The 57036-nt window shown below is 52.5% G+C and carries 59 protein-coding genes, 2 tRNA genes and 1 pseudogene (1 of these 62 only partly in view); 35 read left to right on the forward strand and 27 right to left on the reverse strand.

The window, feature by feature from the left end:
* Together tamB and TU92_RS03405 are read left to right on the forward strand one after the other, a co-directional pair.
* A partial coding sequence (gene tamB, locus TU92_RS03400) for an autotransporter assembly complex protein TamB (RefSeq protein ID WP_136627574.1) occupies window positions 1-1632 on the forward strand: 1632 nt, incomplete at its 5' end.
* A 31-nt stretch (window positions 1633-1663) separates the two neighbouring features.
* A complete protein-coding gene (locus tag TU92_RS03405; protein ID WP_112164563.1) occupies window positions 1664-2011 on the forward strand; it encodes a gamma-glutamylcyclotransferase family protein in 348 nt (115 codons plus the stop codon).
* Between the two features lie 123 nt (window positions 2012-2134).
* Here the strand turns inward: TU92_RS03405 and ppa are convergent, their stop codons facing one another.
* A complete protein-coding gene (gene ppa / locus TU92_RS03410) occupies window positions 2135-2665 on the reverse strand; it encodes an inorganic diphosphatase (protein WP_112164564.1) in 531 nt (176 codons plus the stop codon).
* Between the two features lie 317 nt (window positions 2666-2982).
* Here ppa and TU92_RS03415 point away from each other — a divergent pair, with 317 nt between their 5' ends.
* Window positions 2983-4554 (forward strand): methyl-accepting chemotaxis protein, encoded by a 1572-nt coding sequence (locus tag TU92_RS03415; protein WP_112164565.1) that lies wholly within the window; start codon window positions 2983-2985, stop codon window positions 4552-4554.
* A gap of 124 nt (window positions 4555-4678) precedes the next feature.
* Here the strand turns inward: TU92_RS03415 and fbp are convergent, their stop codons facing one another.
* A complete protein-coding gene (gene fbp / locus TU92_RS03420) occupies window positions 4679-5683 on the reverse strand; it encodes a class 1 fructose-bisphosphatase (protein ID WP_112164566.1) in 1005 nt (334 codons plus the stop codon).
* 167 nt (window positions 5684-5850) lie between these two features.
* Here fbp and mpl point away from each other — a divergent pair, with 167 nt between their 5' ends.
* Window positions 5851-7236 (forward strand): UDP-N-acetylmuramate:L-alanyl-gamma-D-glutamyl-meso-diaminopimelate ligase, encoded by a 1386-nt coding sequence (mpl, locus tag TU92_RS03425; RefSeq protein WP_112164567.1) that lies wholly within the window; start codon window positions 5851-5853, stop codon window positions 7234-7236.
* A gap of 291 nt (window positions 7237-7527) precedes the next feature.
* On the opposite strand, the gene yhcN (TU92_RS03430) is transcribed toward mpl, so the two are convergent.
* From yhcN (TU92_RS03430) to argR, 3 genes are all read right to left on the reverse strand, one after another.
* Entirely contained in the window at window positions 7528-7791 is a 264-nt protein-coding gene (yhcN, locus tag TU92_RS03430; RefSeq protein WP_112164568.1) for a peroxide/acid stress response protein YhcN, read from the reverse strand.
* Between the two features lie 193 nt (window positions 7792-7984).
* Window positions 7985-8248, reverse strand: coding sequence for a peroxide/acid stress response protein YhcN (yhcN, locus tag TU92_RS03435; RefSeq protein ID WP_112164569.1), 264 nt, complete (start codon window positions 8246-8248; stop codon window positions 7985-7987).
* A 482-nt stretch (window positions 8249-8730) separates the two neighbouring features.
* Window positions 8731-9201, reverse strand: coding sequence for a transcriptional regulator ArgR (gene argR, locus TU92_RS03440; protein WP_112164570.1), 471 nt, complete (start codon window positions 9199-9201; stop codon window positions 8731-8733).
* Between the two features lie 463 nt (window positions 9202-9664).
* Here argR and mdh point away from each other — a divergent pair, with 463 nt between their 5' ends.
* Window positions 9665-10603 carry a malate dehydrogenase gene (gene mdh, locus TU92_RS03445; protein ID WP_112164571.1) on the forward strand — a complete coding sequence of 313 codons (939 nt, stop codon included), beginning with the start codon at window positions 9665-9667 and terminating at the stop codon, window positions 10601-10603.
* 59 nt (window positions 10604-10662) lie between these two features.
* Here the strand turns inward: mdh and TU92_RS03450 are convergent, their stop codons facing one another.
* A complete protein-coding gene (locus TU92_RS03450; protein ID WP_112164572.1) occupies window positions 10663-10935 on the reverse strand; it encodes a helix-turn-helix domain-containing protein in 273 nt (90 codons plus the stop codon).
* 688 nt (window positions 10936-11623) lie between these two features.
* Between TU92_RS03450 and TU92_RS03455 the strand changes: the two genes are divergently transcribed.
* The gene (locus TU92_RS03455; protein WP_112164573.1) at window positions 11624-11983 is read left to right on the forward strand and encodes a DNA-binding protein; all 360 of its coding nucleotides are present in this window, start codon (window positions 11624-11626) and stop codon (window positions 11981-11983) included.
* 52 nt (window positions 11984-12035) lie between these two features.
* Here TU92_RS03455 and ispB read toward each other — a convergent pair whose 3' ends face one another.
* Window positions 12036-13007 (reverse strand): octaprenyl diphosphate synthase, encoded by a 972-nt coding sequence (gene ispB, locus TU92_RS03460; protein ID WP_112164574.1) that lies wholly within the window; start codon window positions 13005-13007, stop codon window positions 12036-12038.
* Between the two features lie 259 nt (window positions 13008-13266).
* Between ispB and rplU the strand changes: the two genes are divergently transcribed.
* From rplU to cgtA, 4 genes are all read left to right on the forward strand, one after another.
* Window positions 13267-13578 carry a 50S ribosomal protein L21 gene (rplU, locus tag TU92_RS03465; RefSeq protein ID WP_056782448.1) on the forward strand — a complete coding sequence of 104 codons (312 nt, stop codon included), beginning with the start codon at window positions 13267-13269 and terminating at the stop codon, window positions 13576-13578.
* Window positions 13579-13596: 18 nt separating this feature from the next.
* Complete coding sequence (rpmA, locus tag TU92_RS03470; RefSeq protein WP_112164575.1) at window positions 13597-13854, forward strand: 50S ribosomal protein L27; 258 nt, start codon at window positions 13597-13599, stop codon at window positions 13852-13854.
* Between the two features lie 85 nt (window positions 13855-13939).
* Window positions 13940-14896 carry a DMT family transporter gene (locus TU92_RS03475; protein ID WP_112164576.1) on the forward strand — a complete coding sequence of 319 codons (957 nt, stop codon included), beginning with the start codon at window positions 13940-13942 and terminating at the stop codon, window positions 14894-14896.
* Between the two features lie 33 nt (window positions 14897-14929).
* Entirely contained in the window at window positions 14930-16102 is a 1173-nt protein-coding gene (gene cgtA / locus TU92_RS03480) for an Obg family GTPase CgtA (protein ID WP_112164577.1), read from the forward strand.
* Window positions 16103-16156: 54 nt separating this feature from the next.
* Here cgtA and pmrB read toward each other — a convergent pair whose 3' ends face one another.
* From pmrB to dacB, 3 genes are read right to left on the reverse strand one after another with little or no spacing between them, the layout of a single operon-like run.
* Window positions 16157-17260 carry a two-component system sensor histidine kinase PmrB gene (gene pmrB / locus TU92_RS03485; protein ID WP_112164578.1) on the reverse strand — a complete coding sequence of 368 codons (1104 nt, stop codon included), beginning with the start codon at window positions 17258-17260 and terminating at the stop codon, window positions 16157-16159.
* Window positions 17257-17919, reverse strand: coding sequence for a two-component system response regulator PmrA (pmrA, locus tag TU92_RS03490; protein WP_112164579.1), 663 nt, complete (start codon window positions 17917-17919; stop codon window positions 17257-17259). Before pmrA ends, pmrB begins: the two co-directional genes overlap by 4 nt.
* A gap of 20 nt (window positions 17920-17939) precedes the next feature.
* The gene (gene dacB / locus TU92_RS03495; protein ID WP_112164580.1) at window positions 17940-19373 is read right to left on the reverse strand and encodes a serine-type D-Ala-D-Ala carboxypeptidase; all 1434 of its coding nucleotides are present in this window, start codon (window positions 19371-19373) and stop codon (window positions 17940-17942) included.
* Between the two features lie 282 nt (window positions 19374-19655).
* On the opposite strand from dacB, the gene greA reads away from it, so the two are divergent.
* The gene (gene greA, locus TU92_RS03500; protein WP_112164581.1) at window positions 19656-20132 is read left to right on the forward strand and encodes a transcription elongation factor GreA; all 477 of its coding nucleotides are present in this window, start codon (window positions 19656-19658) and stop codon (window positions 20130-20132) included.
* Window positions 20133-20313: 181 nt separating this feature from the next.
* Here the strand turns inward: greA and yhbY are convergent, their stop codons facing one another.
* Complete coding sequence (gene yhbY / locus TU92_RS03505; RefSeq protein ID WP_112164582.1) at window positions 20314-20610, reverse strand: ribosome assembly RNA-binding protein YhbY; 297 nt, start codon at window positions 20608-20610, stop codon at window positions 20314-20316.
* A gap of 182 nt (window positions 20611-20792) precedes the next feature.
* Between yhbY and rlmE the strand changes: the two genes are divergently transcribed.
* The 4 genes from rlmE (at window position 20793) to glmM (ending at window position 25731) form a co-directional block, all read left to right on the forward strand.
* A complete protein-coding gene (gene rlmE / locus TU92_RS03510; RefSeq protein ID WP_112164583.1) occupies window positions 20793-21422 on the forward strand; it encodes a 23S rRNA (uridine(2552)-2'-O)-methyltransferase RlmE in 630 nt (209 codons plus the stop codon).
* A 56-nt stretch (window positions 21423-21478) separates the two neighbouring features.
* Entirely contained in the window at window positions 21479-23422 is a 1944-nt protein-coding gene (gene ftsH, locus TU92_RS03515) for an ATP-dependent zinc metalloprotease FtsH (protein ID WP_112164584.1), read from the forward strand.
* A gap of 126 nt (window positions 23423-23548) precedes the next feature.
* Window positions 23549-24388: a dihydropteroate synthase gene (folP, locus tag TU92_RS03520; RefSeq protein WP_112164585.1), complete on the forward strand. Its 840-nt coding sequence runs from the start codon at window positions 23549-23551 to the stop codon at window positions 24386-24388.
* 2 nt (window positions 24389-24390) lie between these two features.
* Window positions 24391-25731, forward strand: coding sequence for a phosphoglucosamine mutase (gene glmM, locus TU92_RS03525; protein ID WP_112164586.1), 1341 nt, complete (start codon window positions 24391-24393; stop codon window positions 25729-25731).
* Here glmM and TU92_RS22225 read toward each other — a convergent pair.
* On the reverse strand, window positions 25721-25903 hold the full coding sequence (locus TU92_RS22225) for a hypothetical protein (RefSeq protein ID WP_136627575.1): 183 nt from the start codon (window positions 25901-25903) through the stop codon (window positions 25721-25723). The two genes, glmM and TU92_RS22225, sit on opposite strands and share 11 nt — an antisense overlap.
* Window positions 25904-25990: 87 nt before the next feature.
* On the opposite strand from TU92_RS22225, the gene secG reads away from it, so the two are divergent.
* The 13 genes from secG to TU92_RS03590 all read left to right on the forward strand — a co-directional run bounded on the left by secG (window position 25991) and on the right by TU92_RS03590 (window position 38925).
* On the forward strand, window positions 25991-26326 hold the full coding sequence (gene secG / locus TU92_RS03530; RefSeq protein ID WP_112164587.1) for a preprotein translocase subunit SecG: 336 nt from the start codon (window positions 25991-25993) through the stop codon (window positions 26324-26326).
* Between the two features lie 85 nt (window positions 26327-26411).
* Window positions 26412-26498 (forward strand) — tRNA-Leu (locus TU92_RS03535).
* A gap of 59 nt (window positions 26499-26557) precedes the next feature.
* Window positions 26558-26634: transfer RNA gene (locus TU92_RS03540), tRNA-Met, on the forward strand.
* A 228-nt stretch (window positions 26635-26862) separates the two neighbouring features.
* Window positions 26863-27315, forward strand: coding sequence for a ribosome maturation factor RimP (gene rimP, locus TU92_RS03545; RefSeq protein ID WP_056782522.1), 453 nt, complete (start codon window positions 26863-26865; stop codon window positions 27313-27315).
* A 23-nt stretch (window positions 27316-27338) separates the two neighbouring features.
* Window positions 27339-28847 (forward strand): transcription termination factor NusA, encoded by a 1509-nt coding sequence (gene nusA, locus TU92_RS03550; protein ID WP_112164588.1) that lies wholly within the window; start codon window positions 27339-27341, stop codon window positions 28845-28847.
* Between the two features lie 23 nt (window positions 28848-28870).
* Entirely contained in the window at window positions 28871-31564 is a 2694-nt protein-coding gene (gene infB, locus TU92_RS03555) for a translation initiation factor IF-2 (protein ID WP_112164589.1), read from the forward strand.
* A gap of 78 nt (window positions 31565-31642) precedes the next feature.
* Window positions 31643-32056 (forward strand): 30S ribosome-binding factor RbfA, encoded by a 414-nt coding sequence (rbfA, locus tag TU92_RS03560; RefSeq protein ID WP_101078324.1) that lies wholly within the window; start codon window positions 31643-31645, stop codon window positions 32054-32056.
* Window positions 32056-33000 carry a tRNA pseudouridine(55) synthase TruB gene (truB, locus tag TU92_RS03565; protein WP_112164590.1) on the forward strand — a complete coding sequence of 315 codons (945 nt, stop codon included), beginning with the start codon at window positions 32056-32058 and terminating at the stop codon, window positions 32998-33000. The genes rbfA and truB overlap by 1 nt, the downstream gene beginning before the upstream one ends.
* Window positions 33001-33123: 123 nt before the next feature.
* A complete protein-coding gene (rpsO, locus tag TU92_RS03570; protein WP_112164591.1) occupies window positions 33124-33393 on the forward strand; it encodes a 30S ribosomal protein S15 in 270 nt (89 codons plus the stop codon).
* Window positions 33394-33666: 273 nt separating this feature from the next.
* Window positions 33667-35790 carry a polyribonucleotide nucleotidyltransferase gene (gene pnp / locus TU92_RS03575; RefSeq protein ID WP_112164592.1) on the forward strand — a complete coding sequence of 708 codons (2124 nt, stop codon included), beginning with the start codon at window positions 33667-33669 and terminating at the stop codon, window positions 35788-35790.
* A 130-nt stretch (window positions 35791-35920) separates the two neighbouring features.
* Window positions 35921-36805, forward strand: a complete 885-nt coding sequence (gene nlpI / locus TU92_RS03580; RefSeq protein ID WP_112164593.1) for a lipoprotein NlpI — start codon at window positions 35921-35923, stop codon at window positions 36803-36805.
* Between the two features lie 121 nt (window positions 36806-36926).
* Complete coding sequence (gene yrbN / locus TU92_RS22595) at window positions 36927-37001, forward strand: protein YrbN (RefSeq protein WP_223499600.1); 75 nt, start codon at window positions 36927-36929, stop codon at window positions 36999-37001.
* Window positions 36991-38925 carry a DEAD/DEAH family ATP-dependent RNA helicase gene (locus TU92_RS03590; RefSeq protein ID WP_112164594.1) on the forward strand — a complete coding sequence of 645 codons (1935 nt, stop codon included), beginning with the start codon at window positions 36991-36993 and terminating at the stop codon, window positions 38923-38925. The genes yrbN and TU92_RS03590 overlap by 11 nt, the downstream gene beginning before the upstream one ends.
* Window positions 38926-39014: 89 nt before the next feature.
* Here TU92_RS03590 and TU92_RS03595 read toward each other — a convergent pair whose 3' ends face one another.
* Window positions 39015-40040 (reverse strand): luciferase-like monooxygenase, encoded by a 1026-nt coding sequence (locus TU92_RS03595; RefSeq protein WP_112164595.1) that lies wholly within the window; start codon window positions 40038-40040, stop codon window positions 39015-39017.
* 341 nt (window positions 40041-40381) lie between these two features.
* On the opposite strand from TU92_RS03595, the gene TU92_RS03600 reads away from it, so the two are divergent.
* Genes TU92_RS03600 through TU92_RS03610 form a run of 3 tightly spaced genes read left to right on the forward strand, consistent with a single transcriptional unit; the run spans window position 40382 to window position 43685 of the window.
* Window positions 40382-41356 carry an HlyD family secretion protein gene (locus TU92_RS03600; protein ID WP_112164596.1) on the forward strand — a complete coding sequence of 325 codons (975 nt, stop codon included), beginning with the start codon at window positions 40382-40384 and terminating at the stop codon, window positions 41354-41356.
* A complete protein-coding gene (locus TU92_RS03605) occupies window positions 41353-42525 on the forward strand; it encodes an ABC transporter permease (protein ID WP_112164712.1) in 1173 nt (390 codons plus the stop codon). Before TU92_RS03600 ends, TU92_RS03605 begins: the two co-directional genes overlap by 4 nt.
* On the forward strand, window positions 42522-43685 hold the full coding sequence (locus TU92_RS03610; RefSeq protein ID WP_112164597.1) for an ABC transporter permease: 1164 nt from the start codon (window positions 42522-42524) through the stop codon (window positions 43683-43685). The genes TU92_RS03605 and TU92_RS03610 overlap by 4 nt, the downstream gene beginning before the upstream one ends.
* A gap of 58 nt (window positions 43686-43743) precedes the next feature.
* Here TU92_RS03610 and TU92_RS03615 read toward each other — a convergent pair whose 3' ends face one another.
* Window positions 43744-44622, reverse strand: a complete 879-nt coding sequence (locus TU92_RS03615) for a U32 family peptidase (protein WP_112164713.1) — start codon at window positions 44620-44622, stop codon at window positions 43744-43746.
* A gap of 14 nt (window positions 44623-44636) precedes the next feature.
* Window positions 44637-45632, reverse strand: coding sequence for a ubiquinone anaerobic biosynthesis protein UbiU (gene ubiU / locus TU92_RS03620; RefSeq protein WP_112164598.1), 996 nt, complete (start codon window positions 45630-45632; stop codon window positions 44637-44639).
* Window positions 45633-45936: 304 nt separating this feature from the next.
* On the opposite strand from ubiU, the gene ubiT reads away from it, so the two are divergent.
* A complete protein-coding gene (gene ubiT / locus TU92_RS03625; RefSeq protein ID WP_112164599.1) occupies window positions 45937-46458 on the forward strand; it encodes a ubiquinone anaerobic biosynthesis accessory factor UbiT in 522 nt (173 codons plus the stop codon).
* Window positions 46452-46955, forward strand: a complete 504-nt coding sequence (locus TU92_RS03630; protein ID WP_112164600.1) for a GNAT family N-acetyltransferase — start codon at window positions 46452-46454, stop codon at window positions 46953-46955. Before ubiT ends, TU92_RS03630 begins: the two co-directional genes overlap by 7 nt.
* Window positions 46956-46974: 19 nt before the next feature.
* On the opposite strand, the gene TU92_RS03635 is transcribed toward TU92_RS03630, so the two are convergent.
* Window positions 46975-47298 (reverse strand): GIY-YIG nuclease family protein, encoded by a 324-nt coding sequence (locus tag TU92_RS03635; RefSeq protein WP_112164601.1) that lies wholly within the window; start codon window positions 47296-47298, stop codon window positions 46975-46977.
* A gap of 116 nt (window positions 47299-47414) precedes the next feature.
* On the opposite strand from TU92_RS03635, the gene TU92_RS03640 reads away from it, so the two are divergent.
* The gene (locus TU92_RS03640; RefSeq protein ID WP_112164602.1) at window positions 47415-47867 is read left to right on the forward strand and encodes a YhbP family protein; all 453 of its coding nucleotides are present in this window, start codon (window positions 47415-47417) and stop codon (window positions 47865-47867) included.
* An 86-nt stretch (window positions 47868-47953) separates the two neighbouring features.
* On the forward strand, window positions 47954-48595 hold the full coding sequence (locus TU92_RS03645; protein ID WP_112164603.1) for a Rossmann-fold NAD(P)-binding domain-containing protein: 642 nt from the start codon (window positions 47954-47956) through the stop codon (window positions 48593-48595).
* Window positions 48596-48714: 119 nt separating this feature from the next.
* Here TU92_RS03645 and phnN read toward each other — a convergent pair.
* The 11 genes and pseudogenes from phnN to nrdD form a co-directional block, all read right to left on the reverse strand.
* Window positions 48715-49286 (reverse strand): annotated as a pseudogene (gene phnN / locus TU92_RS03650) (ribose 1,5-bisphosphokinase).
* Between the two features lie 98 nt (window positions 49287-49384).
* Window positions 49385-50521, reverse strand: a complete 1137-nt coding sequence (phnM, locus tag TU92_RS03655; protein WP_112164604.1) for an alpha-D-ribose 1-methylphosphonate 5-triphosphate diphosphatase — start codon at window positions 50519-50521, stop codon at window positions 49385-49387.
* The gene (gene phnL / locus TU92_RS03660) at window positions 50518-51225 is read right to left on the reverse strand and encodes a phosphonate C-P lyase system protein PhnL (protein WP_112164605.1); all 708 of its coding nucleotides are present in this window, start codon (window positions 51223-51225) and stop codon (window positions 50518-50520) included. Before phnL ends, phnM begins: the two co-directional genes overlap by 4 nt.
* Window positions 51226-51253: 28 nt before the next feature.
* Entirely contained in the window at window positions 51254-52045 is a 792-nt protein-coding gene (phnK, locus tag TU92_RS03665) for a phosphonate C-P lyase system protein PhnK (RefSeq protein ID WP_112164606.1), read from the reverse strand.
* Entirely contained in the window at window positions 52042-52920 is an 879-nt protein-coding gene (locus tag TU92_RS03670; RefSeq protein WP_112164607.1) for an alpha-D-ribose 1-methylphosphonate 5-phosphate C-P-lyase PhnJ, read from the reverse strand. The genes phnK and TU92_RS03670 overlap by 4 nt, the downstream gene beginning before the upstream one ends.
* Window positions 52910-53992, reverse strand: a complete 1083-nt coding sequence (locus TU92_RS03675) for a carbon-phosphorus lyase complex subunit (protein WP_112164608.1) — start codon at window positions 53990-53992, stop codon at window positions 52910-52912. Before TU92_RS03675 ends, TU92_RS03670 begins: the two co-directional genes overlap by 11 nt.
* Complete coding sequence (phnH, locus tag TU92_RS03680) at window positions 53992-54573, reverse strand: phosphonate C-P lyase system protein PhnH (protein WP_112164609.1); 582 nt, start codon at window positions 54571-54573, stop codon at window positions 53992-53994. Before phnH ends, TU92_RS03675 begins: the two co-directional genes overlap by 1 nt.
* A 3-nt stretch (window positions 54574-54576) precedes the next feature.
* Window positions 54577-55020: a phosphonate C-P lyase system protein PhnG gene (gene phnG, locus TU92_RS03685; protein ID WP_112164610.1), complete on the reverse strand. Its 444-nt coding sequence runs from the start codon at window positions 55018-55020 to the stop codon at window positions 54577-54579.
* Window positions 55021-55746 (reverse strand): phosphonate metabolism transcriptional regulator PhnF, encoded by a 726-nt coding sequence (phnF, locus tag TU92_RS03690; RefSeq protein ID WP_112164611.1) that lies wholly within the window; start codon window positions 55744-55746, stop codon window positions 55021-55023. It lies immediately after the preceding gene.
* Between the two features lie 224 nt (window positions 55747-55970).
* Entirely contained in the window at window positions 55971-56435 is a 465-nt protein-coding gene (gene nrdG, locus TU92_RS03695) for an anaerobic ribonucleoside-triphosphate reductase-activating protein (protein ID WP_112164714.1), read from the reverse strand.
* A gap of 4 nt (window positions 56436-56439) precedes the next feature.
* Window positions 56440-57036 carry the 3' end of an anaerobic ribonucleoside-triphosphate reductase gene (gene nrdD / locus TU92_RS03700; RefSeq protein ID WP_112164612.1) on the reverse strand. 1542 nt of this gene lie beyond the right edge of the window, so the window shows 597 of its 2139 coding nt (coding positions 1543-2139); its start codon lies off the right edge, out of view; it ends in the stop codon at window positions 56440-56442.

Here is a 57036-nt window from a genome sequence, read left to right on the forward strand (position 1 = left end):
CCGAAAACCATTGATGCCGGTGCCAGCGGGCAGGCGAGCGTGGTGCTCAACCGCTTTGATCTGGCGATGGTCAAACCCTTCCTGACCGATGATACGCGGCTCAGCGGTGTCTTCAGCGGCAAGGCTGACGTGAGCTGGAAAGCCGACGGCGGATTGCCGCAGGCCAGCGTTTCGCTTGTCGGTAAAGGCGTGAAGGTGCAGCAACTGGTGCAGGGGAGTCCGCTGCCCATTGCATTTGATACGCTGAATTTGAATGCCGGGCTAAACAATGGACGCGCGACGCTCGACTGGCTGATCCGCATCGCCAACAACGGCCAGCTGGATGGCAACATTCAGATTGCCGATCCGCAGGGCAAACGCAATCTCAGCGGTAACGTCAATATCACCCGCATCTCGATGGCGCTGTTGCAACCGGCACTGATGGACGGCGAGAAAGCCTCTGGTATTCTCAACGCCAATCTGCGACTGGGCGGCGACGCGCAGAAGCCGCAGGTCTTCGGCAAGCTGGCGCTGAGCGGAGTCGATTTCGACGGTCAGTTCATGCCGTTCGATATCACCGACGCCAATATCAACATTAATTTCAACGGTATGTCATCGCTGATGGAAGGGGTGATCAAAACCGCGCACGGCCAGCTGGAGCTTAACGGCAACGCTGACTGGAGCGAGCTGAATGCCTGGCGTGCCCGGATCGCGGCGCGCGGCGATCGCGTGCGGGTTTCCGTGCCGCCGATGGTGCGTCTGGACGTCTCACCGGATCTGGTGTTCGACGCCACGCCGCAGCTCTTCTCGCTGAACGGCTCCGTCGATATTCCGTGGGCGCGTATTACGGTGCAGGAGCTGCCGGAAAGCGCGGTCGGCGTATCGTCCGACGAAGTGATGCTCAACGATCAGCGTCAGCCGATCAAACCGGCAACGGCCTCAATCCCGATCAACAGCAATCTGATGGTGAATATTGGCAAGGATGTGCGTCTGGATGCGTTCGGCCTGAAAGCCCGTCTTGAAGGCGCGTTGAAAGTCGCACAGGACAGCCGCGGTCTTGGCCTGAACGGCCAAATCAATATTCCTTCTGGCCGTTTCCACGCGTACGGACAGGATCTGATCGTACGTAAAGGCCAGCTGTTATTCTCCGGCCCGGCGGACCAGCCGCTGCTGAATCTGGAAGCGATCCGTAATCCGGATGCGACCGAAAATGACGTTGTGGCGGGTTTACGGGTCACCGGCGAGGCTGATTCGCCGAAACTTGAAATATTCTCGGATCCGGCGATGTCACAGCAAGAAGCCTTGTCCTACCTGCTTCGCGGGCAGGGATTAGACAATTCTGGCGGCGATAGCGGCGCAATGACCTCAGCACTTATCGGGTTGGGGGTTGCACAAAGTGGTAAACTTGTGGGTAAAATCGGCGAGGCGTTTGGTGTCAGCAATCTGGCACTGGATACTCAGGGCGTGGGAGACAGCTCCCAGGTGGTGGTCAGTGGCTATGTTTTACCGGGTTTACAGGTGAAATATGGCGTCGGGATCTTCGACTCACTGGCAACACTCACTTTACGCTATAGGTTGATGCCGAAGCTTTATCTGCAGGCGGTATCGGGCATCGATCAGGCATTGGATTTACTCTATCAGTTTGAGTTCTAATTCATGTGACTTTTACTATACGAATATAAACATGCGAATAATTGTTTACGGTAGTCTGCGACGCAAGCAAGGCAACAGTCATTGGATGACGAACGCTCAATGGTTGGGTGACCATGAGCTGGAAGGGTATGCGCTTTATAATCTGGGGCACTATCCTGCTGTCATTCCAGGGGAAGGGAAGGTCTATTGCGAAGTGTACCGCATAACCTCGTCTATCTTAGCCGAGCTGGATGAACTGAAAAGTAATACGAAAGATTATCGTCGCGAGCTGATTTCGACGCCGTACGGCAGCGCCTGGATTTACCTCTACATTCGCTCACTGGATGGTGTGCCGAGAATAGAAGGTGGTGACTGGGTGAAACGTAACGACGCGGTGTAGTGAGTGATTTGAGCAAGGTCGTCGAAAAATAAACGTTGTGTATCAACGCGTAATACATAAAAAAACACCGCCATCTGGCGGTGTTTTTTTTCGTGCAGAGCAAGCAATGATTTACAGGATCAATTACTTGTTTTTAGCACGTTCGAAAGAAGCCACGATCTCTTCTTTCGCGGCAGCAGCATCAGCCCAGCCGTCAACTTTCACCCATTTCCCTTTTTCCAGCGCTTTGTATTGCTCGAAGAAGTGAGTGATCTGGCCGCGCAGCAGTTCTGGCAGGTCGTTCACATCTTTGATGTGATCGTATTCTTTGCTCAGTTTAGTGTGCGGAACAGCAACCAGTTTCGCATCTTCGCCCGCTTCGTCGGTCATTTTCAACATACCGACCGGACGGCAACGGATCACAGAACCCGGTTGCAGTGGGTATGGCGTTGGCACCAGAACGTCAACCGGGTCGCCATCCAGAGACAGAGTGTGGTTGATGTAACCGTAGTTGCACGGGTAGAACATTGCGGTAGACATGAAACGGTCTACGAACAGTGCGCCGGTGTCTTTATCTACTTCGTATTTGATCGGATCAGCATTTGCCGGGATTTCGATAACGACGTAGATATCTTCTGGCATGTCTTTGCCAGCAGGTACATTCAGTAAGCTCATGGTTGGTTTCCTTCAATTGAACCAGGAATAGAGTGCCGCACATTATAGCCAAGTCTCCCGTGAATTCCCGTCCTTTTCTCCGAATGTCGCTTTCGTATTTTCCGGCACGACCTGCTGTTGCGCAGCCGCAAAAACTGACCTTCTGGCAGTAAAATTCACGCCTGCGCGTTTTCACCGTGTAACTGCCTGTTTTTGCTTTTCTTATCAAGTATTTCAGCCAATTGCCGATAACTCTATTCAAATAAAAGTCAGGCTAAACCTGACCCCTACCACGATATGCATTTCTCCTTTTCACCTGAATCACTGGATAACACCGTATGTTGAATAAGCTGAGCGTAAAGGCCGGTCTGATCGGCCTGTTAGTGTTTATGACCCTGATTTTATTGCTGGTGAGCGTGCTGGGCGCCAATGCCATCAGGCAAAGTGCCACATCACTGCAAGAGATTAATCAGCTTCAGGGCGAGGAATTAGGCTCGCTGGCTGACAGCTACAGTTACTCATTGCGTACCCGCGTCGCCAGCGGAGTCGCCGTTCGTCAGTTGGAAATCGGCATGATGGACGATGCGAAAGCAACGTCCGATCGCATCGCCGGTTACATAAAACAGGCGGATACCGATCTGGCGAAATTCGTCAGCATTGAGGACGAAACCCAGCGCGGCAGAGATTTATCGGCCGCGGTGAAAAAAACCTACGAGGACTACAAAGCCAATGGGCTTATTCCCGTTCTTCAGGCTCTCCAGTCGCAAAGTGCTGACAGCTATTACGATGTGCTTGAAAACAAAATCACGCTGTACAGCAATGCCTACGACAAAGCACTGACCGATTTTCGTGCCTATGCGGTGGATAACACCAATCAACGCATTGAGCAGGCACGTGCGCAGGCACGTATTCAGCTGACCATTATCGCTGTGGCTTTCATCGTCGCACTTACGATTGCGATACTGGCGTGGTTTGCGTTGCAAAAACTGATCATGCATCCGCTGACGTTTTCCATCGCTCAGCTGGAATACATTGCCAAAGGCGATCTGACCCACGACATCGACGATTCTCATAACAATGAGATGGGCCGCCTGCTGAAAGCGATGAAACAAATGCAAGATTCACTGGTGCTGTCGGTGGGTCGTGTCCGCGATGCAGGAAATCAGATTGATGTCGGCTCCCGCGAGCTGGCCGCCGGGAACGTACATCTGGCGCAGCGCACGGAAGAGTCTGCCGCTTCGCTCGAGGAAACGGCAGCGAGTATGGAACAGCTGACTTCAACGGTACGCATGAACGCTGCAAACTCCGAACAGGCCAACCAGCTGGCGCAAAGCGTTTCATCTATCGCCGACAAAGGCAGTCAGGTGGTCAATCAGGTGATGGACAAAATGCAGGGGATTACCGACAGTTCGAAGCGTATCGGCGACATTATTACAGTGATCGACGGCATTGCCTTCCAGACTAATATTCTGGCGCTGAACGCTGCGGTAGAGGCCGCGCGAGCCGGTGAGCAAGGGCGCGGTTTTGCCGTCGTCGCGGGCGAAGTCCGCAATCTGGCGCAGCGCAGCGCGCAATCGGCCAAAGAGATTAAAGAGCTGATTGGGGATTCGGAAAGCCGGGTGTCGGAAGGATCGAACATGGTGAAATCTGCCGCCGCGACGATGCTGGAAATCTCCAGCGAAGTGACGCGCGTGACCAGTCTGATGCGTGAAATCTCCATCGCTACTACCGAGCAAACACACGGCATTGAGCAGGTGAATGTGGCGATCACCCAGATGGATCAGGTCGCACAGCAGAACGCCGCGTTAGTCGAGCAGGCAACGGCGGCAACGCGTTCTCTGGAAGAGCAGGCGCAACTGCTGGCGGAAAGCATGGCGGTATTTAAGCTCAGCCGCACTGAACTGTACTAAACACGAAAGTCTGATTCTGTACGCAATAAAAAAGGTGGCTCAAAAAGCCACCTTTTTACGTTGGGTCAACGCTAAGTTACAGAGGTATCACGTTCATTCAATGATGTTTTTTGTAGGGCAGGGATTATTCATCAGGGAATTGTGCGATAAAGCGTTCTGCATCTTCCACCATTGAGCTGTTACCGACGAAGAACGGCGCGCGTTCATGCAGTTTCTGCGGAATGATATCCAGAATGCGGTTTTTACCGTCGCTGGCTTTGCCACCGGCCTGTTCGGCCAGGAACGCCATCGGATTGCACTCGTACAACAAACGAAGTTTGCCGTTCGGATGGGTTGCCGTGCTCGGATAAATATAAATGCCGCCTTTCAGCAGGTTACGGTGGAAATCTGCGACCAGAGAACCGATGTAACGTGAGGTGTAAGGGCGCAGCGTAGCTTCGTCCTGCTCCTGACAATATTTGATGTATTTTTTTACGCCGAGCGGGAATTTGATGTAGTTGCCTTCATTGATCGAGTACATGCTGCCGGTAGCCGGGTAGCGGACTTTTTCATGGGAGAGGCAGAAGACACCGAGAGAAGGATCATAAGTAAAGGCATGAACGCCAACGCCAGTGGTGTAAACCAGCATGGTGGAAGAGCCGTAAACCACATAGCCGGCGGCGACCTGACGATTGCCCGGTTGCAGGAAATCGGCTTCGGTCACGGACTGGCCGAGAGGTGTGGTACGACGGTAGATGGAGAAGATAGTACCGACGGAGACGTTAACGTCGATATTTGAGGAGCCATCGAGCGGATCCATCAAGATGACGTATTTTGCATTTTCAGCGCGTTCGCCCTCGAAAATGACGATTTCATCTTCTTCTTCAGACGCGATGCCGGCAATTTCGCCGCGCGCTTTCATCGCTGCTTTTAACTTCTCATTCGCATACAGATCAAGTTTCATCTGTACTTCGCCCTGAACATTTTCTGCGCCGCTGGTACCAAGAATATCAACCAGACCCGCTTTGTTGATGTCACGGTGAATGATTTTAGCGCCGAGTTTTATTGCTGAGAGCAAGGCGGTGAGCTCACCGGTTGCATGAGGAAAGTCTTGCTGTTTTTCAACAATAAATTCGCCTAACGTTTTCATAACACGTTCCCTGAATCTAGGATGGATAACGGTTCGTTAATAAAACCTTTACAAGAGCGTGGGCAGTTTAGCCCAAATATATGGATGAATCATAGGCAAATCCATTTCTTCTGGAGGATTCTGAGCGGTAGAATAGCGGCTGACTTAAAGGCATTAATGGAAAATATATGCGCATTCATATTCTTGGGATTTGCGGCACGTTTATGGGCGGGCTGGCGATGCTGGCTCGTGCTCAGGGGCATCAGGTTACTGGTTCGGACGACAACGTTTATCCACCGATGAGTACGCTGCTGGAAAATCAGGGGATTGAGCTGATTAAGGGTTACGATCCCGCACAGTTAGACCCTCAGCCCGATCTGGTGATCATTGGTAACGCGATGACACGCGGTAACCCGTGTGTCGAAGCCGTACTGGAGCAGGGCATCCCTTACGTGTCCGGCCCGCAATGGCTGCACGACCACGTTCTGCCAGAACGCTGGGTGATTGCCGTTGCCGGTACGCATGGCAAAACGACCACCGCCGGAATGGTGACGTGGATCCTCGAAGCCTGTGGCTATGAGCCGGGCTATGTTATCGGTGGTGTACCGGGCAATTTCGAGGTTTCTGCGCGTCTGGGCAACAGTCCGTTTATGGTGATTGAAGCGGATGAGTACGACTGCGCCTTCTTTGATAAGCGCTCTAAATTTGTGCATTACAGCCCGCGTACTCTGGTACTCAACAACCTCGAGTTCGATCACGCCGATATTTTTGACGATCTGAAAGCCATCCAGAAACAGTTCCACCATCTGGTGCGTTTGGTGCCTGGCAAGGGCAAAATCATCCTGCCTGAGCACGATACTCCACTCAAACAGGTGATGGCGATGGGGTGCTGGAGCGAGCAGGAATTTGTCGGCGAAACAGACGCCTGCACATGGGATGCGAAAAAGCTGACGCCAGACGCCAGCTCTTTCAATGTGTACCTGAAAGGCGAAATTGTTGGAGAAGTGAACTGGAATCTGGTCGGTGAACACAACATGCATAACGGGCTGATGGCGATTGCCGCAGCGCGTCATGTTGGTGTGAAGCCGGAAGATGCCTGTAAAGCGCTGGGTGATTTCATCAACGCCCGTCGTCGTCTTGAACTGCGTGGCGTGGAAAACGGTGTCAGCGTGTATGACGATTTCGCCCACCACCCTACTGCGATTCTGGCGACGCTCTCCGCACTGCGCAGCAAAGTGGGCGGAACGGCGCGTATTCTGGCCGTTCTCGAACCGCGCTCGAATACCATGAAAATGGGCATGAGTAAAAATGAACTGGCACCGTCATTGGGACGTGCTGATGAAGTCTTCCTTTTGCAACCGCAGCATATTCCCTGGCAGGTCGCCGAAGTCGCCGAACATTGCATTCAGCCTGCGCACTGGAGTGCCGATGTGGATTCCCTGGTGGATATGGTTATCAAGGCGTCGCTGCCTGGCGATCATATCCTGGTGATGAGCAACGGTGGGTTTGGTGGTATCCATGGAAAACTGCTGGCAGCACTGGCGGCGAAAGCCAGCGCCGCAGCACAGCAATAAGCGTCGATTCATCGAAATCAGAGCACAGCATTGGCTGTGCTTTTTTCTGTCATTTTTCGGGTGAATGGCCGATCAGCAGGCAAAAAAAAGCTCCCAAAATGGTATGGGAGCCAAAGGGTGTCGTCGGACAGGACGACGAGGGTATCGTTAGCAAAAGAGCGCGGCAGTGGCAGTGTCAGCTCTCTTCCAGCCTCAACAGCGTCGTTTAGACGATCTGTGGCTGTTGAACCCGGTACGCTAATTCAAAAAATTCAAACAGTGGCTTTTGTTTCAGGGTAATAATCAGAAATCTTACTGATAGATTTCTGCTGTCGCGTGATAAGCACCTTCGTTATGGGCTTCAATCACACGATAAGATTTTGCGCCTTTAGCATCAGCTTTATCAGACAGCTGCTGGCGGATATCGGTTGGCGCACCGTCTACACCGCTGACGCTTATCACACCCATAGATTGCAGGTTTTCAGCTTGCTGGTTAGTCACCAGTTGTGCGGCGGACGCACCGAAAGAAACAGCGGATAACAGACTAAGCGCGGCGATAGTAGTAATGATTTTCATGATAATTTCCTGATTTTACTGACGTTGATGCAATCTGAGAGAGCAACGTCGGTTCAAATTTAGATTTATCAGGGCTGTTTTACAGGGGTTCGGGGCGCGATGAGCGTTCGGGAACGTAAAGCTGGCAGTGATAAATCCGTCTTATGCACGGGCCTGATTCATTCAGGCCCCTTCGCTGGGTCTACCGGGTGACTTATTGGTAGATTTCTGCGGTTGCGTGATAGTTACCTTCCTGACGCACTTCAATAACGCGGAAAGCTTTAGCGCCTTTTGCATCGGCTTTGTCAGACAGTGCCTGACGGATATCAGAAGGTGCACCGGCTACGCCGCTGACGCTGATCATCCCTTTTGCCTGCAGATTAGCAGCCTGATCCTGAGTAACAGGTTGTGCTGCGAAAGCACCAAATGACAGAGCAGAGAGAATGCTTAATGTTGCGATTGTAGTTTTAACGTTCATGATTTGACCTCGTCGAATTTATTATGTGTTCCAACAACTGGTGTCTCACACCACGGAAATGAGTATACATCTAGTCACTGCTAATATTAATAGTTTGCTAATAGTTATTTGAGTGGTTATGTGTGGCCTATTGGTGTTTTTAATAACAGAAAGTAATAAAAAACGTCTATAAAACGTTCTTTTAGTGATAATTTTTTGTAAAATCAATAAATTGAGTGAATTTGACTATCTGTGCTTATTTTTGTAGTCAATCACATCATTGAAATATTTATGTGACGGAAATGGGCGTGTTGTGACGGGAGTTAACAGAATCAGGTTGATGAGGGATGCCGTGATTTCTCAGGAAAGGGAGGTTTCTGCGGAGCAGGTGAGAGTTAATCAATATAAAAGATGGGTAAAGCGACTGGCCTGAGGTCAGAAATTCTGTTCTTCTGACCCCCTGCACAGAATGGGAGCGCGCGGCCATGTACGATAACAGCGACTTATAGCTCCTGTTCGAACAAACTCAAAATGGCGTCGTGCAGCTGCTTCACGCTAAAACCACGCGCCGGAGTGGTGAAAATCGTGTCATCACCCGCGATAGTACCGAGGATGCCTTCAGATTTACCCAGTGAATCAAGCAAACGCGCGATCAGCTGTGCAGCACCGGGACTGGTGCGGATAACCACGACGGCTTCATTGTAGTCGATATCCAGCACCAGATTCTTCAGCGGGCTGGTGGTGGTGGGCACACCTATCTCTGCTGGCAGGCAGTACACCATTTCCATTTTTGCGTTACGTGTACGTACCGCACCGAATTTGGTCAGCATCCGTGAGACTTTGGACTGATTGATGTTTTCGAACCCCTCTTCCTGGAGTGCGACGACAATTTCGCCCTGAGAGCTGAATTTCTCTTCCTTCAGCAGTGCTTTGAAGGCTTTGATTAAATCTTCCTGTTTGGCAGGATTACGCATTTTGCACCCTGGTCTCTTGAACATCGTGAAGTTGATTATGCAGATAATTGCATTTTTATGCAACAGACCTTCCGGAGGTAAATCGCTGATTCACCACTGCGCAAGGAATGTGACGGATGTCGCATCAGAGGTTTTTTCATGAATATGCCAAAATTTTGCATTGCAGGTGGATTTTACGACCCGATGAGTGGAAGTGATGACTTCGATTCAGCTCACACAATGAACCAAATTTAACCATTTATTAACCTGACAGGTTTTGGGGTGCTACTTTTAAGGGAAGCTTTCCGATAAAAAGTCATAAAAGACCGGATAATGGCCGTTTAAAAGTATTTTTTTACTTTCTAAACGACCCATCTCAGATTCTCTGCAGGTGAGCGATTGTTTTTAACAGCGTAAGTGATTAAGGTCACAACCAAAATAATTCCACGACACTTATAAGTTAATGATAAAAAAGGAGTATAGGATGAAAGTTGCAGTTCTCGGTGCTGCGGGTGGTATCGGTCAGGCCCTCGCACTTCTGCTTAAGACCCAGCTACCTTCCGGTTCCGAACTCTCATTATATGATATCGCACCGGTGACGCCGGGCGTTGCTGTCGATCTCAGTCACATCCCAACCGCGGTTAAAATCAAAGGCTTCTGTGGCGAAGATGCCACGCCAGCGCTGGAAGGTGCGGATATTGTCCTGATTTCAGCAGGTGTGGCGCGAAAACCAGGTATGGATCGTTCCGATCTGTTCAATGTTAATGCCGGTATCGTTCGTAATCTTATCCAACAGGTCGCGAAAACCTGCCCGAAAGCCTGTATCGGGATTATTACTAATCCGGTTAACACCACAGTCGCCATTGCGGCAGAAGTGCTGAAAAATGCCGGTGTGTACGATAAAAACAAACTCTTTGGAATTACGACACTCGATGCTATCCGTTCCAACACTTTCGTTGCGGAACTGAAAGGCAAGCAGCCAGATGTGATTGAAGTACCGGTGATCGGTGGACACTCCGGTGTGACCATCCTCCCACTGCTTTCTCAGGTTCCTGGTGTGACGTTCAGCGACGAAGAAATCACCTCTCTCACTAAGCGTATTCAGAATGCAGGCACCGAAGTTGTCGAGGCAAAAGCCGGTGGCGGGTCTGCAACGCTGTCGATGGGGCAGGCAGCTGCACGCTTCGGCCTTTCATTACTGCGCGCTATGCAGGGCGAAAGTAACGTAGTGGAATGTGCGTATGTGGAAGGGAAGGGCGAGCATACACGTTTCTTCGCGCAGCCTGTTTTGCTGGGCAAGAATGGGATTGCTGAACTGCTGGATGTCGGCAAACTAAGCGCGTTTGAGCAGCAATCGCTTGAATCCATGCTGGATATCCTGCGAAAAGACATTGAGCTCGGTGAACAGTTTATTAATAACTGATGCTGCACCTTTATCACCGCCGGTGTAACCCGGCGGTGATAAATTATACCCGCCGTGATTTATTCACGAGAAGCATTAGGTGTACGGCAACGACGTTCGATGATCTTAAAGGTCTTCGCGTCAAAATAGCGGCTTGGCCAGATAATTGAAGGATGAAGCCCAAGCGCGCTTGCAATGAGGAGTTCCCCTTTTGGCCACGGCCGTGATAACGCGTTTGATAAGGTTGAAGAACTTAAGCCTGCCGAGCGTGATACCGCCGCCAGCGTGGTTCCTTTCTTTCTTAGCGCAGCAATGATATCAGCCTGATGCCAGTCTTCGTTCCTTGTGTTCATGATGGCTTCCTTATTTGTTCAAATATAGTTTTTGAATGTATTTTATTTAAATATATATTCTGCGGTTGTTTTTTTCAGATGTACTCATTCAAATCAATGTTTCCGAAAAACCCGCATCGCTTTCATTGAGAAAATACCTTCTTATTCTGATTAAAACAAACAAGTAAATTCGTGTTGCTTTTTGTGATTAGCGTCAGTTTTTCTAATGTATTACGTGCAAGTTTGAAATCACGTAAAATGGATAAGTTATTCTATTGTGCGTTTTTTGATCTTTATCATCCATTGCCATAATGGATGAGGTTTATTAATAAATAATTCGCTATGTTTTGATAAATAAAATCTGTTTTATTTTAAGTGTTTATATTTTTACTTGTTGTTTTTTAAGGTTTTATTTTGTTTTTATCTTTTTTGCTTTCGACTTGAGTCCGTTTGTTTCTAAAAAGTGGGTATTACGCCATTCATTCAGTTGTTGATAAAGAAAATTCATGGAAACTTTGTGAGTCATCAGTAGACTCATTTCGAAAAATTGAATATCTTCTTTCCGTTAAATAGACGTTTTCCTTAATGGCCGGCGTTAAAGTCATCTCTAAAATAAACACCGGAGGTTTCAGGAAAGTATCGGCATTATTCTCATGGATTTATAACAGAAACTTTCTTAGTGGTTTATGTAAGAAAGAAAAGGATCGTTATGAAAAAAGAGTGGTTCGCAGCAAAGGAATTAACCGGTAAAGAAGGGCTCCCAACTTCAACACAAGGCGTGCATGGAATGGCGCGCAGGTTATGCTGGATTAAAAGGAGAAGACGCGGTGTACAAGGGCGTGCGGTGGAATATCACATCGACAGCCTGCCCGTTAATACGATCGCCAGTCTGGCGATGAACGAGCATTCTGCGGAGTATGTCTATACCTCGCATCAGGACCCTCTGGCAATCTGGATTGAAAGCTATAAGCAATTGAGAGAACCAGAACGTGAAACGATGATCGCGTTTATTGTGAGAGAAGGCGTTTCGGAAGTGTTAAACAGGTTGCGCAAGCCTGACGAAAACTAGCGTTGAAAACTGTCGTACCTGCCTGATAAGTGCCAGGTACGACAGATAAACATCAGAAGTCGCGTTTGACTGAAAGATGCGCCAGGCCTTCAAGTGCCGAGCGATAGACAGAGTCTGGCAACACCTGAAGTGCCTTAATGGCCTTGTCAGCTTCTTCTTCGGCCCGCTGACGGGTGTATTCCAGGGAGCCCCATTGGTGCATGGCTGCCAATACTGGTTCCAGTAAATGGCGCCCATTACCTTCTTCGATAGCATTACGGATCATGGCCGACTGTTCTTTATCGCCATGCTGCATCGCATGCAAAAGCGGCAATGTCGGTTTACCTTCATCAAGGTCATCGCCGGTATTTTTGCCCAACGTTTCGCCGTCAGCATCATAATCAAGCAAATCGTCAATCAGCTGGAATGCAGTGCCCAGGTAACGGCCGTAATCTTGCAAAGCAAGGATCTGTTCCTGAGTTCCGCCAGCCAGCATGGCAGAAGACTGAGAGGCAGCTTCGAACAGACGCGCTGTTTTGCTGTAGATAACCTGCATGTAGCTGTCTTCAGTGATGTCAGGGTCGTTACAGTTAATCAGCTGCTGTACTTCGCCCTCTGCAATCACATTGACCGCTTTAGCCATCAGGGCCAGAACCGGCAGCGACTCCAGATCGGTCATCATCTGGAATGCACGGGTATAGATGAAATCCCCGACCAGGACGCTTGCGGCATTACCAAAAGCGGCGTTGGCAGTGGCTTTACCCCGGCGCATATCCGATTCATCGACAACGTCATCGTGCAATAACGTGGCGGTATGGATAAACTCAATCAGTGCAGCGACTTTGATGTGCTTGTCGCCTTCATAAGAGAGCGCTCTGGCCGCCAGCACTGCAATCATTGGACGGATGCGTTTACCGCCACCGCTGATGATGTAATATCCCAGTTGATTGATGAGTGAAACTTCGGAGTTCAACTGTTCAAGGATGGATGCGTTGACCGCAGCCATGTCGTCCTGAGTAAGATCGATAATCTGTTCTAGGTTCATTGTGTTTTTTCGGCTGTTGTTCTCTTCACCGCAATGAGATCTGGCTCACATTGGCACATGGCGCTAACTGTAAAGGGGATTGTACTTGAAAAACAGTGTAGATAAATGATAACGAAAGAACTGCGCTTTTTTTCTTCTTTTGTGGTCATTGTGCTCTTGTCTTACTCTGATTTTTTGCGTAGAATTCGCGCCCTATTGTGAATATTTATAGCGCCCTCTGAACTATACAAAGTTGAGTGCGCGGAAAGCGGAGTTTTATATGTACGCGGTTTTCCAAAGTGGTGGTAAACAACACCGTGTCAGCGAAGGGCAGACTATCCGCCTTGAGAAGCTTGACATTGCAACTGGCGAAACGATCGAGTTTGATCAGGTTCTGATGATTGCAAACGGTGAAGAAATCAATATCGGCCTGCCATTAGTTGCTGGCGGTATCGTTAAAGCTGAAATCGTTGCTCACGGTCGTGGCGTTAAAGTCAAAATCGTTAAGTTTCGTCGTCGTAAGCACTATCGTAAGCAGCAGGGCCACCGTCAGTGGTTCACTGACGTTAAAATCACCGGCATCAGCGCTTAAGACTAGGAGAGCGGAACAATGGCACACAAAAAGGCTGGCGGCTCCACACGCAACGGTCGCGATTCAGAAGCTAAACGTCTGGGCGTAAAACGCTTTGGCGGCGAAGCAGTACTGGCAGGCAGCATCATCGTTCGTCAGCGCGGCACCAAATTCCACGCTGGTATCAACGTGGGTTGCGGCAAGGACCATACTCTGTTTGCTTTGGCTGACGGTAAAGTCAAGTTCGAAGTTAAAGGCCCGAAAAACCGTAAGTACATCAGCATCGACGCTGAATAAGTTTTTCTCGTCTTAGTAAATAGATGTAAGCCCCGCAACTCGTTGCGGGGCTTTTTACATTCTGGTTAGCCCATTCTGGCGGAATATGGACAGTAAATCGCAGGCACCTGTTGGGATTATGTTAGCGCTGATCACTGCCATGAGTTGGGGCTCTTTGCCTATCGCCATGAAGCAGGTATTGGTGATAATGGATCCCTTTACAGTGGTCTGGTACCGGTTTTCAATGGCTGCAATTGTGCTGGGCTGCATTCTTGCTGCAAAGCGCCGTTTGCCACCCAGAGTGATTTTCAGTCGGCCACGCTGGCTGATTTTAGTATTGATAGCCACCTGCGGATTGATGGGGAACTTCGTTCTTTTTAGTTCTTCACTGCAATTTTTAAGTCCAACGGCTTCTCAGGTTATCGGTCAGCTTTCCCCAGTCGGCATGATGCTGGCCAGTGTGATTATCCTGAAAGAGAGGATGCGGATCACGCAGGTCATTGGGGCCACTATGTTGATTTTCGGATTGATATTGTTTTTCAATACCAGTCTGATTGAGATATTTACCCGTCTGACCGATTACACACTCGGTGTGTTATTTGGCGTCGGGGCAGCAACGGTTTGGGTTATTTACGGTGTGGCGCAAAAGGTTCTCTTACGCCAACTCGCCTCGCCTCAAATCCTGTTTTTGCTGTACACTTTATGTTCTATCGCATTGCTCCCGCTGGCCAGTCCGGCGATGCTTTCACAGCTCAGCGGCTGGCAGTTTGCCTGTTTGTTGTTTTGCGGCGCGAATACCTTAGTAGGATATGGCGCCTTAGCGGAAGCGATGGCGAGATGGCAGGCATCGCAGGTTAGCGCATTAGTGACGCTGACCCCATTGTTTACCCTGCTATTTTCAGATCTGTTAGCACTTGCCTGGCCAGGCTATTTTGCCGCACCAGTGCTCAATTTTGTAGGTTATCTTGGGGCATTTGTGGTGGTGGCGGGTGCAATGTTTTCCGCAGCGGGCCATCGTTGGTGGCCTCGTCGGACAGAGCAAAACCTGGTAGCTAAACTCTAGCTGCCCGGCGAATGATTTACGGAGACGGTACAAATGAAGTTTGTTGATGAAGCCACAATTTTAGTCGTGGCAGGTGACGGTGGTAACGGTTGTGTAAGCTTCCGCCGTGAGAAATACATTCCACGTGGCGGCCCTGATGGCGGCGACGGTGGTGACGGTGGTGACGTTTTCCTGCTGGCTGATGAAAACCTGAATACCCTGATCGATTTCCGCTTTGTGAAATCATACCGTGCTGAGCGCGGTACTAACGGTCAAAGCAGCGACTGTACGGGTAAACGCGGTAAAGATATCACCATAAAAGTGCCAGTCGGTACCCGTGTCCTGGATCAGGCTACCGGCGAAGTTCTGGCTGATATGACCAAACATGGCCAGATCAATATGGTCGCCAAAGGCGGGTTCCACGGTCTGGGCAACACCCGTTTTAAATCTTCGGTTAACCGTTCCCCACGCCAGAAAACCATGGGTACCAAAGGTGAAGAGCGTGATATCGCCCTTGAGCTGATGCTGCTGGCCGACGTGGGTATGCTGGGTCTGCCAAATGCGGGTAAATCTACTTTCATCCGTGCAGTTTCCGCCGCGAAACCAAAAGTCGCTGACTATCCGTTTACGACCCTGGTGCCAAGCCTCGGCGTTGTGCGCATGGACAGCGAGCAGAGCTTCGTCATCGCCGATATTCCTGGTCTGATTGAAGGCGCTTCCGAAGGGGCTGGTTTAGGGATTCGTTTCCTGAAACACCTTGAACGTTGCCGCGTATTGTTGCATCTGATCGATATTGCGCCGATCGATGAATCTGATCCGATCGAAAATGCCAAAGTCATCATCAACGAGTTGCAGCAATACAACGCCAAACTGGCTGAAAAGCCTCGCTGGCTGGTATTCAACAAAGTTGATTTGATCGAAAAAGAAGAAGCTGAAACGCGTGCGAAAGCCATCGCTGAGGCGCTGGGTTGGGAAGGTAATTACTACCTGATTTCCGCAGCAAACCGCGAAGGCGTGAATGCTTTGTGCTGGGATGTGATGAAGTTCATCAACGAAAATCCTAAACACATGGCAATCGAAGAAGCTGCGCCAGAAAAAGTTGAATTCATGTGGGATGATTATCACCGTGAACAACTGGCTGAAGTGGAAGCTGAAGCTGACGACGATTGGGATGATGACTGGGATGAAGACGACGACGAAGGCGTTGAAATCATCTACGAACGTTAATCCGGCGTGAGTATGAGTTGATATAATCTGAAAGGCTGCCAGTGGCAGCCTTTTTTAATACATGTTTTTCGTGGTGCTGGCAGAAAGCGACAGCGCATTTTCCAGAATCACATCAGGCAGCCAGCATTGTGCACTTAACCCGTTGCCGGAAGAACGGTTACGCAGCGTCAGAGTTCCGCAGTGCAGCTGAGCAATGCGAATGACAATGTTTAAACCCAGCCCGCTGCCGCCATAACGCTGATCCATGCGTTTAAATGCCTGCGTCAGTTCACAGGCCTTCGTCTCATCAATTCCCGGGCCTTCATCGTCTATTTGTATCAGGAGGCCGTTATTCTGCGGCTGCACCGTAAGGGTGATTTCACTGTCCGGCGGGCCGTAGCGATAAGCGTTTTCCACTAAGTTTCTGACCATTAAGCGGAGCAACACAGCGTCGCCCTGCAGCGTGGCGCGTTCCGGAAGCCTTAAAACCAGCGTCTGCTGGCGCTCTTCCAGCATTTCGCAAAATTCTTCCCGCAAAGGCTCGATGACGTTCGAAACCAGGTCCACTTGCTGATATTCACCTTTGGCAAAGTTTTGCCCGGCGCGCGACAGCATCAGCAGTTGCACAATGGTATGCATCAGCTGATCGATGCGCCCAATCAGCGTATCACTGCCAGACACCCCGTTTTTGTGCATGATCTCAAGATGCAGACGCACCCCCGCAAGCGGTGTACGCAGTTCATGCGCAGCGTCGGCGGTGAATAATCGCTCCTGGTGAATCGTATTAGACAGGCGTGAAAACAGTTGATTGAGCGCGTTGGTCACCGCCACCACTTCGCGAATTTCGCTGTTCAGCGGTAAAGGGGAAAGGTTATCTGCCGAGCGCGTTTCAAGACGTTTTTGCAACTGGTTGAGCGGACGGATAATCCAGCTGATCGCCCAGAAGGACAGTGCCAATGTAATGGCCATCATCAGTAAAGAAGGGGCAATCAGCGAGGCGATCGCTTCGGCAATTTCTTTCTCAACGTGCGCATTACGCACCTTGGCCGAAAGCGTGTCATTCACCAGTAAATTAATTTGTTCCTGACTTTCGTGCCAAAGCCAGAAAACGCTGGTGAGCTGGGTGACGAAAAGGATCAAAGCCAGCATAACCAACAGACGGCGGCGCATACTGGTCACGGCATCATCTCCAGCCGGTAACCAATGCCACGAACCGTACGAATCAACTCTTTACCCAGCTTGCGACGCAAATTATGGACGTGAACTTCCAGCGTATTGGATCCCAAATCATCCTGCCATGTGTAGAGATCTTGCTGAAGTAATTCGCGGTTAACCGTTTGTCCGGCGCGCATCATCAGACGGGTTAAAATCGCGAACTCTTTCGGTGTGACCTCCACCTGCGCGTCACCCAGATAGGTTTGCTGTGAAGAGAGATTGATTCGCAGATTTCCGACAGAAATTTCATTATCACTTTGCCCCTGATACCGGCGGATGAGCGCGCGGACGCGGGCTTGTAACTCGGCTAAGGCGAAAGGTTTAATCAGGTAATCATCAGCGCCGGCATCAAGACCGTCCACACGATCTTCAAGTGCATCGCGGGCGGTAAGGATCAGGACCGGAAGGGAGATCCTCTGGCGTCGCCATTGGCGCAGAAGCGTCGCGCCATCTTTGTCTGGTAATCCCAAATCGAGGATGACCAGACTGTACTGGCTGGTTTGAATGAGGCTTTGCGCTTGAGCAGCGGTAGATGCGCAGTCGCAAACGTAATTATCACTGGTTAAGGCCAGCGATAATCCCTGCCGTATAAGTTCATCATCTTCAACTATCAGCAGCTTCATCGTCTGGCACTTCTCCGTGGTTAATTATTTTGGTAGATGTCCTTGTAAAGCCGGCTTTCAAAACGCACAAGCGGTGCGCGGCGTGTCCGCTGGTCTTCAGGCGGTACTGCATAACCTGAGAGGAACTGGACAAATGCCATGCGTTGCCCGCTGGCCGTCGTAATAAAGCCTGCCAGATTATAGACGCCAGACAATGAACCGGTTTTCGCTGACACTTTGCCATCGACACCTGCTTCATGCAGTCCACCGCGGTATTGTAACGTGCCGTCATGGCCTGCCAGAGGCAGCATTGAGATGAAATCTAAGTCTTTATCGTTCTGCGCGATATATTGCAGCACCTGCATCATCGTTGCTGGTGACAGCAAATCGTGGCGCGACAAACCTGATCCATCCACCTGAATTGAGTTACCTAAATCGAGACCCGCCTTCTGACGCAGAATCTGACGCACAGCATCAGAACCTGCACGCCATGTTCCCGGTACACCGAAACGCTGATGGCCGATGGTACGGAAAACGGTGTCGGCTATCATGTTGTCGGATTTCTTCAGCATGATCCGCAGCAAATCGTGCAACGGCGCTGACTGCGTTTGTGCCAGAACGGTTCCTGCAGGAGTCTGCTGAGTCTGACGTTTCAACGTGCCATCAATCTGAATATCGGCCTGCAAAAGCTCATCTTTCAGAATCGCACCGGCATAGCTGGCTCCGTCCTGAACGGCAAAGGCCAGTGGCAGAGGTTCGCTGCGTTGGGTCAGGCAGCCAGTCAATGTATAACGATTGAATTCCCCCGGTACGACATCCAGTTCGCAATATTGCGCATCAGGAGAGCCTTTCGCCAGCGTACGCACTTCACTGAACATATGAACCGGATAATAGGAGGCCACGCGGATAAAGGCGTTCTCATCGGGTTTAGGGGCACTGTAAAGGGAAACAGAGAAACAGTTACGATCGACAATGGCAGCGGCCGGAGGAGCACTGAAGCATTGAGTGATATCATTCCATGGCCAGCCGGGGGCTTTGTCATGGCTGGCGAACACGGATGTATTCACCACCACGTTGCCGCTGATCTCTTTGATGCCCTGTTTTTTCAATACCGCGACCATATTGCGAATATTCTGACGTTTTAACGTCGGATCGCCGGAAAAACGAGCAACCAGATCACCTTTAAGGACGCCATCCGAAACAGAGCCCTGGGTTTCCAGCGTAGTGGTGAATCTGAAATCGGGGCCGAGTTGAAGTAAAGCCGCCAGCGCGGTCAGAATCTTCATGGTACTGGCTGGCAGCGCCATCTGAGAACCGTGATAGTCGATGGCGGGCGCAGGCGCGCCAATTTTCTGTACCAGCACAGCCAGATTCGTGCCGTCCGGCAGATATTCTGTGTAATTCTCGATCTGGGCCGCATTTGTATTGAGAACAAACGCGCATGCTAATCCACTGACAATTCGTATAAAACGCATTATTTTGAGTAAGGCTCTGGGTAACAACAGGATAATGTGGTGCCATACTACGATGCTACGAACCAAGGCGCAACGTGGCTGAAAGTAAACGATGATCCTCAGTGAACTCTACGTTAAAATACGAATCATAATGCAAAATGAATCCTGGCCTGGTGGCGACTCCGGGTGAGGTTTTTTTTGTTTTTCGCCAGAGCGAGTGGGTCAAAAGAGCTGGCTTAATTTCTTACCTGATTCAATCAGGACGGTGTTTACCGAAAGGACCAAGTTAGAGGTAATGAATATATGAAACCGATTCCGATGACGTTGCGTGGCGCAGAAAGATTACGTGAAGAGCTGGATCATCTGAAGGGCGTGCGTCGTCCCAAAATTATTGCCGATATTGCGACTGCGCGTGAGCACGGCGATTTGAAAGAGAATGCTGAATACCACGCAGCCCGCGAGCAGCAGGGTTTTTGCGAAGGACGTATTCAGGAGATCGAAGCCAAGCTTTCTAATGCCCAGGTGATCGACGTGACAAAAATGCCGGCCACGGGCCGTGTCATTTTTGGCGCCACTGTCAAACTGATGAATCTGGATACTGAAGAAGAGCAGACGTACCGCATCGTTGGTGACGACGAAGCTGATTTTAAGCAAAATCTGATTTCTGTAAACTCACCGATTGCACGTGGATTGATCGGCAAAGAGCAGGATGATGTGGTGGTGATCAACACACCTGGCGGCGATGTTGAGTTTGAAGTGCTGAAGGTCGAGTACCTCTAAAAATCCGCATTAAAAAGGGCGAAACGTGACGTTTCGCCCTATAAATCACCCATTCATGAAGTGAATAGCTTCACATTAAATTGAAAACTAACGTAAAAAGGCCAGTTATAGCCTTTTCCTGAACGTGATTTCGTGGCACCGTTCCGAAAATCTAAAGCGTTTTTCGTTAAACTCTGACGAATTAACGCGGTAAGATAATTTTGCGGTCTTCGGTAGAAGGGCGATAAAGTACCAGCATATTGCCGATAACTTGCACATTACTCGCCTTGGTTTCACGCACGATAGCGTCTACGATCAAAGCCTTCGTTTCGCGTTCTTCTGCCGCGACCTTAATCTTGATCAGTTCGTGATGCGCCAGCGCCTGTTCGATTTCGGCGAGCACGCCCTCTGTCAGACCGTTGTTACCCAGCATGACAACCGGTTTCAGTGGATGTGCCAGGCCTTTCAGGTACTGTTTTTGTTTATTGTTAAGATTCATCGTCTTTTTTGCTTAAGTTGGGATTGAAAACGGGTCATTCTACCGCCATCTCATGTATATCACCAACCCGGACTGCTTCGGGCGGTGATTTATACTGACTTAGCCATAGACGTCATGACGCTAACAGCTTGTTCCAAAAGCTCTAACACAGGGTAGTTGGAAAACTATATGGTTACTAAATAATGTCTATTAAAAAGCGTTCTGCAAGTTCCACTCGCTGGTTGCAGGAACACTTTAGCGATAAATATGTCATTCAGGCACAGAAAAAAGGGCTGCGTTCTCGCGCCTGGTTTAAGCTTGATGAAATACAGCAAGGCGATAAACTGTTCAAACCCGGGATGACCGTGGTGGATTTAGGTGCAGCGCCCGGCGGATGGTCGCAGTTTGCCGCAACGCAGATTGGTAGCAAAGGGCGCATCATTGCGCTTGACCTTTTGCCTATGGATCCTATTGTTGGAGTCGACTTCCTTCAGGGGGATTTTCGTGATGAATTAGTTCTCAAAGCGCTGCTTGATCGCGTGGGAGAAAACAAGGTTCAGGTGGTCATGTCCGATATGGCCCCGAATATGAGCGGTACACCTGCAGTCGATATTCCAAAATCGATGTATTTAGTTGAGTTAGCACTGGATATGTGTCGGGATGTATTAGCACCAGGCGGAAGTTTCCTGGTGAAGGTGTTCCAGGGAGATGGCTTTGATGAATACCTGCGGGAAATTCGCTCCCTGTTTACGAAGGTGAAGATTCGTAAGCCAGACGCTTCCCGAGCACGTTCGCGAGAAGTGTACATCGTAGCGACAGGGCGGAAAGTGTAGTTCCCTAACGCTGTTTGTTAACACAGTTGTAATATGAGGTTGATCCCTTGAGTGACATGGCGAAGAACCTGATTCTCTGGTTAGTCATCGCAGTAGTATTGATGTCTGTATTTCAGAGCTTTGGGCCCAGCGAGTCTAATGGCCGTAGGGTAGATTATTCTACCTTCATGTCCGAATTGACCCAAGACCAGATTCGCGAAGCGCGTATCAATGGACGTGAGATTAACGTTGTTAAAAAAGACAGCAACAAGTACACGACCTACATTCCAGTTGAAGACCCTAAGTTGCTGGATACGCTGCTGAGCAAAAACGTAACCGTAGTGGGTGAGCCACCAGAGCAACCAAGCTTACTGGCCTCTATCTTTATTTCCTGGTTCCCAATGTTGCTGTTGATTGGGGTCTGGATCTTCTTTATGCGACAAATGCAGGGCGGCGGCGGCAAAGGGGCGATGTCCTTTGGCAAGAGCAAAGCGCGCATGTTGACGGAAGATCAAATTAAAACAACGTTTGCGGACGTTGCAGGTTGTGATGAAGCGAAGGAAGAGGTGAGCGAGCTGGTTGATTACCTGCGCGAACCGAGCCGTTTCCAGAAACTGGGCGGTAAAATTCCTAAAGGCGTACTGATGGTCGGTCCTCCGGGTACCGGTAAAACCTTGCTGGCGAAAGCCATCGCAGGGGAAGCCAAGGTGCCGTTCTTTACTATTTCCGGTTCTGACTTCGTAGAAATGTTCGTCGGTGTGGGTGCATCCCGCGTGCGCGACATGTTTGAACAAGCGAAGAAAGCCGCGCCATGTATCATCTTCATAGATGAAATTGACGCCGTAGGCCGTCAGCGTGGCGCTGGTTTAGGTGGTGGTCACGACGAACGTGAGCAAACACTGAACCAGATGCTGGTAGAGATGGATGGCTTTGAAGGTAACGAAGGTATCATCGTTATTGCTGCGACCAACCGTCCAGACGTACTTGACCCGGCCCTGCTGCGTCCGGGCCGTTTCGACCGTCAGGTTGTTGTCGGCTTGCCAGATGTACGCGGCCGTGAGCAGATCCTTAAGGTTCATATGCGTCGTGTTCCTCTGGCAACAGATGTTGATGCATCTGTCATTGCACGTGGTACACCGGGCTTCTCAGGTGCTGATCTGGCAAACCTGGTCAACGAAGCCGCTCTGTTCTCTGCACGTGGCAACAAACGTGTGGTGTCGATGGTTGAGTTCGAAAAAGCCAAAGATAAAATCATGATGGGTGCAGAACGTCGCTCCATGGTGATGACAGAAGCGCAGAAAGAGTCCACTGCCTATCACGAAGCGGGCCATGCCATCATCGGCCGTCTGGTTCCTGAACACGATCCAGTGCATAAGGTAACGATTATTCCTCGTGGCCGTGCATTAGGTGTGACGTTCTTCCTGCCAGTCGGCGATGCAATCAGTGCCAGCCGTCAGAAACTCGAAAGTCAGATTTCCACGCTTTACGGTGGCCGTCTTGCTGAAGAGATCATTTACGGCGTAGAGAAAGTGTCTACCGGCGCATCAAACGATATCAAAGTGGCGACATCCATTGCCCGTAACATGGTTACGCAGTGGGGCTTCTCAGACAAATTAGGTCCGTTATTGTATGCGGAGGAAGAAGGTGAAGTCTTCCTGGGTCGCTCAGTAGCAAAAGCTAAACATATGTCTGATGAAACCGCGCGAATCATCGATCAGGAAGTGAAGTCTCTGGTAGAGCGCAACTATGCACGTGCACGCACGTTGCTGATGGAAAATATGGATATCCTTCATTCAATGAAAGATGCCCTGATGAAATATGAAACCATCGATGCGCCACAAATTGACGATCTGATGAACCGTACCGAAGTTCGCCCGCCAGCAGGCTGGGATGACGTCGGCGGTAAAAATGGTAACGGCAACTCTAACGACGGTGGCACGCCAAAAGCGCCAACGCCGGTTGATGAACCTCGTACACCTAATCCAGGTAACACGATGTTTGAACAATTCAGCGGCAAATAACGCGCTGGTTGGAAAATAACGCTGTTTACACACAACCCCGGGCTTGCCCGGGGTTTTTTATGCGTGCATTCTTTGCCTCGGAATTTTGATATCGCGATCACAGACCGACCAAAAGGGACATGACCTATGCGCCTCACAGCCAGAGACTCGATACTCGACCTCACTTATCCTCAGGTGATGGGGATTTTGAACGTTACGCCAGATTCATTCTCCGACGGCGGACGCCATAACACTCTGGATCTCGCGCTTAGACATGCTGAGGCGATGATCAATGCCGGGGCGACTATTCTCGATATCGGCGGAGAGTCCACGCGTCCCGGCGCCGCGGAGGTGAGTGACGACGAAGAGCTGGCGCGTGTAGTACCCGTCGTTGAGGCGATAGCACGACGTTTCGATACCTGGATTTCTGTCGATACCTCAAAGGCTATCGTCATTAGTGAAGCGGCTCGTGCGGGTATGCATCTGATCAATGATATCCGTTCATTACAAGAACCGGGCGCATTGCAGGCAGCGGCAGAAACCGGGTTACCCGTTTGTCTGATGCACATGCAGGGGCAACCGAAAACGATGCAGCATTCTCCGCAATATGCCGATGTGGTGGTGGAAGTCGGGCAATATTTTGGTGAGCAAATTGCAAGATGTGTGAATGCCGGCATTCCGAAAAGTAAATTGATACTCGACCCGGGCTTTGGTTTCGGTAAAAATCTGACCCACAACTATGCGTTGCTCGGCAGACTGGCAGAATTCCACCACTTCGGTCTGCCGCTTCTGGTCGGCATGTCGAGGAAATCTATGGTGGGGCAATTGCTGCATGTCTCGCCGGAACAGCGTGTGACCGGAAGCGTTGCCTGTGCTGTTATTGCGGCCATGCAGGGCGCTCAGATCGTGCGAGTACATGATGTTAAAGAAACCGTCGAAGCGATGCGTGTCGTCGAAGCAACACTTTCTGCAAGGGATAAAAATTAATTATGAGCAACCGTAAATACTTTGGTACTGATGGCATTCGCGGAAAAGTAGGCGATACACCAATTACACCTGATTTCGTGCTGAAACTAGGCTGGGCCGCGGGCAAAGTGCTGGCGCGTCATGGTTCGCGCAAAGTGATTATCGGCAAAGACACGCGCATATCTGGTTACATGCTCGAATCAGCCCTGGAAGCCGGACTGGCGGCGGCAGGCTTATCTGCATCTTTCACCGGGCCGATGCCGACGCCTGCTGTGGCGTATCTGACGCGCACTTTCCGCGCTGAAGCCGGGATTGTTATCTCTGCGTCCCACAATCCTTATTACGACAACGGCATCAAATTCTTCACCATCGATGGCACAAAACTGCCCGATGACGTTGAAGAAGCCATCGAGGCTGAGCTGGAAAAACCGCTGACCTGCGTGGAATCTGCCGAATTGGGTAAAGCCAGCCGTATTGTCGATGCTGCCGGTCGTTACATCGAATTCTGTAAAGGGACGTTCCCGAGTGAACTGAGCCTGAACGGGCTTAAAATCGTGGTGGATTGCGCCAATGGTGCAACTTATCACATCGCGCCAAGCGTATTGCGCGAGCTGGGTGCGAAAGTGATTGCCATCGGTTGTGAGCCGGACGGCATGAATATCAACGAAGAATGCGGCGCAACGGATGTCCGTCAGCTGCAACAGCGCGTGCTGGCTGAAAAAGCAGACGTCGGTCTGGCCTTTGACGGCGACGGCGATCGCCTCATCATGGTTGATAACGAAGGCAACAAAGTCGATGGCGATCAGATTCTGTATATCATTGCGCGCGAAGGTTTACGTCAGGGTCAGCTGAAGGGCGGTGCCGTCGGCACGCTGATGAGCAACATGGGTCTTGAGCTGGCGTTGAAACAGCTGGGTATTCCGTTTACCCGTGCGAAAGTGGGTGACCGCTACGTACTGGAAAAAATGCAAGAAAAAGGCTGGCGTATCGGTGCTGAGAACTCGGGCCATATCATCCTGTTGGACAAAACCACCACGGGTGACGGCATTGTGGCAGGTTTGCAAGTGCTTACCGCAATGGTGCGCAACCACATGAGCCTGCATGATTTGTGCAGCGGCATGAAATTACTTCCTCAGATCCTGATCAACGTCCGCTTCGCCGGTGAACACGATCCGCTGGAGTCTGAAGACGTTAAGCTGGTTACCGCAGAGGTTGAAAAGCAGCTGGCAGGGCGTGGCCGCGTATTATTGCGTAAATCTGGTACCGAGCCTTTGCTACGCGTCATGGTAGAGGGCGAGGATGCGGAGTTGGTCGAAAAACTGGCCAATCGCATTGCCGATGCAGTTAAAGCGGTTAAACCGTAAGCTGATAAAATAGCGGTGAATTTACCGGCTTTGCGCTATCATTTTCGGGTGGAAAAGGGCGCAAAGTAAAAACAGCAATGTGTTTTAAGCCGTATTTGACGTTTTTTTCCGCAAACAAACATTTCAGTGCAAATTGCCCTTGCGTGCCAATACGGCTTTGGTTAGTATTCACACCCGCTTCAGTGGGTCCTTAGATGGCCCGCTAAATTGGTGAGAAGCAATTGGCATGCGGTGAACCCGCGAGGATACAGGTACTACTATGTACGACGCTCTTCTGGTGATTTTCCTTATCGTAGCAATCGGCCTTGTGGCTCTGGTTATGCTGCAACAAGGTAAAGGCGCTGATATGGGAGCCTCTTTCGGAGCAGGTGCTTCTGGCACATTGTTCGGTTCGAGTGGTTCCGGTAACTTCATGACCCGTATGACCGGCGTTTTGGCGGCTTTGTTCTTTATCATTAGTTTGATTCTTGGGAACATGAGCACCAATAATAGCCAAAAAGGTAGTGAGTGGGAAAACTTAAGTCAGCCAGCGCAAACTGAGCAGGCAACTGCACCGGCCGCTCCAGCAGCGCCTAACAGTGACGTTCCTCACTAAGCAGTAACCTTCTTACCTAAAGAAGTGAAAGTTTTAAACAGTGGCTTGAACTTGGACAGTACAAGCGATTGTGAAAAAAAAGAGTGCCGAGGTGGTGGAATTGGTAGACACGCTACCTTGAGGTGGTAGTGCCCGAATGGGCTTACGGGTTCAAGTCCCGTCCTCGGTACCAATCTTTATGATAATTTGCTTTTTAGCGATTATCGGCGTAGTATTTGCCACGTTTTCGGACGCGGGGTGGAGCAGCCTGGTAGCTCGTCGGGCTCATAACCCGAAGGTCGTCGGTTCAAATCCGGCCCCCGCAACCACTTTCCCTAAGTGTTTATTTCAAATAGACTTTCAGTATCTCCCTGTGATGTTCTGCAGTTCCCATTTGAAAGTAACTATTTGAAAATAACACTTCGAAAGTTGTACCGAAGCCGCTATGCGGCAAATAGGGTCCAGTTGCATAAAGCCCCGATTTATCGGGGTTTTTTGTTATTTGGCAACAGAATCACTGGGCTATTTAGCCCTTTTTTTATGTCTTGGGGGTGGGCTTGTCCACATTAGAACAAAAATTAACAGAGCTGATTACAGCACCAGTCGAGGCACTTGGCTTTGAGCTGGTGGGCATCGAGTTCGTTCGGGCTCGCCAATCGACGTTGCGCATCTATATTGATAGTGACGCCGGGATCAATGTTGATGATTGTGCTGATGTCAGCCACCAGGTGAGCGCTGTGCTGGACGTAGAAGATCCGGTCACCGTCGCCTATAACCTGGAAGTTTCCTCTCCAGGCCTTGATCGTCCTATGTTCACCGCTGAGCATTATCAACGTTTTATCGGTGACGAAGTCAGCATGGTACTGCGTATGGCGGTCCAGAATCGTCGTAAATGGCAGGGCATCATCAAAGCTGTCGAAGGCGAAATGATCACGGTGACTGTGGAAGGGAAAGATGAAGTGTTCGCACTGAGCAACATCCAGAAAGCGAACCTGGTACCCCACTTTTAAAGAGTTTGGAAGAGGCAACTAGGATGAACAAAGAGATTCTGGCTGTTGTAGAAGCAGTTTCTAATGAAAAATCCCTCCCGCGCGAGAAGATTTTTGAAGCGCTGGAAATTGCATTATCAACAGCGACCAAGAAAAAATACGAGCAGGAAATCGAAGTCCGCGTCAGCATTGATCGTAAAACCGGTGACTTTGATACCTTCCGTCGTTGGGTTGCAGTCGACGAAGTGACTCAGCCAACACGTGAAATCACCCTCGAAGCAGCACAGTATGAAGAACCGTCTATCGAACTCGGCGGTTACATTGAAGATCAAATCGAGTCAGTCACATTCGACCGCATTACCACCCAAACCGCAAAACAAGTTATCGTACAGAAAGTACGCGAAGCTGAGCGCGCGATGGTGGTTGAGCAGTTCCGTGAACAGCAAGGCGAAATCGTCACTGGCGTCGTCAAAAAAGTTAACCGTGACAGCATCGCCCTGGACTTAGGTAGCAATGCTGAGGCTGTTATCCTGCGTGAAGATATGCTTCCGCGCGAAAACTTCCGTTCCGGTGACCGCATTCGTGGCGTTCTGTATGATGTCCGTCCGGAAGCGCGCGGCGCGCAGCTGTTTGTCAGCCGTTCACGTAATGAAATGCTGATTGAACTGTTCCGCATTGAAGTGCCAGAAATCGGTGAAGAGCTGATCGAGATTAAAGCGGCAGCCCGTGATCCTGGCTCCCGTGCAAAAATCGCAGTGAAAACCAACGACAAGCGCATCGACCCGGTCGGTGCTTGTGTCGGTATGCGCGGTGCACGCGTTCAGGCCGTTTCCAGTGAACTGGGCGGAGAACGTATTGATATCATCCTTTGGGATGATAATCCTGCGCAATTCGTTATCAATGCGATGGCACCGGCAGATGTTGCCTCCATCGTGGTTGATGAAGATAGATGCACCATGGATATCGCCGTAGAAGCCAGCAATCTGGCACAGGCGATTGGCCGTAATGGTCAGAACGTACGTTTGGCTTCCCAACTGTTGAAACAGCATCGTGGTGATGACCGCTGGGAACTGAACGTGATGACAGCAGACGACCTGCAGGCCAAACATCAGGCTGAGGCTCACGCTGCGATCGAAACCTTCACAAAATACCTGGCAATCGATGAAGATTTCGCCACGGTTCTGGTCGAAGAAGGTTTCTCTACCCTCGAAGAGCTGGCTTACGTGCCGGTGAACGAATTGCTAGAAATTGACGGCCTGGATGAAGACACCGTGAATGCGCTGCGCGAACGCGCGAAAGAAGCGCTGACCACGTTGGCTTTAGCTCAGGAAGAAAGTCTCGGTGACAATAAGCCTGCTGACGATCTGCTGAATTTGGCGGGTCTGGAACGTAGCATGGCGTTTAAACTGGCTGCACAAGGCGTTTGTACGCTGGAAGATCTTGCCGAGCAGGGTGTCGACGATCTGGCTGATATTGAAGGTCTTACTGACGAGCAGGCTGGTGAACTTATCATGGCCGCGCGCAATATCTGCTGGTTTGGCGACAACGCGTAATAACTGTAGCAGGAAGGAACAGCATGACAGATGTAACTGTAAAATCGCTGGCGGCAGAGATTCAGACCCCGGTAGATCGCCTGGTACAGCAATTTGCTGATGCAGGGATCTCGAAGTCCGAATCTGACTCTGTGACCCAGCAGGAAAAAGAAACATTGCTGGCGCACCTGAATGGCGGAAACGCTGGTGCGACAAACAAACTGACGTTACAACGCAAAACGCGTAGTACACTGAATATTCCGAGCACCGGCGGGACGAGTAAATCGGTGCAAATCGAAGTCCGCAAGAAACGCACTTATGTTAAACGTGATATGACCGAAGCAGAACTTGCTCAGGCCGAAGCGGAAGAGCAGGCGAAGCGTGACGCGGAAGAACAGGCACAGCGTGCAGCAGCGGAGCAAGCCCAGCGCGAAGCTCAGGAAAAAGCCAAACGCGCCGCCGAAGAGCAAGCTAAACGTGAGGCCGCTGATAAAGCTAAGCGTGATGCAGCGGAAAAAGATAAAGTGACGAATCAACATACCGACGAAGTAACTAAACCAGCTCAGGCAGATAAAGCACGCCGTGAAGCTGAAGCCGCAGAGCTGAAACGCAAAACGGAAGAAGAAGCCCAGCGTAAGGTTGAAGAAAACGCCAAGCGCATTGCAGAAGAAGCTCGTAAAATGGCTGACTCTGGTGTCTGGACTGAAACTGTCGCGCCAAGCGAATCAGAATCTGCTGACTATCATGTCACCACTTCTACCCATGCCCGTGCTGCTGAAGACGAGAACGACGCCAAAGTTGAAGGCGAACGTCGTAGCCGTACCCGCGGTGGCAAAGCGACCAAGCAGAAGAAAGGCAATAAACTGTCTGAATCTAAAGCTGATCGCGAAGAAGCACGTGCCGTTGGCCGTAATGGTAAAGGCAAGCGTAAGCCAAGCACCCTGCAACAGAGCTTCAACAAGCCCGTTGCTGCAGTGAACCGTGACGTCGTAGTGGGTGAAACCATTACCGTTGCTGAGCTGGCGAATAAAATGGCAGTTAAAGGCTCTCAGGTCATCAAAACTATGATGAAACTGGGCGCGATGGCCACCATCAACCAGGTTATTGATCAGGAAACTGCTCAGCTGGTTGCTGAAGAAATGGGCCATAAAGTTATCCTGCGTCGTGAAAACGAACTGGAAGAAGCGCTGATGAGCGACCGTGATACGGGCGCATCCGCTGGTGCTGAGCCACGTGCTCCGGTTGTGACCATCATGGGTCACGTTGACCACGGTAAAACCTCCCTGCTTGACTACATTCGCTCAACGAAAGTTGCTGCGGGCGAAGCCGGTGGTATTACCCAGCACATCGGTGCTTATCACGTTGAAACTGAAAACGGCATGATCACGTTCCTGGATACTCCGGGACACGCCGCGTTTACTTCAATGCGTGCTCGTGGTGCCAAAGCGACTGACATCGTAGTTCTGGTTGTTTCAGCCGATGATGGCGTGATGCCACAAACTATCGAAGCCGTACAGCATGCGAAAGCCGCTGGCGTGCCAATCGTGGTTGCAGTGAACAAAATTGATAAACCAGACGCTGATCCCGATCGCGTTCGTACCGAGCTTTCTCAGTACGGCGTTATGCCAGAAGAGTGGGGCGGTGAGTCTCAGTTCATCCACGTTTCTGCGAAAGCAGGGACAGGCATCGACGATCTGCTGCAAGCTATCTTGCTGCAGGCCGAAGTTCTGGAACTGAAAGCCGTCCGTACCGGTATGGCAAGCGGCGTTGTGATCGAGTCCTTCCTGGACAAAGGTCGTGGCCCGGTTGCAACTGTTCTGGTTCAGGAAGGTACGCTGAACAAAGGCGACATTATTCTGTGTGGCTTCGAATACGGCCGCGTTCGTGCAATGCGTGACGAAATGGGTCGCGACATTACGTCTGCGGGTCCATCTATCCCGGTGGAAGTGTTGGGTCTGTCCAGCGTTCCGGCTGCGGGTGATGAAGTTACCGTTGTACGTGATGAGAAAAAAGCCCGTGAAGTTGCGCTTTACCGTCAGGGTAAATTCCGCGAAGTGAAACTGGCTCGTCAGCAGAAATCTAAACTGGAAAACATGTTCGCGAACATGACCGAAGGTGAAGTGTCTGAACTGAATATCGTTCTGAAATCTGACGTACAGGGTTCTTGCGAAGCGATTTCCGATGCACTGCAGAGCTTGTCTACCGACGAAGTGAAAGTCAAAATCGTGGGTATGGGTGTCGGTGGTATTACCGAGACTGATGCTACGCTGGCAGCCGCTTCCCGTGCGATCATCCTGGGCTTCAACGTACGTGCCGATGCTTCTGCTCGCCGCGTTGTAGAAAGCGAAAGCCTGGATCTGCGTTACTATTCCGTAATCTATAACCTGATTGACGAAGTTAAACAGGCGATGAGCGGTATGTTGGCGCCAGAGTACAAACAGCAAATCATCGGCCTGGCTGAAGTTCGTGACGTGTTCAAGTCACCGAAATTTGGTGCAATTGCCGGTTGTATGGTTACTGAAGGGATGATCAAGCGTAACAACCCAATCCGTGTACTGCGCGACAACGTGGTTATCTACGAAGGCGAGCTGGAATCCCTGCGCCGCTTCAAAGATGATGTTGCTGAAGTTCGCAACGGCATGGAATGTGGTATCGGCGTTAAGAACTACAACGATGTGCGTACTGGCGATGTGATCGAAGTCTTCGAAATCATCGAGATCAAACGTACTATCGCTTAACGTTTGCGAAGTAGCTGATATCCAGATGGGGGCCTTGCGCCCCCTTATTTGTCTGGAGCAAGTGGAGAAAGAATAATCATGGCAAAAGAATTTAGCCGTACACAGCGCGTCTCTCAGGAGATGCAAAAAGAAATCGCGATTATTTTACAGCGCGAAGTCAAAGACCCACGTGTTGGCATGGCCACCGTGTCTGGTGTTGAAGTTTCACGTGATCTTGCATATGCAAAGGTGTTCGTGACCTTCCTTGACGTTCTGACCACCGATAATCACGATCCCGATCGTGTGAAAAACGGTATCAAAGCCTTACAGGACGCATCAGGTTTCATTCGTACCCTGATCGGTAAAGCGATGCGTCTGCGCGTTGTTCCTGAACTGACTTTTGCTTACGACAACTCACTGGTTGAAGGCATGCGTATGTCTAACCTGGTGACCAATGTCGTGAAGAATGATGCTGAACGTCGTTCAGCTGCAGGCGACGACGAGGAAGTATAATGAGCCGCCCACGTCGCCGCGGCCGTGATATTCACGGCGTTCTGCTACTGGACAAATCTTACGGCTTGTCTTCCAACGACGCGCTGCAAAAGGTCAAACGCCTTTATAACGCCAACCGTGCAGGACATACCGGTGCGCTTGATCCTCTGGCAACAGGCATGTTGCCGCTATGCTTAGGCGAAGCGACCAAGTTTTCCCGTTTTCTGCTGGATTCCGACAAGCGTTATCGCGTCATTGCCCGCATGGGGCAACGGACTGATACCTCTGATGCGGAAGGTGAAATCATTTCCGAACGTGAAATGACCTTTACTCAGCAGCAACTTGACGATGCACTCGACAGCTTCCGCGGGGAAACCCAGCAAATTCCTTCCATGTATTCTGCACTGAAATACGAAGGAAAAAAGCTGTACGAATATGCGCGTCAGGGTATTGAAGTTCCACGCGAATCCCGCAGCATCACGGTGTATGAACTGAAGTTCATTCGCTGGGAAGGTGTTGAGGTTGAACTGGAAATTCACTGCTCGAAAGGCACCTACATCCGCACGATTGTGGATGATTTGGGTGAAAAATTAGGATGTGGTGCACACGTCACTTATCTGCGCCGTTTGCAGGTAGCAACGTATCCACTTGAGCGTATGGTCACCATGGAAAAACTCCATGAGCTGATGGCTCAGGCAGAAGAGCAGGGCATTGAACCGCGCTTACTGTTGGATCCTTTGTTGCTGCCTATGGACAGCGCCTGTGAAGACTTCCCGGAAGTGAACCTGCTGCCAGTAGTGGCTGGATACGTGAAACAGGGTCAACCTGTTCAGGCATCTGGCGCACCGACAAGTGGCATGGTTCGCATCACGGAAGGTGAAGAACGTAAGTTTATCGGCATTGGCGAAATAGATGATGATGGACGCATTGCGCCGCGTCGTTTGGTCGTCGAATATACCGAATAAGCGCTTTTTGCCCATCTTGCGATCATATATAGCAAAGGGTAGAATAGCGCAGCTTATGCATTGGGTAGCTGAATTAGAGATCGGCACCCGTTTAAACTATCTATAATATTTTGGAGTATAATTATGTCTCTAAGCGTTGAAGCTAAAGCTCAAATCGTTTCCGACTTTGGTCGTGGCACAAACGACAGTGGTTCTTCCGAAGTTCAGGTTGCTCTGCTGACTGCTCAAATTAACCACCTGCAAGGTCACTTTGCAGAGCACAAAAAAGATCACCACAGCCGTCGTGGTCTGCTGCGCATGGTTTCTCAGCGTCGTAAACTGCTGGACTACCTGAAGGGTAAAGATGTAGCACGTTACACCAGCCTGATCGAACGTCTGGGTCTGCGTCGCTAATCAAGCGAGTTTCAGTGTAAAGGGGCCAATAGGCCCCTTTATTCTAGGAAGCGACACCAAATCAGGTTACTGTATGGCTGTTGTTTCTGCTGTTAATCTAAGAACATGAACTTCCGTTACAGATGTTTTCGCGCGGCTAATGAGAGACTTTATTGCCACATTGCCAGGCCAATAAGGATTGTCATTAGTCGCGAGAATGTAGTGAGAAGCTCGGATATCTATCGGTGTGAACTGCTGTCATAACAGCTGCGCGCCACAATTAAGGACATTACATTGCTTAATCCGACTATTCGTAAATTCCAATACGGCCAGCACACCGTTACGCTGGAAACCGGCATGATGGCGCGTCAGGCGACTGCGGCCGTGATGGTTAGCATGGACGACACAGCGGTTTTCGTTACCGTTGTTGGCCAGAAAAAAGCTAAACCAGGTCAGAGCTTCTTCCCACTGACCGTTAACTATCAGGAGCGTACTTACGCTGCTGGTCGTATCCCGGGCAGCTTCTTCCGTCGTGAAGGCCGTCCAAGCGAAGGCGAAACACTGACTTCCCGTCTGATCGACCGTCCAATTCGCCCGCTGTTCCCGGAAGGCTTCCTGAATGAAGTTCAGGTTATCGCCACCGTGGTTTCCCTGAACCCGCAAGTAAACCCTGACATCGTTGCGATGATCGGTGCGTCTGCTGCCCTGAGCCTGTCTGGTATTCCATTCAGCGGCCCAATCGGTTCTGCGCGCGTTGGTTACATCAACGACCAGTACGTCCTTAACCCAACCGCAGACGAGCTGAAAACCAGCAGTCTGGATCTGGTGGTTGCCGGTACTAAAGGCGCGGTCCTGATGGTTGAATCTGAAGCGGATGTTCTTAGCGAAGACCAGATGCTGGGCGCTGTGGTGTTCGGCCACGAACAACAACAAATCGTTATCGATAACATCAACTCTCTGGTTGCTGAAGTCGGTAAAGCGAAATGGGATTGGCAGCCAGAAGTGGTTAACGCTGAGCTGCACGCTCGCGTTGCTGCGCTGGCAGAATCTCGTTTAGGTGATGCTTATCTGATCACTGACAAACAAGACCGTTACGCTCAAATCAACGTGATCAAATCTGAAGTTGTGCAAACACTGCAAGCCGAAGATGAAGCGCTGGATGCTGGCGAAATCTCTGACCTGCTGGGCAGCATTGAGAAGAACGTGGTGCGTAGCCGTGTTCTGCGTGGCGAGCCACGTATCGATGGTCGTGAAAAAGACATGATCCGCGGTCTGGACGTTCGTACTGGTGTTCTGCCACGTACCCACGGTTCAGCACTGTTCACCCGTGGTGAAACTCAGGCGCTGGTCACAGCGACGCTGGGTACTGCACGTGACGCGCAAAACCTGGACGAGTTGATGGGTGAGAAGTCTGACAGCTTCCTGTTCCATTACAACTTCCCTCCATACTCCGTAGGTGAGACTGGCATGGTCGGTTCACCTAAACGTCGTGAGATTGGTCACGGTCGTTTGGCCAAGCGCGGCGTGTTGGCGATGATGCCAAAACCAGAAGACTTCCCGTACACTGTACGTGTGGTTTCTGAAATCACCGAATCTAACGGTTCATCTTCTATGGCTTCCGTTTGTGGTGCATCTCTGGCCCTGATGGATGCAGGCGTGCCTATCAAAGCCGCTGTTGCGGGTATCGCAATGGGTCTGGTCAAAGAAGGCGAAAGCTTTGTTGTTCTGTCTGACATTCTGGGTGACGAAGATCACCTGGGCGACATGGACTTTAAAGTTGCCGGTAGCCGCGATGGTATCACCGCGCTGCAGATGGACATCAAAATCGAAGGTATCACCCGCGAAATCATGCAGGTGGCTCTGAACCAGGCTAAGGGTGCGCGTCTGCACATTCTGGGCGTTATGGAACAGGCTATCAGCACCCCGCGTGGCGACATCTCTCAGTTTGCTCCACGTATCCACACCATTAAGATCAGCCCGGACAAAATCAAGGACGTGATCGGTAAAGGTGGTTCTGTGATCCGTGCTCTGACTGAAGAGACTGGCACGACTATCGAAATCGAAGATGACGGTACTGTGAAAATCGCAGCAACCGACGGCGAGAAAGCGAAATATGCTATCCGTCGTATCGAAGAGATCACTGCTGAAATCGAAGTTGGCCGTATCTATCAGGGTAAAGTGACCCGTATCGTAGACTTTGGTGCGTTTGTTGCCATCGGCGGCGGTAAAGAAGGTCTGGTTCATATTTCTCAGATCGCTGATAAGCGTGTCGAGAAAGTGACTGATTACCTGCAGATGGGTCAGGAAGTACCGGTTAAGGTACTGGAAGTTGACCGCCAGGGCCGTGTGCGTTTGAGCATCAAAGAAGCAACTGCACCGACTCAAGACGACACAACTGAGCAACCTGCCGCAGAATAATCTGTAACAGAAGTTTTACAGCTCCTTTCCATCAGGAGGGGAGCTGTTCGTATCACGAACGTAGGACGCGTTTGTGTTAAGCAAGCGGATGACAGGATGTCTATCCAATGTTTGTACTCCGGGAGTAGAAATGAAGCCTTTCTTGCGCTGGTGTTATGTTGCGACAGCACTTATGTTGGCAGGATGCAGCAACCATGATTGGCGTAAAAATGAAGTTCTGGCGATTCCGTTGCAACCGACGTTGCAGCAGGAAGTCATCCTGGCACGCATGGAACAAATTCTTGCCAGCCGGTCATTAACCGACGATGAGAGAGCACAGCTATTATATGAGCGCGGTGTGCTGTATGATAGTCTCGGGCTAAGAGCACTGGCGCGAAATGATTTTTCACAAGCGCTGTCTATTCGTCCTGATATGCCAGAAGTTTTTAACTACCTGGGGATTTACCTAACGCAGGCAGGCAATTTCGATGCTGCCTATGAAGCGTTTGATTCTGTACTAGAGCTTGATCCAACTTACAACTACGCGCGTTTGAACCGAGGTATCGCACTGTATTACGGTGGCCGATTCTCGTTAGCGCAGGATGATCTGCAGGCGTTTTATCGAGACGATCCAAATGATCCCTTCCGTTCGTTATGGCTTTACCTTGCGGAGCGAGAAATCAATCCGAAGGATGCCGACGTAGCGCTTCAACAGCGTTATGACAAAGCGGACAGAGGGCAATGGGGATGGAATATCGTCGAATTCTACTTGGGCAAAATCAGCGAAACTACGCTGATGGAACGCCTCAAGGCAGAAGCAACGGATAACACTTCGCTCGCTGAGCATCTCAGTGAAACTGACTTCTATTTAGGTAAGCATTACCTAAGTCTGGGGGACAAGAACAGCGCCGCGGCACTGTTCAAACTGACGGTAGCTAACAACGTTCACAACTTTGTTGAGCACCGCTATGCATTGTTGGAATTGGCGCTTTTGGGCCAAGAGCAAGACGACCTATCAGAATCGGACCAGCAATAGCTGACGACACCAATCAGCCTGATTAATCATGGTTTTTACCATTTTTAAGCGCCTTAACGGGCGAGGGTTGCTTTGTTCGTTTTATAATCTAATTTGAGCCGGTTCACACTTTTCAATGAAAATGACTGAAAATTTTCTCGACGAGTTATGTAGACTGGCTGCCATTATTAATGAGGCACGTGTACATGACTACTGAGCTTGAAATCTCTTTTGCTGACCTGGGGCTGTCTGCTCCGATCATTTCTGCCCTTACCGATTTGGGCTACGAAAAACCTTCACCAATCCAGGCTGAGTGTATTCCTCACCTGCTGAGCGGCCGCGATGTTCTGGGTATGGCGCAGACCGGTTCCGGTAAAACTGCTGCATTCTCTTTACCTTTGCTGCACAACATTGATGCTTCACTGAAAGCACCACAAATTCTTGTTCTGGCACCAACCCGCGAACTGGCGGTTCAGGTTGCTGAAGCAATGACTGACTTCTCTAAACATATGCATGGCGTAAATGTGGTTGCCCTTTATGGCGGCCAGCGCTATGACGTTCAGCTGCGCGCACTGCGTCAAGGTCCACAAGTTGTTGTGGGTACCCCGGGCCGCCTGCTGGACCACCTGAAACGTGGCACCCTGAACCTCTCTAACCTGAGCGGTCTGGTACTGGACGAAGCCGATGAAATGCTGCGTATGGGCTTCATCGAAGACGTCGAAACCATCATGGCGCAGATCCCGGCTCAACATCAGACCGCGTTGTTCTCTGCAACCATGCCAGAAGCGATCCGTCGTATTACACGTCGTTTCATGAAAGATCCACAGGAAGTGCGCATTCAGTCAAGCATCACTACCCGTCCGGACATCAGCCAGAGCTACTGGACTGTGCACGGCCTGCGTAAGAATGAAGCTCTGGTGCGTTTCCTGGAAGCTGAAGACTTTGATGCAGCGATCATCTTCGTGCGTACTAAAAGCGCGACGCTGGAAGTGGCTGAAGCCCTGGAACGTAGCGGCTACAGCAGTGCTGCACTGAACGGCGACATGAACCAGGCTCTGCGTGAGCAGACTCTGGAACGTCTGAAAGATGGCCGTCTGGACATTCTGATCGCAACCGACGTGGCAGCACGTGGTCTCGACGTAGAACGTATCAGCCTGGTTGTTAACTACGACATCCCGATGGACTCCGAGTCTTACGTTCACCGTATCGGCCGTACCGGTCGTGCTGGTCGTGCAGGTCGCGCATTGCTGTTCGTTGAGAACCGTGAACGTCGCCTGTTGCGTAACATTGAACGCACCATGAAGCTGACCATTCCAGAAGTTGAAATTCCAACTGCTGATGTACTTGGCGAGCGTCGTCTTGCTAAGTTCGCAGCTAAAGTTCAGCAACAACTGGAAAGCAGCGATCTGGATCAGTACCGCGCGCTGTTGGCTAAACTGCAACCTGCAGAAGAGCTGGACATCGAAACGCTGGCTGCTGCACTGCTGAAAATGGCACAGGGCGAACGTCCTCTGATCGTTGCCGCTGACCCAATCTTCAAAAGCCGTCCACCGCGTCGTGAATTTGAAGAACGTGGTGACCGCGGTGATCGTGGCGATCGTCGTGACCGTCCGGCTCGCAGCAATGACCGTCCTGCACGTGATGGCGACAGCCCGCGTCGTGAACGTCGTGAAGCTGGCGATATGGAACTGTACCGTATCGAAGTGGGTCGTGATGATGGTGTTGAAGTTCGTCACATCGTTGGCGCGATTGCTAACGAAGGCGACATCAGCAGCCGTTACATCGGTAACATCAAGCTGTTCGGTACGCACTCCACGATCGAACTGCCGAAAGGTATGCCGGGCGAGATTCTGTCTCATTTCACCCGTACCCGCATCCTGAACAAACCGATGAACATGCAGTTGCTGGGTGATGCTCAGCCACAGCCTGCACGTCGCGAACGTCCGGCCGGTGCTGGTGGCGAACGTCGTGGTAACGGTGCTCCGCGTCCTTTCAACGGTGATCGTCCTGCCGGTGCTGGTGGCGAACGTCGTGGTAACGGCGCTCCACGTTCTTTCAGCGGCGACCGTCGTGAAGGTTCTTCAGCAGCTGGCGAACGTCGTCCGCCAAGCCGCGCACCACGTCGTACTACTGACGCATAATTTATCGCGCTTCGGTTTACTGAAGCTTAGATAATAAAAAACCAGCCTTAACCGGCTGGTTTTTTTTTGTCTGTGATTTGTCGAGATGCTTAACTGATGCGCTGCTCTTTTACTAAATCGCCCTGCAACTCAGAGACAATTTCGAACGAACGCAAACGCGCCTGCTGATCAAAAATCTGTCCATTGATCATCAGCTCATCGGCTTCAGTTTCACGCAGAATCGACTGCAAACCCTGACGCAGTGTGTCTTTATTGCCAACCACCGACATACGCAGAGCGTTATCCACACCAAAGCGTTCTGATGCAGACCACAGGCTTTCGATATTATCCACCGGCGCAGGCAGTTTGCCCGGCATACCACGGCGCAGATTAATGAACTGCTGCTGATTGGAGGTAAACATCCGGCGCGCTTCTTCATCGGTGTCTGCGCCAATAGCGTTGAGACACACCATCGCATACGGCTTTTCAAGCTGCGCGGAAGGCTGGAACTTGCTGCGGTAAATAGCTAATGCCTGATACAGCATGTCCGGTGCGAAATGCGATGCGAAGGCGAAAGGTAATCCGAGTGCGGCAGCCAGCTGAGCGCTGTACAGACTTGAACCCAGTAGCCAGATCGGCACATGCAATCCCTGACCCGGTACGGCCTGAACCGCCTGATGCGGCTGAACTTCACCGAAATACAGCTGCAATTCCTGCACATCTTTCGGGAAGTTATCGACTTCGCCGGAAAGATGCCGGCGCAGAGCAATCATGGTGCGCTGATCGGTGCCCGGCGCGCGGCCAAGACCCAGGTCGACACGGTTCGGATACAGCGTGGCCAGCGTGCCAAACTGTTCGGCGATCACCAGCGGGGAATGGTTGGGCAGCATGACACCGCCGGAACCCACGCGAATAGTTTTCGTGCCGCCCGCAATATAACCCAGCAATACGGATGTCGCCGCGCTGGCGATGCCGGTCATATTGTGGTGTTCAGCCATCCAGTAACGTTGATAACCCCATTTCTCGGCGTGTTGCGCCAGTTCCAGGGAAGATTTAAAGGCCTGCGCGGGATCAGTACCTTGTGGAACAGGTGCCAGATCGAGAACGGAAAGGGGAACGGTGTGTTTATCAGACATAGTCACGGCTCACTCGTTGAGGGACGAAACGAAAGCGGATCGCCCGCTAAAAATGCTCATAATTAGAACGAGTATTACCCATTCATTGCAGATTGAATACTGCATTTGTGCCTTTCCTGACCCTCTAATTCATACGTGACGACTATGAATCATGTTTAATTTATCGTTTCAGCCAATATGTTGTTTTGTGTTAAAACGTCTCCGTCTGCGCCGCTATGATTGAGCGTCACCTATGATGTATCTGTTACTCCGAAAACGGAGTGCGGCAAAAACGGACAATAAAGGAATGGAAACCCCATGCCGTTGAACAAAACTGGCGAGAAAAAAGGATCAGGCTACACATGAGTAAACGTATTTTATTGACCCTTCTGCTGGTTGCCGTGGCGGTGTCATTAGCGGTCTTATTCCGCGCACACAATCAGGATTTATTGTTGCAGGGCGAAGTGGATGCGCCTGAGGTTATTGTCGCCTCTAAAGCCAAAGGCCGCGTGATCGAACGTCATGTCGAGCGGGGTGATGACGTCAAAGCCGGTCAGTTGTTGATAACCCTCGACAGCCCTGAAATGATGGCGCAGTTGCGCGCGCTCGAAGCGGCGCGCGATCAGGCAAAAGCTCAGCTCGATCTCTCCGTAAACGGCACCCGTGAAGAAAGTATTCGCAACCTGAAAGCCACGCTGGCGCAGTCTCAGGCCGAATACATCAATGCCCGCGATCTCTACAACCGCAACGCCAAAGTTGCGGCGAAAGGGTTTATTTCCGCTGCCGATTTAGAAGATTCCCGCCGTGCCCGCGACAGCGCATACCAGCAAGTGCTGGTCGCCAAAGCCAACCTTGATGAAGGCACCAACGGCGACCGTGTTGAACAACGCGATAGCTACGCCGCACAGTTGCGTCAGGCGGAAGAAGATTTACTTGAGCTGAAAGCGCAAACCGATGACTTACAGGTCAAAGCGCCGGTCGATGGTGAGGTGGGGCCGATCCCGGTGGAAGTTGGCGAACTGGAAAGTGCCAACAGTCCGTTGCTGACGTTAGTCCGTCTGCCGGACGCCTATTTCGTCTTTAATCTGCGTGAAGATATTTTGGCCGGCGTGCGCAAAGGCGACAAAGTCCAGATGCGCGTGCCTGCCCTGAACAACCAGATGATTGAAGCCGAAGTGCGCTACATCGCGCCGCTGGGCGATTACGCCACCAAACGCGCCACGCGTGCGACGGGTGATTTCGATCTTAAGACCTTTGAAGTGCGTCTTTACCCGGCGAAACCGGTGCCCGGCCTGCGTCAGGGCATGAGTGCGCTGTGGCAGTGGAAGGCGAAGTGAAGCGGGTCAAAGCGCCGCGCAGTGAAAGGATAAAAGCCGGATGGCGCTGCTTTAGTCGTGCTTTTAACCGGGAGGTCAGTTTTGCTTTCCGTAAGCCGGTGATCCACTGGCTGTGCTGGATTTTCCCCTTGCTGCTGTTCGGGCTTATCAGCAGCAATTTCTCGGAAGGCACTTTGCTGGACTTACCGGTATCAGTAGTCGATAACGATCACAGCAGCCTCTCGAAAACGCTGGTCCGAAAACTGGATGCCGGTTCGCATGCCCACGTTCAGGCTTTTAACGGCGGATTGCAGGAGGCCGAATACCGGTTGCGCACGGCACAAGATTACGCGCTGCTGTATATCCCGACGGATTTCGAAGCCGACGTACTGGCCGGAAAACAGCCGAGCGTTGTGCTGTACTATAACGCTTTGTTCTATGGTGCCGGTTTGTACTCCACGCAGGATTTCAGCGGGCTTATCACCGAACTCAACACCAGCTACCGTTCGATTATCGCGACGGAAATCGGCAAAACGCTGCCGTCGCTGGCGAGCGTCGATCTCTCCTACGGCAGCCTGTTCAACGCCAGCGGCAGCTACATTTACTACCAGCAGTTCGCCGCCACCATTCACCTGCTGCAACTTTTCACCGTGACCTGCATGATCTATGTGATGGCACGCAGTCAGGCGTTGCTCAGCGCACCGTCGTTTACGTTGGCGCTGCTCGGAAAACTGGCCCCTTATACGCTGTGTTTCACGACCTTGCTGATGGTGGAAATCGCCATGCTGGTGGGGTTCTTTGATGCGCGGGTCAGCGGCAATCCGCTTTATATGTTGCTGGTCGGCTTCTTCTATGTGATTGCCGCCCAGAGCCTCGGGTTGTTGCTGTTTACCTTCACCAAAACCACCATTACCGCCTACACCATGATGGGGATTTTCGTCAGTATCGCGCTGACCTTCTCAGGCATGGCGGTGCCAGTGCTTTCGATGCCGCTGCCGGCAAGGATAATTTCAGGTATCGAACCACTGAGTTACGCACTGGCGGCGATGTTTGACGTTTTCCTGCGTGAAGTCTCGGTGCGCGGTATTTTGATGGTCTGCTGCATCTTGCTGATTTACCCGCTGGTCACCGCCTTCCTGGTGCGTAAGCGGTTATACCTGCGGATGAAGCAACAGGAGCCAGGAAAATGACCCGTCGTGAATGGTTTAAAACCTGGTGGGGTACGTTTAGCAAAGTGCTGACCGGCCTGCTTGATAAACCCATGTGGATGATGTTGCTGATTTCGCTGTGCGTGATGAGCCTGGTCTACGCCAACCGTACGGTGTGGGATTTGCCCGTGGCGGTCGTTGATCAGGACCACAGCTCCGCCAGCCGGATGCTGACCCGACAGCTGGACGCCACGTCGAAAGTCAAAACCGTGCAGTACGAAAATCTGGCGGATGCGGAACACGATCTGGCGCTGCGCCAGCTGTTCGCGGTGATTATCATGCCGGTCGATCTTGAAAAGAAGATCCTCGCTGGTCAGAACATTGTGATCCCGGTGTACGGCGATGCCACCAACCGGCTGGCTAATGGTCAGATCCAGCAGGACGTGCTGGCTGCCTACCAGTCGATCCTTACGCAGTACAATAGCGATCTCCTGCTGCGTAACGGATTCAGCGAACGACAGGCCAGCGTCGTGTTGTCGCCAATGGTCGGTCAGACGCTCGATCTGTTTAACCCCGGCATCAGCTTCGCGGCGATCATTTTCCCCGGCCTGCTGGTGATGTTATTACAGCACTCCTTGCTGATCGCCAGCGTGCGCGTCAGCATCGTGCTTAACAGCGGCCCCTCAGGGAAACCGGCGATCCCGGCATTTCTCGGCGGGATTTCGGCGCTGATCCCGGTGTGGCTATTTTTGTCGATCGTCCTGTTCGTGCTGTGGCCATGGATTTTAGGCTACCGGCAGACGGCGAGTATTCCTGAGATCCTCTTGCTGACGTTTCCGTTCCTGCTGGCGGTGTTAGGGCTGGGTAAACTGGTGACGGAATGTCTGCGCAGCGTTGAACTTATCTACCTGACGTTAGCTTTTCTGACCACGCCGGTGTTTTACATTTCCGGGACTATCTGGCCGCTTCAGGCAATGCCCGCGTGGGTGAGGGGGATTTCTTCCATGCTGCCGTCGACATGGGCGACCAAAGCGATTGCCGGGGTGAATCAGATGGGATTGCCGTTCAGAGACGTCGGCGGTGATATTCTGATGTTATTGCTTCTCTGCGGTTTTTACACTTTTATTGGTATTGCGGTGGGCATGCTGCGCGATGGCGTCCGGCTGCGGGCGATGTTCAGACGCAAACATAAAAGCGTATGATCAAAAAAGGGATATGACCTCAACGTCATATCCCTTTTTGCTTAATGGCGCCAGAGGATTACTGGCGCAGTTCCAGCCCGGCGACGCGCTGCCAGTAGCCGTTACAGTCGGTTTTATTGGTCAGATGCAGCGGTGCTAAACCACGCTCGTTATTGCGGAAGGCTTCAAGCGTGGTGAGAGAATCCATGCTTTCCGGCGAAAGCCGCACGATATCCACCAGCCCCTGCATCGACATCAGTTCATTGCCGAGATTGTAGCAATAGCCGCTTTGCGTCTGGATACCGTTGAGCACGAACACTTGCTGATTTTCCTGCGACAATACTTTGCGCCCCTGCGGATAATCGATGCAGCAGGTTTCGCATTCGTCTTTGGCTTTGTTTTCCGAACGTGCGGTAAAACAGCGCGCCGAGTACGCCAGCGGCAGATGTCCGTAGGAGAGGACTTCCACTTCAAACTTATCGCGGATGCCCAGATCCTGACACTGGTTCAGCAGATTCACCAGCCAGTCGCGGGAAAGCTCGACCGGCATACACCAGCGCATCATCCCCTGTTTTTGCAAAATTTTAAGTGTGACCGCGTTATAGCAGTTCAGCGCATGGCCGACCACAAACGGCAGGTTGCGCTCCGCCGCCATATTCACTGCGCCGAAATCATTGGCTTCCAGCAAGAATTCGCCGTTTTCGACGTAGCGCTTGAGTTCATTGAGTTCGGAGGGGGCCTGCAATAAGGCCAGCGTGGAGATCACCACCTGTTTGCCGCTCGCTGCCAGCTGGCGCGCGATGTCCATCCAGTCGTTCACTTTCATCTCACGGCGTTTGGTACAGACATTTTCCCCGAGATAAATCACGTCGGCGCTGCTTTCTGCGGCGGCCTGATAAAACGCTTCAACCTGCGCTTTCGGCCAGTAATAAAGGATCGCCCCTAAAGAATATTTCATCATCGTCTCTTCAGTTACTGCCATTTGCGGTGATACGCCCCGAGCGTGGTTTGCGTACCTTCAGACATTGCACCCAGCGTGCTCATCCACGCGGCATCGGTTTTGAAATTCTGTGGATCAGCCATACAGCGGTCGATCGCCGCACGCCAGACTCGGGCGACCTGACTGACATACGCCGGACTGCGCTGGCGTCCTTCAATCTTCACCGAGGCAATATTGGCAGCGAATAATTCCGGCAAAAGCTCCAGCGTATTCAGGCTGGTCGGCTCTTCCAGCGCGTGATACTTCGCGCCATCCACCAGATAACGGCCTTTGCACAACGTCGGATACCCGGCATTTTCGCCTTCGTCATAACGGTCGATCAGCACGTCGTTCAGGCGGGATTCCATGCCCTGTGCGGTTTGCTGCCAGCGGACGAAGCGCGCGGGTGAACACGCACCCACGGTGTTTGGAGATTCTCCGGTCAGATAGGAGGACAGATAGCAGCGGCCTTCGGCCATGATGCACAGGCTGCCGAACGCGAACACTTCCAGCGGCACCACCGTCGTGCGGGACAGCTGGCGCACCTGATGCATGGAAAGCACACGCGGCAACACTACGCGTGCGACGTCAAAGTTACGTTTATAGAAACGAATGGCTTCGTCGTTGGTGGCGGATGCCTGCACCGAGACGTGGCGTTCAACATGAGGATATTTATTGGCGGCGTAATCAAGCATCGCGATATCAGCCAGGATCAGCGCATCGGCACCGAGTTGCGCGGCCATGTCCACGGCGCGTTCCCAGCGCTGATAACCGTCCGGGTGTGCAAATGTGTTGATGGCAATATGCAGTTTCCGGCGATGGCGGTGAACATAGTTGGCCGCCTCCTGGAGCTTTTTCTCGGTGAAATTCAGACCGGCAAAATGACGCGCATTGGTATCGTCTTTCAGGCCGATATAAACCGCATCGGCACCATTATCGACTGCCGCTTTCAGCGCAGGTAAATTCCCTGCCGGGCAAAGTAGCTCCATGATCATTCCTTGCTGCAACCGGACAGCGTAGCTGAAGGGTTGATAGTGATGAGAAGCCATGTGCCGACGTAATTCATTCATCAGCGAAGGCTTTGATTGGCGAACCATTTTAGAGAAGCTATGGATGCAATATTTTGATTTGAGGCAGTTTATGGGGTATTGAGAGGGGGAGTTAGGGCCGGGGAGGTTGTACGTGACGTTTTTCTGTTGCAGTATTTATTGATGCAGGCCGCTGAATGAGTCTGGCGATGTGGCAAAATAGTGCCAAGAGTTGCCCAAAAAGTTACCTAAAGGAGTAGTGCCAGTGTTGCAAAAACTACGTGCACGTATGGTTCGTCAGGGGCCATCCCTGTTAAGTGTGCCTTTAAAATTCACCCCTTTCGCGCTACGGCGTCAGGTTTTGCAGCAAGTGTTGAGCTGGCAGCTACGTCAGGCACTGGCCGACGGTGAACTGGATTTTTTGGACAGCCGCTGGTTAAAAATTGATGTCACCGATCTCAGTCTGAGCTGGCAGATGTCAGTCGACGCCGGAAAACTGGTGATCCGCGAAGAAGGCGTTGCCGATGTCAGTTTCAGCGGTCACGCCAATGATCTGATCCTGATCGCAGCCCGTAAAGAAGATCCGGACACGCTGTTCTTCCAGCGCCGTCTGCGTATTGAGGGCGATACCGAACTCGGTCTGTATGTGAAGAATCTGATGGATTCTATCGATCTTGATACCATGCCTGTGTTGCTGAAAAATGGCCTGTTACGTCTGGCCGATTTTGTCGAAGCGGGTATGCAGGAGGACCGCGAGCCGCAAGCTCCGGTAGCTGAACCATGTTAATCCGAACTGAAATTCCTGTTGATGCAGCAGGCATTGACCGCCTCCTGCGTTCCGCTTTCCCTACGGGCGCAGAAGCCGATCTGGTGCAGGAACTGCGCGAAGACGGCTTACTGACGCTGGGCGTTGTGGCAACCGATGACGAAGGCGGCGTGGTCGGTTACGTCGCGTTTTGCCCGGTCGATATTCAGGGTGAAGATCGCAACTGGGTCGGGCTGGCACCGCTGGCGGTGGAAGAATCTCTGCGCCGTCAGGGGCTTGGCGAAAAGCTCATTTACGAAGGGTTAGATTCCCTGAATGAATTCGGTTACGCCGCGGTGGTGGTGCTGGGCGATCCTGCCTATTACGGTCGCTTCGGTTTTAAACCGGCGGCTGCCCATGACCTGCATTGCCGCTGGTCGGGCGCTGAAGGCACTTTCCAGCTGTTCACCCTGACCGATGACGCGCTGACCAACGCCAGCGGAGAAGTGGTTTTCCCGACGGCATTCAACAAGTTATAATTCCCCCACGGGTCTGTTCTCAGGCCCGTTGGCTGACTTCCTCAACCTCACTCTCCTGCAAGCCCAGATAACACGCCAGAGACTCCGGCGCGGCTTTCACCAGTAATTCCTTTTGCGCCTTACTCAGCTTTTTCACTTTCAGCTCCAGCTTTGACGCCAGCGAGCGGTCGCCCGCCGCACAGTGAAACGCCAGCTGCAACTCGCCTTTTCCACGCAGCGCTTTCGCCCCTTTTCCGGACTGATGTTCTCCCATACGCCGGGTCACGTCGGTGGTGATCCCGGTGTACAGCGCACCGGTCGGGGTTCTCAACATGTATAAATACCAGTTCGATGCAGCAGACATAGGCTCGGTGCGTTTAGCAAAATTTGCCTAAGTTTACCTGAAGCACATAAAGGAGTGACGTAAAAACGCAAAGCGGCGCGTTACACTGTGGGCAAAGAATGGAAAGGGCACCGTTGATGAATAATCCCGACGATCTGAAACACATCCTGAAGTTTCTCAATAAAAATCACGTACTGGCGCTGTGTGCCGTCGCCGACGGCGAGATGTGGAGCGCCAACTGCTTTTACGTCACCGATTCAGAAAATCTGTCGCTGTATTTTATGACGGAACTGAAAACGCTGCACGGCACGCTGATGGCGAAATCCCCGCAGGTGGTCGGCACCATCGCCCCGCATCCGAAAACCATCGCGTTAATCAAAGGCATTCAGTATCGGGGAGAAGCCACGGTGCTGAGCGGTGAGGAAGAGCATCGCGCGCGTACGCTTTACTGCACGCATTTTCCCGTCGCTGTTGCGATGAAAGCGCCGGTCTGGCGGCTAAAACTCAATTACATCAAGATGACGGATAACGCACTCGGCTTTGGGAAAAAGCTGATGTGGGATCGGGTGGCGTCTGACAAACATCCGTAACAAGATATGTCTTATGGCGCTGCTTTAACAATGAGGTAACACTCAAATATCTCAATATGAAACGCCGTTTTTTAAAAGGAAGTGATATGGCAAAAGTTCTTCTTCTTGGTGGAAGTGGTCTGGTCGGGCGAGAACTGTTGCGCCTGCTTCAGCTCGATCCGCGCGTCAGCCGCATCGTCGCGCCAAGCCGCCGTCCGTTGCCGCCTGGCAGCAAAGTGGTTAATCCGCTGGGAGCTAACCTGACCTCTTTGGTTGTCGCGTTGGATGAACCGATCGATTTGCTGTTTTGCTGTCTCGGCACCACGCGAAAGCAGGCGGGAAGCGCGGCGGCGTTTCGGGCTGTGGATTATGATCTGGTGGTCGACAGTGCCAAAGCAGCCAAGGAACTCGGAGCCCGCCATTGTCTGGCGGTCAGTGCTCACGGCGCTGATGCCACTTCGCGTTTTCTCTACAACCGTACCAAAGGGGAAATGGAACAGGCGCTGATGCAACAGGGCTGGCCGCTGCTGACGCTGGTCAGGCCGTCACTGCTGGTGGGAAAACGCCATCCGCCGCGCTTGCTCGAACAACTTAGCGCGCCGATGTTCAAACTGCTGCCGGGTAAGCTGAAAGCGATTGATTCCGATATCGTGGCGAAAGCGTTGCAGGAACAGGCGTTTAACGCCGGGTTGGGTGGCATCACGGTGCTGGAATCCGATCAGATTGCTGCCAGTATTGAAGAACTTTAACCCTGAACAGGACGTTGAATCGGATCGCATTTCCCGTATGCCGGTGAAGCGTCGTTGATCCGCAGGAAGGATCTCTGTGATAGGGTAGGGACAAAAAAGCAAAATTTGCCCCTTCCTTTTCAGCTCTCCTGCATTTCCCCGTGCGTTCTCTTCTGTCTGCTCAGTAATTCCCGTAAGGCCCTCAGCGTGTCCTGTAATTCGCCGTCGTTGTTCAGCCGCTGACACCCTGACGGCAAAGCGTTGTCATACTCTCTGGCACGATGCAGACGACAGGCAATCTGCGTGGCATCTTCGCGGCCACGCCGGGTCAGACGTTCCGCCAGCACCGCCTCGGACACCTGCAAACAGACCGGCAGCAAAAGTGTGCCATAACGCTGGCGGGCGCTTTCCAGATGCGCCCGCGAGCCGTTTACCACCACCTGACAACCGAGCTGCATCCAGCTGTCGATTTCAATTCCGACGCCGTAGCGGCACTCATGCGCCTGCCATTGCAGCGCGAACAAACCCTGCTGCTGGCGTTGGATAAATTCGGCTTCGCTCAGCGCGATATGATTCTCGCAACCGGCGTCAGCGGCGCGCGTAATATAACGATGCGCCACCGCTACGCCCGCCGGTAACTCCCTGCGCAGGCCTCCAGCAGGCTGTCTTTCCCCGACCCCGATGCGCCCATCAGATACAGTAAACGACTCATTTTTCCTCCGCTAACGGCCTTTCCCAGTCGATCTGCATTGAGCTGTCTCCCTGAAAAGATAGGGCAGGCGGGCTGGATCAAGCTTATCCCGCCTGCGTTTAAAACACCTGAATGCCCTGACGCCAGACGTTTTGCACATAGTGATGATCGCCATGCGCCCTTGCCAGCACCAGATCCGCCCGTTTGCCTTCGGCGATTTCGCCGCGATCCTGCAAGCCCAGCGCGTTGGCCGGATTTCGCGTCACCAGCTTTACCGCCTGCGGCAGGCTGAACGCATTGTTTTCATCACCGGCGATGCGGAACACGGCGTCGAGCAGGCTGGCGGGATAATAGTCGGAAGACAAAATATCCAGCAGCCCGAGCGATGCCAGCTGATGCGCCGCGACGTTGCCGGAATGCGAACCGCCGCGCACGATATTCGGTGCGCCCATCAGCACCTGCAAACCGTTGGCGTGCGAGGCGCGTGCCGCTTCCTCAGTGGTCGGGAACTCGGCAATCACGCTGCCGAGCGCCAGCGATTCCTCGACGTGTGCGGTGGTCGCGTCATCATGGCTGGCCAGTGAAATATTGCGCGCGCGGCAATGGGCGGCAATCGCTTCACGGTTGGGCTGCGCCCAGCGGCGTGACAGCGCGATTTGCTCCTCCTGGAATTCATCCATCTGCGCGTCATTCATGTGGTATTTGCCCTGATAATACTCGCGGTATTTCTGCGGCGTGGAGAACTGGCGCTGGCCCGGCGAATGGTCCATCAGGGAAACCAGCGACAGTACCGGCGTATCCATTAACTGCTCGAACAGTGGCAGCGTCGTGTTGTGCGGCAGCTCGCAGCGCAGATGTAAACGATGCTCGGCGCGGTTGAGCCCGGCGTTCTGGCTGTTGACGATGGCGTTAATCATCTTTTGCAGATTATCCAGACGGTGCCCGCCGTCGCGTACGTCTCCGACCGCCACCGCGTCGAGTACCGTGGTAATACCGCTGGCGATCATCAGCGCATCGTGACTGCTCATGGCCGAATGGGCGGGCCAGTCAACTTTCGGGCGCGGCGTGAAAAACTTATCGAGATTGTCGGTGTGCAACTCGATAAAGCCTGGCATCAGCCAACCGCCCTGAGCATCCAGCGCCTGCGGCAGCTGACTGCGGGTGTCGGCGAAGGCGCTGATCACGCCGTTTTGCATCTCCAGCGATCCCTCGACGATCTGACTGTCGAGCACCAGTTTGACGTTATTGATGATCATGCGGACATCTCCGGGGCGGTTTCAGGGTTCATTTCGTACAGGCGGTCGGCAACGCGTTCGCGCACGTCGGCATCATGGAAAATACCGACTACCGCCGCTCCGCGCTGTTTCGCCTGTTCGATCAGCGTCACCACGGCGGCGCGATTGGTGGCATCGAGTGAGGCGGTCGGTTCATCGAGCAACAGCACCGGATAATCGACCACAAAACCACGGGCGATATTTACGCGCTGCTGCTCGCCGCCTGAAAACGTCGAGGGCGCGAGATGCCACAAACGTTCCGGCACGTTGAGATGTGTCAGCAGGGCGCTGGCGCGGGCTTCGCTTTGGGCTTTCTCCACGCCAAGTTCCAGCAGGGGTTGCATCACCAGATTCAGTGCGCTGATGCGCGGGATCACCCGCAGAAACTGACTGACCCAGCCTACGGTGTGGCGGCGCACCGCCAGAATCTCCCGCGCTTCGGCGCTGACCATATCGATTTGCTGGCCCTGATGTTCAACCCAAATCTGGCCGCTGTCTGGCAGATAATTGCCGTAGAGCGAGCGCAATAACGTGGATTTACCGCTGCCAGAATGGCCGTGCAGCACCACGCATTCCCCCGCGTCCACCGTCAGGCTGGCATTACTGAAAACAGGTAATCTGGCGCTGTTCTGGTTATGCAGAACAAAGGTTTTACTGAGATTTTCGACCCTGAGCTTCGTCGTCATTTTGGTCACTCTTTCTCTGGAATGAAGTTTAGGAAAGCACGGAAGACACTAAAAGCTGAGTGTAAGGATGATGCGGATCGTCGAGCACGCGGTCGGTTAATCCACTTTCCACCACCTGACCCTGTTTCATCACCAGCAAACGGTGCGCCAGTAAGCGCGCGACGCCTAAATCGTGGGTGACAATCACTACCGCCAGCTGCATTTCCACCACCAGCGTGCGCAGTAAGTCCAGCAGTCGCGCCTGAACGGACACATCCAGCCCGCCGGTTGGCTCATCCATGAACACCAGACGCGGATGCGTCACCAGATTACGGGCGATTTGCAGACGCTGCTGCATGCCGCCGGAAAATGTGGTCGGCAGATCATCGATGCGCGACACCGGAATTTCGACATCTTCCAGCCACTGGCTGGCTTTCTGGCGGATATCGCCGTAGTGCCGCTCGCCGACCGCCATCAGACGCTCGCCGATATTGCCACCCGCTGAAACCTGACGGCGTAGGCCGTCCATCGGATGCTGATGCACCACGCCCCAGTCGGTGCGCAGCAGGCGACGGCGATCGCTTTCGGCCATGTCATACAGTGACTGCGCGGCGGCCTGACCGTTGTTGTAAATGACGCTTCCCTGCTGCGGTGCGAGCCGCGCTGAAATCGACTGCAACAGTGTGGTTTTGCCCGAACCGGATTCGCCGACAATGCCCAGCACTTCGCCCGGATACAGATTGAATGACACATCGCAAAAGCCTTTGCCCGGCGCATACAGGTGAGTCAGGTTATTCACCGACAGCAGCGGCTCAGCGGTGAGATGTAATGGCGTAGTCATGGGCGGTTAACCTCGTTGGAAGCCTGTTGCTCAACTTGCTGAGCGCAGAAATCAGTGTCTGAGCAGACGAACATGCGGTTGCCCTGATCGTCGAGCACCACTTCGTCGAGATAGCTGTGGCGCGAACCGCAGATGGCGCATGGTTCGTCCCATTTCTGGACGGTGAACGGGTGATCGTCGAAGTCCAGACTTTCGACTTTAGTGAACGGCGGCAGGGCATAAATGCGTTTTTCGCGCCCGGCACCAAACAGTTGTAAGGCGGGCATCATGTGCATTTTCGGGTTATCAAATTTCGGGATCGGCGAGGGATCCATCACATAACGATCGTTCACCTTCACCGGATAAGCGTAGGTGGTGGCGATATGCCCGAAGCGCGCGATGTCCTCGTACAACTTCACCTGCATCACGCCGTATTCCTCGAGCGCGTGCATTTTGCGGGTCTCGGTTTCGCGCGGTTCGATAAAGCGCAGCGGCTCAGGGATCGGTACCTGAAAAATCAGGATCTGATCTTCCTGTAACGGCGTTTCCGGAATGCGGTGACGGGTCTGGATCAGGCTGGCGTCGACGGTTTTCTCGGTGGTTTTCACGCCCGCAACGCTCTGGAAGAATTTGCGGATCGACACGGCGTTAGTGGTGTCATCTGCGCCCTGGTCGATCACTTTCAGCACGTCTTTTTCACCGATCACGCTGGCGGTGAGCTGGATCCCACCGGTGCCCCAGCCGTAAGGCATCGGCATTTCACGCCCGGCGAAGGGCACCTGATAGCCGGGGATCGCCACGGCTTTGAGGATCCCGCGGCGGATCATGCGTTTGGTTTGCTCGTCGAGATAACCGTGGTTATAGCCGGTGAGCACTGGCGCTGAATTATTGTTCATTGGCGGAGTCCTGTTTTTTCGAGGCGCGCAGGCGTTTAAGTAATTCCAGCTCCGCCTGAAAATCGACGTAGTGCGGCAACTTGAGGTGCGAAACAAAACCGGCCGCTTCGACGTTATCGGCGTGTGACAGCACGAATTCTTCGTCCTGCGCGGGGCTTGTGATCAGTTCGTTGTGCTCGCGGGTTTGCAAAGCGCGGTCGATCAGGGACATCGACATCGCCTTGCGTTCGGCGCGGCCAAACACCAGGCCGTAGCCGCGCGTAAAGTGCGGCGGCTTGTCGTCCGGTGCGACAAAACCGTTCACCATCTCGCATTCGGTCAGCAGGATTTCGCCGATATCAATCGCGAAGCCCAGCTCTTCCGGCATGATTTCCACCGTCAGCCAGCCGGTACGGATCTCCCCGGCGAACGGATGCGTGCGGCCATAGCCGCGCTGCGTGGAATAACTCAGCGCCAGCAGAAAACCTTCGTCTCCCCGCACCAGCTGTTGCAGACGCGCCGCGCGGGAGGCCGGAAACACCGGCGGTGTGCGGGTAATGTCTTCCGGCTCGGATCCGTCGTCCTGTTCGGCTATGGCCAGCTGTTGCTGCGTCAGCAAATCAAACACGTGGCCGCAGTTTTCCGGCTGCGCGTCGTCGGCAATCGGCGTAAACGGTGCTTCGCCCTCGGCCAGCAGCGCAAAATCCAGCAGCCGGTGGGTGTAATCGTAGGTCGGGCCGAGCAACTGGCCGCCCGGCAAATCTTTGTAAACGGCTGAAATACGGCGCTCGAGGCGCATCGCAGCGGTGTCGAGCGGCTCGCTGGTCGCCAGACGCGGCAGGGTGGTGCGATAAGCGCGCAGCAGAAAAATGGCTTCGACCAGATCGCCGCCGGACTGCTTAATCGCCAGCGCCGCCAGTTCGCGGTCGTAAATTCCGCCTTCGCTCATCACGCGATCGACCGCCAGACCCAGCTGTTGTTCGATCTGGTCACAGCCCAGTTCATTCACTTGCGGATTGCCACGGCGCTCACACGCCAGCAGCTGATGGGCGGCGGCTATCGCCTTTTCTCCCCCTTTCACAGCGACGTACATCAGCACACCTCCACGCGCGTGGTGCGCGGTATGGCAATCATTTCTTCGCCGCAGGTGAACATAAAATCCAGTCCCAGCGGGAAGCGGTGAGGGCGGCGGGTCAGATAATCACGCACGGCGTCCGGCAGCTGCGGCGAAATCGTCCGGCTGCTTTCGATACCCGGACCGGATAGACGCAAAGAGGTGCCGCCGGTGAGGCCAGCGAGCTGAACGATGACGCTGGTCGCCAGCTCCGGCGACATCTCATCTCCGCAGGGGAAGGCCAGCAAGGTGGCGCTGTCGAGCGCCGGATCGGCGAGAGCAAAACTGACGGCGGCAGGATTGTCGGTCAGCACCGCGCCGGTGTGAAAACGCAGATTCTTACGCAGAATCTCATCGTTAAGCGAGGCGCTCAGCCACAGCGGCGTATCCTGATCGATAAGTGTCAGCAATACACAGGCGCTGGCGGAACCGAGTGCGCCAAATCCCTGCATGGCGGGTAACTGAATGCAGACGCCCGGTTCGCTCAACGCTTTGAGAATACGGCGGAAACTGTATTGCGCATCGGCAACCGGATTTTGAAAACTGGCAACAAGTGACATGAATTATTCTCCGCGAACCAGGGTAAAGAAATCGACACGACTGGCAGCCACTTCACGGGCGCGCAGCTCGCGGCGCTCCTGTTGTATGGCCGCCAGCGGGGCGATGATCCGTTTGTGCAGCAGCTCGTCCATGCCTTGTATTTGCAGCAGGGCGTCGATCACGGCGCACAGTTCGGCGTGGGGTTTATTGCGACCGGCGACGTAGCTGTAACCATACACGACGCCTTCCATCAGGATCACCGCGCGGGTGACGGTCATATCGCCCATCACGAAGCGTTTTCCTGTGCCGCCCATGCGGCCCTGAAGCTGTGTCAGGCCGGTTTCAGCAGCGCGTATGCGTTCAAATTGTGGGGATAAATTCAACGGCTGCCAGTGCGCGAGCAGTTCGTCGGGGCGGCTGTGAGCCAGCACCGACATCCAGCGCTGGCGGGTTTGCAGGTGATCCATTCAGTGCTCCATGGTCAGTTCGATCATGTCGGCGCGAGTCAGGCTGACGGAGTATTCCGCCACCGTGTCGCTGCCTTCACGAATGTTCAGGGTGCGCACACACAGCAGCGGAGCCTGCGGCACGATTTCGAGTAATTTGCTCTCTTTGGCCAGTGCGCGACGTGCGTTGATGCGGGTCGTGCGGCGGCTGAGTTTTTGCTTAATCTCTTCGCGGATAAAATCGTGCAGCGAGCCGCTGTGGAAGTTTTGTAATGCAGGCCACCAGTCGAGATCCGGCAGATAGTGGTCAATCACACAGACCGGCACGCCGTTGACGCGGCGCAGCGTGCGCAGATGGATAACCGTCTCGCCTTCCTGCCGCGACAGCGCTGTCGCCACGTGATCGGTACAAGGGCGCAGTACCGCCAGCAAACGTTCGCTGGTCGGGTGGCTCCCCTGATCGAGCAGGTTCTGGCTGAACCGTGCCTGGGAATGCAGCGGATAATCGTAAGGGCGCATCAGCACCAGCGTGCCAATTCCCTGGCGGCGTTGCAGCCAGCCGCGATCGACAAGCTCATCCACCGCGCGACGCAACGTATGGCGGTTCACCTGAAAACGTTCGGCAAGCTGCTGCTCCGGCGGCAAATAGTCCCCGCAGCGGTAACCGTTGCGCAGTTCCTGTTCCAGCTCGGCAGCGATTTGCTGATAAACCGTAGTGTGACTGGTCGGATGTCTAGATAAGTTCATCACAATGAATACCTCGCATAGGATAAACGGGCAGTGGCAGTGAATTTTGAAGAAGGGGAGCGGGTCATGATGCAAACCTCAGTAGGGCGTTGGCATCATGTTGGCGCAGCTTAATGACAGTTGGGTGAAGGTCAGATTGCAGAGAAGTGAAGATGAGGAATATTGCTGAATGGAATTTTGAAGCATCGAGGGGAAGCGTTTCCCCTCTGCATAGCTCGAGCTTTTTATCTCAGGTAATGAATTACCTGATTTCCGCTGCCGCGCCAGATGAGCGACGGGTCTTTCAACTCCTGCACGAATTTGCCGTCGACCAGAACATTGATGAGCGCGGTCACCTCCTGTTGTTCAACAGTCAGTTCGTCAAGGATATAACCGGTCCACATCCACACGTCTTTGCCCGGACATTCTGCCTGCACCCGTAACAGCAGCTGGCGGATTGCCGACAGGTTTTTCGGATGCAGCGGATCGCCACCCGACAACGTTAACCCCTGACGCGGGATCACTGTGTTTTGCAGATCGGCGATGATGCGGTCTTCGTCTTCTGGTGTAAACGGCTTGCCCGAATCCAGCCGCCAGGTGCTTTTGTTGTAGCACCCGCGGCATTCATGCACGCAGCCGGAAACAAACAGCACACAGCGTGTTCCCGGCCCGTTAACGACATCGATCGGGTAATATTGATGGAAATTCAACGTCTCAGCCCAGTTGACCATTGCCTAAATGTTTCACGCGGCGCTTCACTTCTTCCTGCTTACCGGCGTTGAACGGACGTGCATCCGGGCTGCCGAGATAACCGCAGACACGGCGGGTGACTGACACGCGTGAAGGCTCGTGGTTGCCACATTTCGGGCAGGTGAAGCCTTTGCTGGTGCACTCGAATTCGCCGGTGTAGCCACAGTCGTAGCATTCATCGATTGGCGTGTTGGTGCCGTAATACGGCACGCGGGTATAGCTGTAATCCCACACGTCTTCCAGCGCTTTCAGGTTGTGTTGCAGGTTCGGATACTCGCCGTAGCAGATGAAACCGCCGTTACTCAGTGGCGGATACGGCGCTTCGAAGTCGAGTTTTTCGTACGGATTCACTTTCTTCTCGACGTCCAGATGGAAGCTGTTGGTGTAGTAACCTTTGTCGGTCACGCCCGCCACCAGCCCAAATTCGGCTTTATCGAGACGGCAGAAGCGGTCGCACAGGTTTTCGCTCGGTGTGCTGTAGAGGCTAAATCCGTAGCCGGTTTCGTCTTTCCAGCTTTCGGTCGCGTCTTTCAGGCGGCCTACAATGGCTTCGGCTTTTTC

The organism is Rahnella inusitata (assembly GCF_003263515.1).
Lineage (GTDB): Bacteria > Pseudomonadota > Gammaproteobacteria > Enterobacterales > Enterobacteriaceae > Rahnella > Rahnella inusitata.

Coding starts and splice junctions, on each gene's coding strand:
- mdh (WP_112164571.1), top strand. CDS start 9,665: ATGAAAGTTGCAGTTCTCGGTGCTGCGGGTGGTATCGGTCAGGCCCTC.
- fbp (WP_112164566.1), bottom strand. CDS start 5,683: ATGAAAACGTTAGGCGAATTTATTGTTGAAAAACAGCAAGACTTTCCT.
- pmrA (WP_112164579.1), bottom strand. CDS start 17,919: ATGAAGCTGCTGATAGTTGAAGATGATGAACTTATACGGCAGGGATTA.
- folP (WP_112164585.1), top strand. CDS start 23,549: ATGCGCCTCACAGCCAGAGACTCGATACTCGACCTCACTTATCCTCAG.
- TU92_RS03635 (WP_112164601.1), bottom strand. CDS start 47,298: ATGTCTGCTGCATCGAACTGGTATTTATACATGTTGAGAACCCCGACC.
- ispB (WP_112164574.1), bottom strand. CDS start 13,007: ATGAACCTAGAACAGATTATCGATCTTACTCAGGACGACATGGCTGCG.
- mpl (WP_112164567.1), top strand. CDS start 5,851: ATGCGCATTCATATTCTTGGGATTTGCGGCACGTTTATGGGCGGGCTG.
- TU92_RS03600 (WP_112164596.1), top strand. CDS start 40,382: ATGAGTAAACGTATTTTATTGACCCTTCTGCTGGTTGCCGTGGCGGTG.
- TU92_RS03670 (WP_112164607.1), bottom strand. CDS start 52,920: ATGAACAATAATTCAGCGCCAGTGCTCACCGGCTATAACCACGGTTAT.
- ubiU (WP_112164598.1), bottom strand. CDS start 45,632: ATGGAGCTACTTTGCCCGGCAGGGAATTTACCTGCGCTGAAAGCGGCA.
- phnK (WP_112164606.1), bottom strand. CDS start 52,045: ATGACTACGCCATTACATCTCACCGCTGAGCCGCTGCTGTCGGTGAAT.
- argR (WP_112164570.1), bottom strand. CDS start 9,201: ATGCGTAATCCTGCCAAACAGGAAGATTTAATCAAAGCCTTCAAAGCA.
- TU92_RS03640 (WP_112164602.1), top strand. CDS start 47,415: ATGAATAATCCCGACGATCTGAAACACATCCTGAAGTTTCTCAATAAA.
- infB (WP_112164589.1), top strand. CDS start 28,871: ATGACAGATGTAACTGTAAAATCGCTGGCGGCAGAGATTCAGACCCCG.
- phnG (WP_112164610.1), bottom strand. CDS start 55,020: ATGGATCACCTGCAAACCCGCCAGCGCTGGATGTCGGTGCTGGCTCAC.
- glmM (WP_112164586.1), top strand. CDS start 24,391: ATGAGCAACCGTAAATACTTTGGTACTGATGGCATTCGCGGAAAAGTA.
- TU92_RS03630 (WP_112164600.1), top strand. CDS start 46,452: ATGTTAATCCGAACTGAAATTCCTGTTGATGCAGCAGGCATTGACCGC.
- dacB (WP_112164580.1), bottom strand. CDS start 19,373: ATGCGTTTTATACGAATTGTCAGTGGATTAGCATGCGCGTTTGTTCTC.
- TU92_RS03615 (WP_112164713.1), bottom strand. CDS start 44,622: ATGAAATATTCTTTAGGGGCGATCCTTTATTACTGGCCGAAAGCGCAG.
- secG (WP_112164587.1), top strand. CDS start 25,991: ATGTACGACGCTCTTCTGGTGATTTTCCTTATCGTAGCAATCGGCCTT.
- greA (WP_112164581.1), top strand. CDS start 19,656: ATGAAACCGATTCCGATGACGTTGCGTGGCGCAGAAAGATTACGTGAA.
- TU92_RS03405 (WP_112164563.1), top strand. CDS start 1,664: ATGCGAATAATTGTTTACGGTAGTCTGCGACGCAAGCAAGGCAACAGT.
- rlmE (WP_112164583.1), top strand. CDS start 20,793: ATGTCTATTAAAAAGCGTTCTGCAAGTTCCACTCGCTGGTTGCAGGAA.
- TU92_RS03475 (WP_112164576.1), top strand. CDS start 13,940: ATGGACAGTAAATCGCAGGCACCTGTTGGGATTATGTTAGCGCTGATC.
- yhbY (WP_112164582.1), bottom strand. CDS start 20,610: ATGAATCTTAACAATAAACAAAAACAGTACCTGAAAGGCCTGGCACAT.
- rplU (WP_056782448.1), top strand. CDS start 13,267: ATGTACGCGGTTTTCCAAAGTGGTGGTAAACAACACCGTGTCAGCGAA.
- phnL (WP_112164605.1), bottom strand. CDS start 51,225: ATGACGACGAAGCTCAGGGTCGAAAATCTCAGTAAAACCTTTGTTCTG.
- phnM (WP_112164604.1), bottom strand. CDS start 50,521: ATGATCATCAATAACGTCAAACTGGTGCTCGACAGTCAGATCGTCGAG.
- phnH (WP_112164609.1), bottom strand. CDS start 54,573: ATGTCACTTGTTGCCAGTTTTCAAAATCCGGTTGCCGATGCGCAATAC.
- TU92_RS03455 (WP_112164573.1), top strand. CDS start 11,624: ATGAAAAAAGAGTGGTTCGCAGCAAAGGAATTAACCGGTAAAGAAGGG.
- nlpI (WP_112164593.1), top strand. CDS start 35,921: ATGAAGCCTTTCTTGCGCTGGTGTTATGTTGCGACAGCACTTATGTTG.
- cgtA (WP_112164577.1), top strand. CDS start 14,930: ATGAAGTTTGTTGATGAAGCCACAATTTTAGTCGTGGCAGGTGACGGT.
- rbfA (WP_101078324.1), top strand. CDS start 31,643: ATGGCAAAAGAATTTAGCCGTACACAGCGCGTCTCTCAGGAGATGCAA.
- phnF (WP_112164611.1), bottom strand. CDS start 55,746: ATGAACTTATCTAGACATCCGACCAGTCACACTACGGTTTATCAGCAA.
- TU92_RS03415 (WP_112164565.1), top strand. CDS start 2,983: ATGTTGAATAAGCTGAGCGTAAAGGCCGGTCTGATCGGCCTGTTAGTG.
- rpsO (WP_112164591.1), top strand. CDS start 33,124: ATGTCTCTAAGCGTTGAAGCTAAAGCTCAAATCGTTTCCGACTTTGGT.
- rpmA (WP_112164575.1), top strand. CDS start 13,597: ATGGCACACAAAAAGGCTGGCGGCTCCACACGCAACGGTCGCGATTCA.
- ftsH (WP_112164584.1), top strand. CDS start 21,479: ATGGCGAAGAACCTGATTCTCTGGTTAGTCATCGCAGTAGTATTGATG.
- TU92_RS03645 (WP_112164603.1), top strand. CDS start 47,954: ATGGCAAAAGTTCTTCTTCTTGGTGGAAGTGGTCTGGTCGGGCGAGAA.
- TU92_RS03610 (WP_112164597.1), top strand. CDS start 42,522: ATGACCCGTCGTGAATGGTTTAAAACCTGGTGGGGTACGTTTAGCAAA.
- yhcN (WP_112164568.1), bottom strand. CDS start 7,791: ATGAAAATCATTACTACTATCGCCGCGCTTAGTCTGTTATCCGCTGTT.
- TU92_RS03450 (WP_112164572.1), bottom strand. CDS start 10,935: ATGAACACAAGGAACGAAGACTGGCATCAGGCTGATATCATTGCTGCG.
- TU92_RS03590 (WP_112164594.1), top strand. CDS start 36,991: ATGACTACTGAGCTTGAAATCTCTTTTGCTGACCTGGGGCTGTCTGCT.
- truB (WP_112164590.1), top strand. CDS start 32,056: ATGAGCCGCCCACGTCGCCGCGGCCGTGATATTCACGGCGTTCTGCTA.
- nusA (WP_112164588.1), top strand. CDS start 27,339: ATGAACAAAGAGATTCTGGCTGTTGTAGAAGCAGTTTCTAATGAAAAA.
- ppa (WP_112164564.1), bottom strand. CDS start 2,665: ATGAGCTTACTGAATGTACCTGCTGGCAAAGACATGCCAGAAGATATC.
- TU92_RS03595 (WP_112164595.1), bottom strand. CDS start 40,040: ATGTCTGATAAACACACCGTTCCCCTTTCCGTTCTCGATCTGGCACCT.
- TU92_RS03675 (WP_112164608.1), bottom strand. CDS start 53,992: ATGTACGTCGCTGTGAAAGGGGGAGAAAAGGCGATAGCCGCCGCCCAT.
- yhcN (WP_112164569.1), bottom strand. CDS start 8,248: ATGAACGTTAAAACTACAATCGCAACATTAAGCATTCTCTCTGCTCTG.